Below are 57,671 nucleotides of genomic sequence, written 5' to 3' on the forward strand. Positions count from 1 at the left end.
CTTGACGGGTAGCAGTTCACCAGCCAGGGCAGGGCGAGATTTACTTTTTCAGGGGTCTCCTTTTCCGGTTTGGCAGCGGGAATGCGGTTGTAAGGGCAGGCATTTTGACAGGCATCACAGCCGACGATCCAAGACCCCATGGCTTTTTCAGGCAGCGCAGGCGGCAGTTGGCTTTTCCCGAAGGTATTCCAAAAAAAGACGCACTTCAAAGGATTCATGGTAAAGGGGGCTGAAAGAGCCCGAGTCGGGCAATGGTCCTGACAGAGGCGGCATTGAGGCGCGCAAGGCTTCAGGTCGTGATGTTGGTGGAGTTCACAGGGCGCATCGATGACGAAGCCTTCGAGCATGACGAAGGAGCCCTTCTCGGTATAGAGAAAGTTGTTTTTCCGGATTATGCCCAAGCCGGCCTTCATGGCGGCATGGCGAAGGCCGCCGATTTGAAGGTGGGAGCTTTTTTCGCCGCCTTCCCAGCGGATGCCTTCTGCCGTCAGCCAGTCGGTAAAAGCATCTTTCTTGCGGAGGCCTTCCTCATCGAGGGAGACTTGCGGGGCGAGAAAGAAGGCCCGGGCGTATTTTCCTTCGAGGGAAGGGGGAAGCTGGTAGCGGCCGAGCCACCAGGTGCAGATGATGACCGATTTGGCCCAAGGAAAGCGCTGTTTCGTTTTCATACCGGGTGCGATGCGTTCATAAAAGGGGTGGCTCGTCGGTTCCTTTTCCAGTCGCTCTTGGAAGCGTTCCAGGTATTCATCCATCTCGTCGATGGCGATGATGCCGCAGTCGTCGTAGCCGGAAAGCAAGGCCTGTTGATAGATTTTTTCAGCAAGCAGAGACGGGGAGGTAGTCATAGGAGACTCCTTTCTGATAAAAAAAATAAACCATTTGGTCTATTTATAGACCGATTAGTCTATTTTGTCAATACCTGTATTGCATTCCCGCTCTATTTTTTGTATAGTAGCGGAGGAGGGACGCGTTATGACTAAAGGTGAAGAAACGAAGGAAAAGATTATCTGCCGGGCTGCCGGCTTGTTTTGGGAAAAGGGCTATGTGGCAACGGGCGTCCAGGATATTTTGACGGCCGCCGGGGTGACCAAGGGCTCATTCTATTTTTATTTCAAGCGTAAAAAAGACATCGGTTTTGCAGCTGCGGAATTTTATGAAAAACGGGTCTTGGGGATGATGGAAGAAATCGCCGACCGGGAAGGGGCTTGGGAACCTTTTATACGAGGCGTCGCAGCGACTATGATACAGGAGGCCGAAGAAGGCCGGTTTTATGGGTGTCCCTTTTCGGTGCTGGGCATGGAAATCGCCTTCAGCGAACCGGATTTGGCAGCGGCTTTTTTACAAGGACTGGAAAAGATACGGGTCTTGTTTCAAACCGTCCTTCGTCAATCGGGGATGGCCGAAGGGGAGGCTGAAGGCGCCTCGCGGTTGCTGCTGACCTCTTACGAAGGATACCTCCTGCAGTACCGACTGAGCAAGGATATTCGCTGGCTGACATGGATGAGGGACGACTTGGCAATGGCAAAGAGCCGAGCCGGCCTGATGGAATCGGAGGAAGATTGAGGGTAAGTCTGTTTTCATCCGCTCGGGTCAGCTCGCTCCGACAGAAATTTTATTTCTGAAAATAAAAATCAAAAAGCGTTAGAAAAGCAACATACCTCCTGTACGTAATCTGGTAGGATAAGATCATCAAGCAAGAGCTTATGAACTATCTGAAAGATTGCGTCAGGAGGTATTCCTATGTATAACGAATGGAAAGATAAAAAAGAACAGTTTAAGGTCATCGATTTGCGTCAAGCGAAGGGCAACTTTTCCCAGGGCCTCTTCAAACAGGCCGACCAGGTTGAAGCCGGCAGCGGACTGCACCTCATCCAGAGTTTTGAACCGTACCCGCTCTATGAAGCCATGACCGACCGGGGCTTTGAATACCATGTCGAAGAAGTACAGCCTCATGAATACCACATCTGGTTCTACCGCCGTGAAGCCAAGGCGGCATCGGGGAAGAAGCCTTTCGGTCCGGCAGCCCTCTTGAATTTCCCCATCATCGATAAGAATTTGGGCCGCATTGCCGTCGAATTCTGGGACGAAACGTGGAACGACGAACGCCATTACCTGCCCTATGAAATGCGCCTCATGCTGTCCCTGGCCAATGCCGTCGGTGCCGGCCGCCATCGCCAGGCCGTGCGGGAACTGGTCAAGGCCTATATCCACGGCATCGACTCTCGGGCCTTGGATGACGTCTTCGAGCTCATTGCCTGGAACCAGGGCATCGGCTTCTTCAGCTCTGAAATCGGCCCGTCGCCCTTATTCGGAGCCTATAAATTAATCAAGCAGGAAGAAGAAAAGGGGACCGATCGGGAATCCATCAAGCACCTCTTGATGGAACAGTTCGGCGAAAAGAATCAGCAAGTCAAGGTCCTGTAAGAAGAGAAGGATTGCGCAGAAAGGTCTGGACAGCCTTAATGCAGCGATCCTTCTTTTTTGTTATAATTAAGGCGTAGTATTGTAGTATAGAAAAGGAAGTGTTACCATGCTCCATCGCGATGCATTGATCAATCGTTTTTTGAAATACGTCTCTTTTGATACCCAGTCGGACGAAGAAAATGACGCCGTCTGCCCGAGTACACCGGGTCAGCTCGTCTTTTCCAAAGCCTTAGCCGAAGAATTGAAAGGCCTCGGCCTTTCCGATGTTTCCATCGATGAACACGGCTACGTCATGGCTACCTTGCCCGCCAACGGCGTCGACGGTCCTGTCGTCGGCTTCATTTCTCACGTCGATACCAGTCCCGATGCCTCGGGGAAGGACATCAAAGTCGTCCGCAAAGATGATTACGACGGCAAGGATATCGTCTTGAATGAAGAAAAGAACATCGTCTTTTCGACGGAATCCTTCCCGGAAATCCTCAAATATAAGGGCCAGGACATCTTGTTCACCGACGGCACGACCCTCCTCGGTGCCGATGACAAGGCCGGCGTCACGGCCATCGTCAGTGCCGTCGAATATTTGATCCAACATCCGGACGTCAAGCACGGCAAGATTCGCATCGGCTTTACGCCGGACGAAGAAACGGGCCGCAGTGCCGCCTTGTTCGATGTCGAAAAATTCGCTGCCGACTTTGCCTACACCGTCGACGGCGGTGAATTGGGCGGCCTTGAATATGAAAACTTTAACGCTGCCAACTGGACTATTACCTTCCACGGCCGCAGCGTCCATACCGGCGATGCCAAGGGCAAGATGAAAAACGCCCTGACCATGGCCACTGAATGGCAGCAGCTCCTGCCGGCCGGGGAAAAGCCGGAATACACCGAAGGCCATGAAGGCTTCTTCCACGTCTATAAACTGAACGGCGACGTCGAAACGTGCACGATGCACATCCTCATCCGCGACCACGACCGGACGCGCTTTGAACAGCGCAAGGCCTTTTTGCGGCAGATGGCTGCTCTCTTTACCGATAAATACGGCCAAGGGACGGTGGACCTCGGAGAACGGGACGTCTACTATAACATGCTGGAAAAAATCGAAGACGGCCATATGGACGTCGTCGACCTGGCTAAGACGGCCATGGAAGCCGTTGGCGTCACGCCGGAAGTGGCTCCCATCCGCGGCGGTACCGACGGGGCTCAACTCTCCTTCCGCGGCCTGCCGTGCCCCAATCTCTTTACGGGCGGTGCCAACTTCCACGGTCGTTTCGAATACCTGCCCATTGAGTCTTTGGTCAAAGCCTGCGAAACGGTCGTTGAAATCGCCAAACGGGCTTATACGTTACAGAAATAGGAGGTACCATGAAAGAAATTACGAAAGATGTATTGCAAGGCTTTCATCAGGCCTATGCATCCGATAAAGAAGCTCAGGTCCTCCATTCGGCCCTGGCTAAGACCGATATGGCGGAACTTTCCTACGTTCCTGCAGCGGGGGCGAAATTAAAAGGCGCCTTTTCCGTCGAAGTCGTGACCCGAGGAATCACGGCCCAACAGAAATCGGGGCGCTGCTGGCTCTTTGCGGCCCTCAATATCCTCCGGGAAAAGGTGGCTGAAACCTGCCGTCTCGACAGCTTTGAACTGTCACAAAATTATTTGTCTTTTTATGACAAATTAGAAAAAGCCAACAACTTCTTGGAAATGGTCATTGAAAATGCCCATGAACCGATCAAGGGACAGGCTATGCAGTATGTCCTGCGCGGCATGACCGACGGCGGCTACTGGACGGAAGCCGTAGACCTCATCGAAAAATACGGCGTCGTTCCTAAACAGGTCCAGCCCGAATCGTACCAGTCGGATCATACCGATCGCTTCGTGGCCATGATGAACCGCCTCCTGCGAAAAGACGCCATGGAACTGCGGGAATTGGTCCTGGCCGGAAAAGATCCTTATGGACGTAAACAGGAAATGTTGGCTGAAATCTATAAGGCCGAATGCATCGCCTTCGGTCAGCCCGTCCGGACCTTTGACTTCGCCTATCGCGACAAGGACAAGGTCTATCACGAAGAACGAAATCTGACGCCTCAGGAATTTTATCAGAAGTACGTCGGCATCTCCCTCCGCGATTACGTGCCGGTCATCCACGAACCGACGCCGGATAAGCCCCTTCATCGCCTCATCCGCTTCCACGGCATTGAAAATATGGCCGGCTCCGATATGGAAGCCCTCCACCTGTCCCAAGAAGAGCTGGAAGATTTGTGCATCACACAGCTCAAAGCCGGCCAGGCCGTGTGGTTTGCCTGCGATGCCGGTGCCTTCGGCGCTCGAAAAGACGGCGTCTGGGATCCGGACAGCGTTCAGTATGAAGCCTTATTAGGCGGTTTTTCGACAGACATGCCTAAGGGGGAACGCCTGCAGTACGGCAGCAGTTCGGCGACGCACGCCATGCTGCTTACAGGCGTCCACTTCGATAGCGACGGTAAGGCCGACCGCTGGAAAATCGAAAATTCCTGGGGCAAAGACGTCGGCGATCAGGGGTATTTCGTCTGCTCGGCCAAGTATTTTAAAGAATACGTCTATGAAGCCGTCATCGACCGCCGCCACTTCAGCCCGGATCAGGCGGCCATGCTGGAAACGGAACCGGTCGTCATCAACGCCTGGGACGAAGATTGTTAGTCCGTACCGTTGGATAGTAAACATAGCCTTGCCAGTTCGACGGCCGGAGCATGTATGAGAGAGGACTGCCGCTCGAGCGGCAGTCCTCTTTGTTTAGTTCAATATTCCGTACGGAGATACTTTTTAAAAGGAGTGATTTCTATGGCTTTTTCAATCGTTCATGGCGATATCGTTACCATGGACACCGACGCTATCGTCAATGCGGCTAATTCTCAATTGCTGGCCGGAAGCGGCGTCTGCGGGGCTATTTTCCGCGCCGTCGGGACGCGGGCTGATGAACTTCAAAAAGAATGTCTGGCCAAGGCCCCTTGTCCGACAGGGCAGTCGGTCCTTACTGAGAGTTATGGCCTGAAGGCCCGATACATCATCCATACGGTCGGTCCCGTTTGGCAGGGAGGAGGGCAAGGCGAAAGGGAACTCTTGTACAGTTGTTATGAGACGGCTTTAGGCTTGGCCGCGGAAGCGAATTGTAAGTCCATCGCTTTTCCTCTTATTTCAGCAGGCATCTTCGGTTATCCCACGGAAGAAGCCTTAGACGTTGCCCGAAAGGCTGTACGTGACTTTTTAACCCACCGTGACATGGACGTTCGCCTCGTCCTGTATCCTTGAAAAAGTTCCAGGGACTCCTGGCCCCGAGGGCGATGGGAACCGGCTGCTCTTACGGGAAAATGCTGTTTTTGCCTTGTGCCTTTAGCTTCTTTGCTATAAAATGAAATTAAGCGTGAATCTATGATTATGGGAAGTGGAACCTGTTATGAATCGAACGATGATTGCCAATTTGATGAAGCCTTTGACCTTGGTACTGCTGGTCGGCATCTGTCTGGCCATTCATTGGCTTATGCCGTCTTTTTACAGCACCCTGTGGCAGCTGACGCTGCAGCATGATATTCCGGGACTGACCGATTATATCTCGTCCTTTGGCAGCGTAGCCGTCTTTATCATGATCCTGCTCATCGTCCTGACCAATATGACCGGTTTGCCGTCGGTCCAGTTCGTCACCGTCAACGGCATCCTCTTCGGCCTCGTTCCGGGGATTCTCATCTCTTGGGCCGGCCAGGTCATCGGCAACGTATTGGCTTTCATCATCATGCGCTACGTCTTTCGTCATAAGGCCCAGGCCTTGGTCGATAAGAGCCGCTGGTTGTCGCAGCTCAACGGAAAAATCGACTGTAAGCTGGTCTTCTTCTTTCGGGCCATTCCCTATTCTCCCAACTTTGTCGTCACGGCCTTTGCGGCCCTGAGCCGCATCGGTTTTGCCGAACACGGCGCGGCTACTATGGCCGGGAAAATCCTCGCCGTCTGTATGGAAGTCTGGCTGGGCTACGATCTCATTCATTTTAACCCCCACAGCCTGATAGCCGTCTGTCTGATGGTCTGTCTTTTGGCGGTCCTGCTCTTCGGCAGCCGCCGCTGGCTGAAGCATAAAAGTAGTTTAAAATAATATCACATATATGTAGGAGGTATTTCTTATGGGCTTAATTAAGGCAGCTATCGGCGCCGCAGGCGGTGTCTTGGGCGACCAGTGGAAAGAGTTCTTTTACTGTGACAGCCTGAACGAAACGATTTTGATGGCTAAGGGCCAAAAGCGAATCAGCCGGTTCGGCCGCAGCAGCAACACGTCAGGCGAAGACAACATCATTTCCAACGGCTCGCGCATTGCCGTCAACGACGGCCAGTGCATGATGATCGTCGAATCGGGAAAGGTCGTCGAAGTCTGTGCCGAATCGGGGGAATATACCTACGATACGTCGACAGAACCGTCTATCTTTTCCGGGGACTATGCCGGTGATTTAGGCGAAATGCTGCACCAGGTCCTGTCGCAGATGAAAGAGCGCTTTACCTTTGGCGGCGATGCCGGAAAGGACCAACGGGTCTACTATTTCAACTTAAAGGAAATTATCGGCAATAAGTACGGTACGCCCAGTGAAGTACCTTTTAAGACCTATGACGATACGACGGGCCTCGCGCTCCTCGTGCGCCTGCGCTGTTTTGGCGAGTACAGCTACCGCATGGTCAACCCCATCTTGTTCTATACGAATGTTGCCGGCAACGAAGCCGACTTTTACGATCGGAGCCGTCTCGACAGCCAGCTGAAGTCGGAACTGCTTACGGCACTCCAACCGGCCTTTGCCAAACTGTCGGCCCTGCGCATCGATTATTCCCAGCTGCCGGGCCATACGGAAGAACTGACGAAGGCCCTGAACGACGTATTATCGCCGAAGTGGCGCGATTTGCGGGGCATTGAAATCGTCTCCATGGGAATGAACAGTGTCAAGGCCAATGAAGAAGATGAAGAAAAGATCCAGAAGGCTCAAATGGGCATGACCATGGGCCGCCCCGATATCGGACTGGGGACCTTGGTCGACGCTACGGCGGACTCCATGCGGACGGCAGCCGGAAACGAAGGCGCCATGGGGGCTGCCATGGGCTATATGGGCATGAATATGGCCGGTCAGGCCGGTGCCGGTTTGGCTCAGGAATTGGCGGCCCGCCAACAGGCTCAAGCACCGGCAGCGACTCCGACATCGGAGACGGGCTGGACTTGCTCCTGCGGTCAGCAGGGCAATACGGGAAAATTCTGCATGAACTGCGGCAAAGCGAAACCGGAAGCGCCCGCTTCCTGGACCTGCCCGTCCTGCGGTCACAGCGGTAATACGGGAAAATTCTGCACCAACTGCGGCCAGCCGAAACCGGCAGCTTCGCCGGACTGGACCTGCCCGTCCTGCGGCCAACAAGGGAATACGGGGAAATTCTGCATGAACTGCGGTACGAAGAAACCTGAAGAATGAGGTGATTCCCATGGCCGATACGTCAGTCAGTTATAAATGCCCTCACTGCGGGGCGCCGATTCAATTTAAGCCAGAGGCCCAGACTGTCACCTGTGACTACTGCGGTACGAAATTCGATGTCGCCGTACTCGAAGGGCTGTACGCGAAAAAGGAACAATTGGCGGCTGAAGCCGATGCGGCCCGACAGGCTAAGTGGCAGACCGAAAAGGCCGGCAACGAATGGAGCGATGAGGAAGCGGCCCGGCTGAAAGGCTATACTTGCTCTTCTTGCGGGGCTGAAATCGTCTGCGATGACAATACGATGGCTACCGAGTGCTGCTACTGCGGCAATCCGACCCTCATTCCCAGCCGCTTTTCGGGGATGCTGCGGCCCGACTTCATCATTCCCTTTAAAAAGACGAAAGATGAAGCCGTGGCGGCCTTGAAACGATTCTATAAGGGCCATTGGCTCCTTCCTAAAGCCTTTACGGTGAACAACCGCATCGAAGACGTTCAGCCCATGTACGTCCCTTTTTGGCTGTTCAATGCCAAGGTTACGGCGTCGGCCTCCTTTCGGGCTGAAGACGATTCGTATCTCGAGACGGAACATGAACGCATCGTCGAAACCAGGGTCTATCAGTGCGACCGCACCGGTCAGCTGACTTTCAACCGGATTCCCGTCGACGGCAGTAAGAAAATCAATGACCTCTATATGGAGAGTATCGAGCCCTTTGACTACAGCGACATCGTGCCCTTTAACTCGGCTTACTTTGCCGGCTGCTTAGCCGATAAGTACGACGTCGATGCCGAAGCCGCCGTGCCTCGGGCCGATTCCCGCTTGGAGAAAAGCTCCTTTGACCTCCTCAGCAATACCGTTGTCAATCATCAGCGCCGCTCCTTCGAAGGGGGCTTCGTCCATAAGGATGAAGACTCGGTGGAATACGCCATGGCGCCGGTATGGATCTTGACGACGCGCTATCAGGACAAGCCCTATACCTTTATGATGAACGGCCAGACGGGCCGCTTTGTCGGTTCTCTGCCCTATGATAAGGTGAAATCCTATTGGGCCTTTCTGATCGCCATGCTGGTTACCCTGCCGGTGTTTTATCTGATTGTCCACGCCATCATGGGCGGTAAACCGTGGCCGATATAAGGGGGGAGTCTTGTGTTGAAAACTATCATGCGGACGGCCCTGTTGGTCTTATCCTTTTTGATCCTCATGGGGACGGTCCTGGCGGAGGGCGTTCCCAATGTCGTCGATCAGGCCGGCGTCCTTACGAAGTCGCAGCAAAGCCAACTGGAGAGGTCCTTAAAGAACGTCAACCTTACCTACGATGTGCGCCTGGCCGTCTATATCGTGTCGTCGACTCACGGCATGAAAATCGGTGACTATGCCGACCATGTCCTCGACGAGCAGTACGGCGACGGAAAAAACGGCAATATGGTCTTCGTAGTGGCCATGGACCAGCGCCAGTGGTATATCGTGACGGACCGGACCATGCGTGACAAGGTCAGCGACACGGACGGGCTGAAGCATATCGAGGATGCCGTATTGCCCCTCTTAAAGAAGGGCAATTACATGGAGGCCTTTGAGGAGTATGCCCATTCGTCGGGCCAACTCTTGGCCTATTATAACGATCAGGGCAAGGCCTATGATAAGGACGATGCCTATCAATGGCTGGATTTGGCGACGGCGGCTGTTTTGGCCGCGCTGGCTGCCATGATCTTCCGCAGCTACCTCATCATGCGGATGAGCAACGTCCGAAGGGCAACGGCTGCCGATACCTATTTTGATTCGCACAGCTTCCAGTTGTCTGAGCAGACCGATACCTTCTTATTCCTCACGGTACAGCGCATTCCCAAACCTCGCCGTCGTGATGACGATGACAGCGGGCCGGGAAGCTTTAACCTGGGAGGCGGCGGAGGCGGCCATGGCGGCCGCGGCGGCTCCTTTTAAAAAAACGAGGATATACGAAACGACCTGTTGATGAAAGAACGATGCTTTCGTCAACAGGTCGTTTTTTTTGATGGATTATTACGATTCCGGTCGGAAGAATTCGATGATCTTATGGATGGCCAGGGCCATATGATTGGGATTTTGGAAGGGGTGGTTGGCATCTTCGACGGGGTAGAATTCGATGACGTTATTTTCGGCAAATTGCCGGGATAAGGCGATGGGAATCATTTCATCCTTCGTCCCGTGGATGATGAGGATGTCGTCGGCGACGTCGAAGTATTCGTGGTCATTGACGTCAAAACTCTTTAAATCATCCATGAAGGTCTGGTCGATTTTCATTTTTCGTTCGAAGCCGACTTGGATTTCCTTACCCTTTTTGAGCTTGGCGAAGCCTTCTTCGGCGATGTGGTTGCTCATGCTGTCATACATGTTGACGCCGGGGCTGCGCAGGGCAATTTTTCGAAAAGGATTGCCGACTTCGAGGATGTAGCGCAGGGTGAGATAAGCGCCGAAGCTGGTGGAATAGTTGTACAGGAATTTCGCGCCCAACGTGTCTTTGGCGTAGTTTGTGACCAGGGTCAAATAGGTCATGCATTCGGGAACGGCCAGCTTTTTGCGGGCGTCTTCACCGTGGCAGGGCCAGTCAAAGGCGATGACGGCAAAATCTTTATACTTCGAGGTCAGCTGTTCGGCAAAGTGGGCCGTGCCGGCCGTGTCTTTACTGCTGCCGAAGCCGTGGGTGACGATGGCTACGTGGTCGAAGGTGCGTTCGTTTTTATGGCTGTCGTGAACGAAGAGCCGGCAGCGGACGCTGTAGCCCTCTTCGTTGATATCGAAATGTTTTTCCATGGGATTGCCTCTTTTATCTGGATTCGTCCATCGGACGTTCGCCTTTAGTATACCATAAAAAAAGACTGCCGCGTAAGGGCAGTCTGAAGGGGTATGAGTCTGTCAGGTCCGCAGGCCGTATTTGATGATCAGCCGGCTGATTTCTAAGAGGACGATCATGGGCATGGCTAAGAGGCACTGCGATAGAATATCCGTCGTCGGCGTGATGACGGCAGCGGCTACGAAGGATAAGAGAATGATGTATTTCCGCTTTTTCGCCAGCATGTCCGAGTTGATGATACCGAGTTTTGCCAAGACGATGAGCACCAAGGGCAGGTTGAAGATGAGGCCGAAGGGCAGGACCAGCATGAAGACAAAATTGAGGTAGCTTTCCATGGAGAGCAGGGGCTGGACGGCATCTGATGAAAAGTTGAGGAAAAACTGGAGGCCCCGGGGGAGGACGATGAACCACGAGAAGGCGATGCCCGACAGGAAGAGGCTCAAGGACGTCGGCACTAAAAAGAAGAGCAGGCGCTTTTCGTGGGTCGTAAAGGCCGGGACCAAAAAGGCCCAAAATTCGTAAAAAAGAACCGGCGCGGTGATGATGGCGCCGGCAGTTAACATGACTTTGAAATAGATGAAAAAGGCTTCGGCCGGTTTCATAAAATAGAGCTTTCCTGCCGGCGCTGACAGAAAGGCCATGATCTCATCGAGCCAAAAGTTGCTGAGAATCATGCCGACGGCCAACATGGCGATGGAAATGATGAGGCGGCGGCGCAGTTCCGACAGATGCCCCGTGAGGGGCATGACGGCTTCTTTACTTTCCATGATTTTCAGTCGACGCCGGCGATACGGCTTCGGAAACCGTTTCTTTGATGTCTTCTTTGGCGGCAGCCGGTTCGTGGACGGCTTCTTTGAATTCCTTCAGGCTCTTGCCGAGGGCATTGCCGATGCTGGGCAGTTTGCCCGGCCCGAAGATGACCAGACCGATGACTAAAATGAGGACTAATTCAGGAACACCTAAACCAAACATAAGAAAAACCTCCTTGCTTTTTTTTATCAGTATAGGTAAAAAATGTGGCCTTTGGGTAAAGAAAGAATCGCTTTTTTGTAAAATTATCCCTCACTATTTATTTTTTCTTTATCTTTTCTCAGCATATACATTTTTTATACAAAACGGACTTATACTGTCCTTAGTTTGTACTTTTAGGAGGGATTATACCATGGAACAACATAATTTTTCACGACGGACATTTTTGAAGATGGCTGCAGGTACGGCGATTGGTGCGGCCTTATTCTCCATGCCCGACCTTTCTGCAGCCAAAAGCACCGGATCGAGCCTTTCCCAACAGGAATTGACGCCCGTATCGTTTAGCCAGTTGCCGAAAGACGCCGAAGTCTGTGCCAAAGCATCGAAATTGGTTACCCGTAATTATTCTTACATATTGGAACAGGCTCGTCAACTGAAAGACGGCTGGCTGCGCGATACGGTAACGACCATGATCCAGCATCCGACGCCGATGTTCATGCAGCAATATACGTCGGCTTCGTCCATCAGCATGCTCTATTCGAAGCTGGCAGCAGCCGGCCTCATCGATACCGGAAAAATCGACGTCCAGCATCTGCTGCCGCCCTTCTCGGGTAAGGTACAGCCCTTCATGACGGCACCGGGCAGCGGCTACGGCAGCCACCATCCCTATCCGGGCGGCCTGTCCACCCACGTCAGTGCCAACGTCCATATTACGGAAAGCATCATCCGTACCTATGAAGAAGTGTTCTGCTACAGTGTGAAGTCTGACATTGCCTTAGCCGGTCAGCTCCTCCACGATATCATGAAACCCTTCGTATTCCAGTGGCAGGCCGACGGCTCGTCCTTAAAGGAATACACCATTGCCGGTCAAGGCGCTCATCACGTCCTGTCCATTGCCGAATCGATGTACCGCAGCCTGCCGGCGGAAGAAGTCGTCGCTCAGGCCTGTGCTCACGGCGCACCGAACGATGCCAAAGGGGAAGCCGACGTCGTATCGTGGATCAAAGCGGCGGCCCTCATCGCTCAGAAAGATCCCATTGCCTACGGCGCCCTCAATAAGATGGGCGACGGTCTTCCGGCACCGCATCGTCAGGAAGGCTATATCGTTCACCTCGGCGACCACGATTGGGTCCTCAGCTCCCCGTCTGCTCAGAAAACATCAGCCCTCTTAAAGAAAATCGCCGTTCAGCAATACGGCATGAGCGGCAGCGACAGCAACGGCGCAGCCTTCAATTACTTCAAGAATTATGCCGAAGCCCAGCTGTCCTGTATGTACCTCAACATGCTCCATTCCGAACCGAATGGGGAAGCACTCGTCGCCCAGGCGGTAGGCAATGTAATTCTGAAATAACAAGGGTCTTGTGATGCATACTTTATAATTGACAGCGCCAGCTTTAAACTTTAAAATAGACGGAGATAATGTCTACTCAGAAAGGAGTTATCCCGTTTATGTTCAAAAATGGAGCACAAGTTGGATTGCTATTATTCGGTATGTTCTTTGGCGCCGGGAACCTTATTTTCCCGCCGTCCTTAGGATTTCAGGCCGGCCAGGCTTTTACGCCGGCCATCCTCGGCTTCCTCTTATCTGGCATCGGCATGCCCGTCGTCGCCGTCATCATGGGGACCTTTAATCCCGGAGGCTTCCGAGCCGAAATGAATCGTAAGATTTCGCCCTTATTTTCCCTTATTATTTTAACGTTGATGTACTTGGCCATTGGACCTTTGATGGCCATTCCCAGAACGGCAGCGACGTCCTTTTCCATCGGCATCCTGCCCATTACCGGTGACGGCATGATACCCCTGGCCATCTTCACGGCCCTGTATTTTGCCTGCGGCTGGTGGTTGTCCATTACGCCGTCGAAACTCCTCGACCGCGTCGGTAAGGTATTGACGCCGATCTTCGTCGTCATGATCATTTTGATCATCATCGTCGGCATGATTGCCTATACGACGCCGTCGGAAGCGGTTCCCATGGGGAAATACGCGGCCTCGGCCTTTGGTACCGGCTTTATCGAAGGCTACAACACCGTCGATACCCTGGCTTCCTTTGCTTTCTGCATCATCGCCATCGGCGCCATGAAGCGGATTCATTTCACTTCGAAGAAGGAACACATGGCCAGTGTCTGGATGGCCGGCGCCGCCGTCGCTGTCCTCATGGGCTGCTTATACTTGGGACTGGCCCTCCTCGGCAATCATTTTCCCATTCCCCAGTCGGTCTATTCCGATCCCGGCGTCAACCTCGGCGCTTACGTCCTGTCCCAGACGTCGTTCCAGATTTTCGGCACCGTCGGCATGGCCTTTCTGGCCGTCATGGTCACCTTGACCTGCTTTACGACGACGGTTGGCCTCATCGCCGCCGTTTCGACCTTCTTTGCCGAAGAATTTACCGTCCTGTCCTATAAGCAGTACGTTACCCTCATCTGCGTCGTCAGCTTCCTGTTAGCTAACTTGGGACTGAACCAGATCATTCAGATTACCCTGCCATTGCTGTTATTCGTCTATCCCATTGCCATCGTCGTCGTCATGCTGACTATCCTCAACAAATTCGTCAACCTGTCGAAGCTGGGCATGCGCTGCACCGCAGCGGCGGCCGGCATGGTATCGGCCATCGACATCGCTTACCAGTTCTTCGGTGTCCAGGCAGCAGGGACGTTGATTCAAGGACTGCCCTTAGGCGACAGCGGCTTAGGCTGGCTGGTACCGGCGTTAGTGTGCATGATCCTGTCGTTGATCCTTCCCGGTAAGATTACAGGCGACAGCGCCTTAGCCAGTGAAGAGTAACCTAAATCCAAGCTTTCATAGAAAACCATGGCTTCCCACGAGGGATATCAGGCCTATGAGACGAAGTGTTCAAGCCCCTTGTCCATAGCGATTTACATCCATGGTGAAACTTGGGTTTTTACAACGTAATATAATCGAAGTCAGGAAAGGCTATAATTTATTGTTGCACCCGTCACGATGATTATAGTCTTTTTTGCTGTCCCGTCTGTGATTTCCTTTCCGCGATCCGAGCGAAATGAAAACGGCTGGAAATTGTGGATTAATCCCATTTTAAACGCCTTTCGGGTCATTGACAGGAGGGCCGCAGATAGGTAAAATGAAAGGAAAAATATAGGATATGAAAGGGGTTTTACTATGGACAGTACAATGAACAGTGCCATTATTGGCATTTTAATTCCTTTTGCCGGGACCTCCTTAGGGGCCGCCTGCGTCTATGCCATGAGGGGGGAATTGAACCACCAGGTTCAGCGTGGTTTGACGGGCTTTGCCTCAGGCGTCATGATTGCCGCCTCGATTTGGAGTCTCCTCATTCCGGCCATGGAAGAATCGGCCCATTTAGGCCGCTTTGGTTTCGTGCCGGCTGTGGTCGGCTTCTGGCTGGGTATCTTTCTGCTCTTGGCCTTGGACCGCCTCGTTCCTCATCTTCATATGTACAGTGAAGAGGCCGAAGGGCCGCACAGTCATTTGCAGCGGACGACGATGCTGGTCCTGGCCGTCACCCTGCACAACATCCCTGAAGGGATGGCCGTCGGCGTCGTCTATGCCGGGCTCCTCGCCGATCAGACCGGGATCAGTGCCGCCGGAGCCCTGGCCTTGTCCTTAGGGATTGCCCTTCAGAATATGCCGGAAGGGGCCATCATTTCCATGCCTTTGAAGTCGGCCGGAATGGGATCCCATAAGGCCTTTATCGGCGGTGTCCTTTCCGGTATCGTCGAACCGATCGGAGCTGTCATTACCATCGCCCTGACGGCTTTTATCCTGCCTGTCTTGCCGTATCTCCTCAGTTTGGCAGCCGGCGCTATGTGCTATGTCGTCGTCGAAGAATTGATTCCGGAAATGTCGGCCGGCGAGCACTCCGATATCGGCGTCTTGTCCTTTGCCCTGGGCTTTACGGTGATGATGGCCATGGACGTAGCCCTGTCCTGACCGGCCGTATCGGAAGAAGGTGAGGGGACATGAAGGTTCGCATTACCGATGAATTGGCTCAGCAAATCGTCGATTCGGCGAAGGCTGTCATCGGCTGGAATATCAATTTTATCGACCGTCATGGCCGCATCATGGCCAGTACCGATGAGAAACGGATCGGTACGTATCATAAAGTTGGGGCAGCGGCTGCTAGGCTGCGCCAGGTTCAAACCGTTCATGAGAACCGACCGGAAGACGGTGTCAGTAAAGGCGTCAACTACCCGATTATCATGGACCGGCAAGTCCTCGGCGTCATCGGTATTACGGGTGAACCGGAAGTCGTCAGCCAGTATGGTTTTTTGCTGACCAAGATCTGTGAAGTATTCCTCAAAGAATACGGTCTCAATGAAGAGGCCTTCAGTGAACAGGAGTACCGCAGCCGCCAGGTCATGGCCCTCATTTATCATGACCGGGATACGATGCAGCAGATGGCCGACGAACGCCCCGAATTGACAGAAAGTTTCTATGTGGCAGCCGTTTTTCGCTGGCAGGATGGAGCCGGCCGGGCCGATGATTTTCGCAAGGCCATGACGACGGCTTGCGGGGAACTCCGTATTTCGCTCTTTACCTATATCTATCCCGACAGCTTCGTGCTCATCATTCCCCGAGACATCTATCCCCGTTGGGATAAGCAGCTGACTCGCTGGAAGGGGCAGTTTTATCCGTCTGTCCGCGTCGGTATCGGGACCGAAGAGCCTTTTCACCGCGTCTACGAATCGTATCGCTTTGCCAAATTAGCCCTTCAGGCCGCGGCCGACCGAGAGGCCTTCAGCATCCATGCCGACGACATGAAACTGGCCTTCTTACTGCAGAGCCTGAGCGCGCCCCTTCGGCGCCGCTATCGGCAGGATGTCTGCCAGGGCCTTACGGACAGTGAAATTCATTTGCTGCAGGTCTATTACCGACAAAACCTTTCCATTCAGCAGACGGCAGACATCCTTTCTATCCATAAGAATACCCTTCAGTATCGGCTGAAAAAAATCGCCGAGACGACGGGCCTCGACCCGCGGTCTTTCGGCGATGCCGTCACCCTGTATATCGCAACGCTGCCATGGTTCTAAAACCGAAAAATGGCAGCGTTTCTTGGTATGGGTAACATAGAAATGAAAAAACTCCTCTGTTACACTAGAGGCACAATAAATATGTAGATAACTCATAGTGTATAAAGGAGTGGAAGATATGAAAGTTGTCATTGCTATCGATTCGTTAAAAAATAGTCTGACGTCCGTCGAAGCCGGGAGAGCCGTCGAAGCCGGCGTCCGCAAAGCCTATGGAAGCCAGCCCGTACAGATTGTCGTTAAACCCTTGGCCGACGGGGGAGAAGGAACCGTCGAAGCCCTGGTAGAGGGCATGAATGGAGAGCTTCGCAGCGCCGTCGTTCAGGGTCCTTTGGGAAACGATGTTTCTTGTTCTTACGGATATTTGCCCGATACGGGGACGGCGGTCATCGAAATGGCCGGTGCTGCCGGTCTCGGCCTAGTGCCGGAAGAGCTGCGCAATCCTCTCTATACGACGACCTACGGTGTCGGTCAGGTCATGGCCAAAGCCATGGAAGGAGGCATCCGCCACTTCATCATCGGCCTTGGTGGCAGTGCGACCAGTGACTGCGGCGTCGGCATGCTCCAGGCTTTAGGCTATGTCTTTCGTGATAAAGAAGGACAAATCGTCGGGACCGGCGGTCTTGCCGTAGGCGACATCGCCTCCGTCGACGATAGTCATGTTCTGCCGGCCTTAAAAGAATGTACCTTCGATGTCGCCTGTGACGTAACCAATCCTTTGTACGGTAAGTTGGGGGCGGCTGCCGTCTTCGGGCCTCAGAAAGGGGCCTCGCCGGACGACGTTAAAACCCTTGACGATGCCAGCCGTTCTTTTGCAGCCGTCACCAAGGCTTATTTGGGTCAAGACTACAGTCAGGCCTCCGGTGCCGGAGCGGCCGGCGGACTGGGCTTTGCCTTTTTGGCGTATCTGAAAGGCAGCCTTCGTTCAGGCATCCAAATCGTACTCGATTCCATTAAATTAGCCGATGTCGTCGCCGATGCCGATTATGTCATCACCGGCGAAGGCCGCCTCGATGCCCAGACGGCCATGGGCAAGGCCCCAATCGGTGTGGCCAAGCTTGCCAAACAGTACGGGGCTAAGGTCATCGCCCTGGCCGGCTGCACGACGGAAGATGCCGGCGAGTGTAACCGGCAGGGCATCGATGCCTTCTTTTCCATCGTCGACAAGGCCATGCCCTTGAAGGAAGCCATGGACCGCGATACAGCTATGGGAAACATGACCCGCACAGCTCAGCAGGTCTTTAACCTCATCCGTGCCGTAAGCTGACGTCTCATCGATATTTCATCGCTTCGGCCTTGGCCAGTTGGTCGCAGCGTTCATTTAAGGCGACACCGACGTGACCTTTGACCCAGTGGAAGGTGACTGTATGAGATCCGTAGAGCTTGTCCAGTTCCATCCATTGACCTTGGTTTAAGACGGGCTGACCGTCAGCCTTTTTCCAGCCGCGGCGCTTCCAATTGAACATCCACTTGGTGATGCCGTTTTTCAGGTACTGACTGTCCGTATAAAGGGCGACTTTCGTGCCTTCCGGCGCAAAGCGCAGGGCCATGATGGCCGCCTGGAGCTCCATGCGGTTATTCGTCGTCGACGGATGGCCGTCCGAGAGTTCGGTTACTTCGCCTGTGGCTACGTTGCGGGCGACAACGGCCCAGCCGCCGGGACCGTCGGGGTTGCGCAGGCAGGACCCGTCGGTGTAGATGACAAAATCCTGGTCCTCATCGGAAGGCAGGGATGCTGTCGTCGGTCTTAAGGTCGGATCCTTTGATTGCACCGGTTTTCGGACCGAGACCACGTCTTCACCGTTCAGCCATTTCCAGGCTTCGTCGGCGTCGGTAAAACTTTTATAGCGAGCCCCCGGGAAGGCATCGACTTGTTTTTTGCAGTCATCCCAGGACATGAATAATCCCGTCTTGCGGCCGTTGCGGACGGCATATACTTTCTTTTTCATGAGACACCTCCTTCATTCGTCGTCAATCACGGATTTGATTGTACCACAAAAAATAAAAAGAAAACAGGCGCAGTCAGTGACTTTAGCGCCTGTTTTCTATATAATGGAGGTATACAACTTATCGTTCCTCGTGTTGGGAGGGATTTTATGTGAAGATTCAGCAAGTTTATTCTGTGTATTTCAGCCCGACCGGCCATACGAAGGCCGTCGTCGACTGTCTGGCCGGCGAGATTGCCAAGGCTCTTCAGGTGCCCCTTGAGACGGTGTCTTTCGACCTTCCGGCTGAGCGCCAAGGAGAGTATCACTTTTCTGCACAGGATCTCGTCGTCGTCGGCGGGCCGACCTATGCCGGAAAGCTTCCCAATAAAATCATGCCGACGTACAGAGAAAAATTATTCGGAAAAGGAACGCCGGCTGTCGCCATGGTGACCTACGGCAACCGTTCCTTTGACAATTCTCTGGCCGAACTCTGTGCCATTCTGGAAGAAAACGATTTCAACCTCGTCGGTGCCGGTGCCTTTGTCGCCCAGCATGCCTTTTCTAAGATACTGGCCTCAGGCCGTCCCGATGAGGATGACCTGGCTGACGTCAGGAGCTTGGCCGGCCGCGTCATCGAAAGCCTTCAAGGGGAAGACTGTCCGACCAATTCCTTGGCCGTTGACGGCGATGCGAAAGCACCTTACTATATTCCCAAAGGGGAAGACGGGCAGCCGGCGAAATTCTTAAAGGCCGTCCCTAAGACGGATATGGAAAAATGCACGTCCTGCGGCCTCTGTGCCCGCCAGTGTCCCATGGGTTCCATCGATAAGGAACGGCCGGACCGGGTAACGGGCATCTGCATCAAGTGTCAGCGCTGCGTCCATACTTGTCCCTATGGGGCCAAGTATTTTGACGATCCGGCCTTCTTGTCTCATGTCCGCATGCTGGAACAGCATTATAAGGATCGGGCTTCTAATAAAATCTTTACCCGTTAAGCTCTTACGCTGCCGGTTTAGCGGCTTTCAAGCCCGACGGAAGCATGATCGTGCGGTCGAATTGGGGCAGCCACTGCTGATTCTTGTGGCTGTAGGTCCGAATCACGATTTTATCGGGATAGAGATAGAAAGAATTGGTCCAAATTTCGTCACCTTCCCAAGCCGGATTATAGACATCTAAAACCTGTGTGTCGGCATACTGGTTGATGGGATTATTGAAGCTCGGATCCGTCGGCGGCGTATGGGTGTGGCCCGAGGCCCAAACGAGGACCTGAGGATTCTTGACTAAGATGTCGTGGATGTCCTGTACCGGTGCCGTGAAGTTGCGGGCCTGGTTTTCACTGTTGTCCGGGAGAATCGTCCCATTCAGCGGCGTGTGGCAGAAAATCAGAGTCGGCTTATTCTTATTGGCCGAGAGTTCCGCTTTCAGCCAGGTTAGCTCTGCCTGTGACAGTTCAACTGCATAGGGTTTGCCGCTGGCATTGATATGGCCTTCGATTTCGTCAGGCGACAGGAAGAGAAGCAGGTAATTTCCCAGGTCCTTGGCATAATAGAGGGGGCCGTAACTTTCTTGGTAAAGGCCGATGTGGCTCATCCGTTCATAGGGATCGGCAGGCTGTAATTTTCCATCGACTTCCGGTACTTCACTGTAGACGACTTCATGGTTGCCAGCAACAAAGGCCTTGGGATGGGTTACCTTGTCGGTCAGTTCATGGGCCAGACGATGTTCTTCTTTACTGCCGGCCAACTGGGTCATATCGCCGGTGAAAACGCAGAGATCGACGTCTTTCCAAGAATTAATGTCCTGAACGGCTTTTTCTTTGTTGGCCATTTTTTGGGCTCGAAGGGCTTTGTTCTTCGTTTCCTTACTGCCGTAATGGACGTCACTGAGGACGACAATGCGCTGATAATCTTTGGTATCGGCGGCATGGATGGTGCCCATTCCGATGGGGCTGAGGCTGGCAGCCAGCACTAAAGCTGCTGTCATACGAACAATACTTTTTAGAAACATTTCTCATACACGCTCCTTATTGTGAAATTGTGAACCTCACTCATCATAGGAGCTTATTGTATAAATGAAGTAAGGATTAGTTGCGTAATCTGTAATATTTGCTTATCCTTTATTTAAATTTTTTATATATTTTATAAATCTAAGGAGGTTTTTTCTATGGATTTACAAGAAGCTCGCGAACTCGCTCGTAAGAAGATGAAGGGCTGTTTCGTCTGTCCCGAATGCGACGGCAAGGCCTGTAAGGGGATGATTCCCGGCTTTGGCGGCCTGCGGACGGCGAAAACCTTCCTGCGCAACGTAGAAGCCTTGGCCGAATATGGCCTGGTCATGCGCAGTATGGACAGTGAACTTGACCCCAATCCGGCCGTCACGATTTTCGGTAAAGAAATCAGTATGCCCGTCCTCGTTGCGCCGGTCGGCGGCGTCATCCTCAATTCCAAGGTCCCCGGCGATCCGGCTACGGTTGAAATGGATTATAACGAATCCGTTTCCAAAGGCGCCTTCGATGCCGGAATCCTGTGCTTTACCGGTGACGGCGGCATGGAATACATGTTTGAATCGGGTATTGTCGCCTCGAAAAAGCGGGAAGAAACGGTCATTCCGACGATTAAACCGCGCAGTAACGACCAGATCATTGAAAAGATTAAAGTAGCGGAACAGGCTCATGCTTTTGCCGTTGCCAGCGATATCGACGCCTCGACGCTGATCAATATGCATATCTTTGGCCAGCCCGTCGGCCCCAAGAGTGCCAGTGACATTGCCGAACTGGTCAAATCGACGTCCCTGCCCTTTATCGTAAAAGGCATCATGTCTCCGGAAGAAGCCGTTGCCTGTGCCGATGCCGGTGCCAAAGGCATCGTCGTCAGCAACCACGGCGGCCGCATCCTCGACGGTATGGTCGGTACGGCTGACGTCCTGCCGGAAATCGCCAAGGCCGTAAAAGGCCGCCTTACGATCTTCGTCGACGGCGGTGTCCGCCATGGGGAAGATGTCCTCAAGATGTTGGCCCTCGGTGCCGATGCCGTCCTCGTCGGCCGTCCTGTCGCCATTGCCGCTATCGGCGGCCAGGCTGAAGCCGTCAAGCTCTACTTAGATGCTTTGAAACGGGAAATCATGGATGCCATGATGATTACCGGCGTTCATGATTTGTCCAACGTATCGCCGGATATCTTAAGACGGTTATAAGCTCCTTTAAAACGTGAATAATTGACAGCCCGCCGGCCTGCCCGTATAATAGGTCTATTGGATTGTACTTGATAGGAGGAATTTCATGCGTAGTATTTCCTATTTTTGGCACTTGTCGCGACTTATATACGGACCTCGGAATTTTCAAGAGAACAAGCGGGCTGTCGTTTTTTTTGCAAGGGCGGTCTCTAATCGGGGCTTGTTCGAAGAATTGTACGATTTCTTTGACCATTATGAGCCCATGCAGGGCTTTTTTGAGCAGCATGACCCGGACTTCCAGGAAGTCATGACCCGCGTCTTCTTGTTCAAAAATTCGACCATGCGCCAACGCCTCGACGCCTTAAAGCATCATTTCACGATTTTGCGGACCTTCTTTTCCGATGATGTCATCCGCGAAATCTATTGGGGCAAAGGCTATACGCTCTGGACGTCTGACGACCCGTCCATGCCCCTTGAAGTGCGGCTCATCTTTGATACGGGCCAGCGAAAAGAAGGGTTCTTGTCGCTCTACCTCTATCATGAAGGCCAGATGATCTACCATTTTAACTTCCGCTTCGATTACAACGGAGACGGTACGCCGTCCATGTATATCGGTACCATCCAGGGCTCGAAGCACGGGTTGGAAACGACCAAGATCCTGACCAAGAAGCTCTTTGGCTACCGGCCTAAGAATTTCATCCTCTATTTGATGCGCATCTTCGTCCAGACCCTGGGCATCCGCGATATGTACGTCATCACTGACGACGGCTTCTATACCAACAGCCACATGCTGCGCGGCAATCGCTCCAAGAAGACCAATTTCAATGATTTTTGGATTGGCGAAGGGGCCGTGCCCGATAAAAGCGAATCGTGGTATTTCCGCCTTCCCATTGAGGAAAAGCGCCGTAAGTACGACGAAATCAAGTCGCAGAAGCGCAACCTCTTCCGCAAGCGCTATCTCCTCATGGATGAGATCGTTCCGCCTTATATCGAAGCCATTCGCAAGCTCTTCCGCGACGGTTTTGATCCGGCTCCGTCGGCTATCGATGAAGCGTCTATCGTCGATAAGCCCGCCGATTACGATCCTATCGAGGCGCCGAAGGGGTGACTGACCATCTTTAATCAGTAGCCGCCATCCCTTTTAAAACGGCACAAAGCATCTTTTGGCTTCTATCCCATAAGGGGTAACGGCCGTCTGAGAGGGCCTATTCAAAAATGCATCCTTTTTCCAGGACGCAGAGATCTTCTGCCAGTTCCCGCGTATTGATACGTTCCGGGAGCTGGCTTTTTTTTCGGGCCTCTTCCAAGGCTTCATAGACTTTGGCCAGGATGGGAAGGCGCGTCTTGTTACTGACGTCGTCCGATTCCGGCGGCTGCAGAGGCAAAAAGCGCTCCTACGGGTCAAAATCCGGAGAAGCGCTTTATCAGGTGAGTCTGTGGAGTTGTTTGTGGCAGTGTCTTACGAAGGACGGCCCTTTTGGGCGGTGCCCATGACGACGAGGCGGCCGCCTTGGGCTTCGTAGAGGCGGTGAGAAATGGACAGGACGGTCCGGTTTTGGGAGGCCGCCTTAAGGGCTGTCAGTACCTGTTGTTCCGTTAAGGCGTCGAGATTGGCCGTGATTTCATCGAGTAAGAGGACTTGCGGATTCATGACGACGGCTCGGGCAATGGACAGGAGCTGGAGTTGGCCGCGGGAGAAATATTCCTGTCGGAAGGGCGTGTGAAGTCCCTCGGGGAGGGAAGTGCAGAGATCCCATAGGCCGACGAGTCGCAGAGCCTTTTCGACGGCTTCTTCCGAGACGCGAGGGTCTTTGAGGGTTACTTGGTCTTCGATGGTACCGGCGACGTCGTGGAACTGCTGTTCGACGTAGCCGAAGACTTGGCGTCGAATGGACGGAGCCAGGCGAGAAGGCTCGCAGCCGAAGACGCGGATTGAGCCTTCTTGGGGCGCGTACAGGCCGAGGATGAGTTTGAACAGGGTACTCTTACCGGAACCGGTGCGGCCCGTAATGGTGACCGTTTCCCCTTTCTTGACGGCCAGGGACAGGTGGCGGAAGACATTTTCACGGCCGTAGCTAAAGGCAACGTCGTCGATAACCAGCGGCGGGGCAGTAAAATTCAAATCGGCTGTGGATCCTTGTTCTTCTACGGGATGGGCGAAAAATTCTTTCAGGCGGCTGATGCCGGCCATAGCCGACTGAATATTCTGGATCTCCATGCCGATGCTTTCAATCGGCGAGAAGATGAGGCGGACATAGGCGATGAGGGCGACGACGGTACCGACGGTCATGCCGAAGAGGTCCTGCAGGAAGGAGCTGCTGACCGAGAGGGCCATCATGATGCAGATGATGAGCGTCGACAGGGTAATGACGATGGGCGAGTAGATGGCGTCGCAGAAATTACTGCGCTCCATAGCGGAAAAACTGGCCTTGATCGTCTGTCCGTACCGGCGCCGCAGGTGGCGCTCCTGCTGGCAGGTGTGGATGGTGCGGATGTTGTGGACTGTTTCCGGGATGAGTTCGTTCGTCCGGCCGATGGCGATGCGGTTGTCCCGCTGGGCTTTCAGCATGCGCTGTTGGAAGTAGCGGGTCAGGAGAAACAAGAGGGGCAGGGCGATGCACAATAAGATTCCCAGGCCGGGACTGAGGTGGAAGACGACGACGAGGATGCTGAAGAGGCTCAGGACGTCGGCAATCATGCTGACGACGCCGGAGTCAAAGAGGTCTTCCAAGGTATCGACGTCGTTGACGAAGAGGGACGTGACGGCTCCCGATTCATGGCTGACGAAATAAGGAGCCGGCAGGAGGCTGAGCCTTTGGCACATGGCCGTGCGCAGGCTGTGGGTAATCTTTTGGCCGAAGATGGTAATCAACGTTTCTTTCAGGGCGTCGACGAGGCCGCTGCCGGCGTTTACGGCAAAATAGACGACGCCTGCCGTCAGTAAGGGCAGGGCTGTAAAATGGCCGCCGGCCAGGCTGTCGACGATGTACTGCAAAATGAGGGGCGGAGCGACGTTGACGCCGATAGAAGCGGCGATGGAAAGGCACAGGCCGATGATGAGCCGGACATTGGACCTTACGGTTTGCCAAAATATCTTAGTCATGGCGGTCACCTCGCTGGGCTTGCTGCATCCGGTAGAGCCTCCGATAATCGTCATGAGTTTCATACAGGCTTTGGTGGTCTGCCGTCACGGCCGTACCGTCAGAGTTGAGCCAAATGACCTGGTCGAGCTCAGAAAAGAGGGACAGGCGGTGAGAAATGAGGAGGATGATACAGTCCCGGTAGGATTGTCGCAGGTGCTCGAAGATTTTTCGTTCCGTCGCCATGTCGACGGCGGCAAAAGGATCGTCGAAAATCATGAGCGGCCGGCGATGGAAAAGGGTTCGGGCCAGGGCGATACGGGCCTGTTGACCGCCGGAGAGGCGCTGACCTCCTTCGCCGATCGGTGTCTGAATCCCTAAAGGGAAGGTCTTACAGTCTTCATCCATACAGACTTCGGCAATGACTTTGGTGACGTCGCCGGGAAGGCCGAAGCGAATGTTTTCTTCGAGGCTCGCCGAAAACAATTCACTGTCGTGGCCGCAGTAGCCGACGATGCCTTCTGCACCGGTCTGGCCATTTCCTAAGGGACGGTTACCGAAGAAAATCTCCCCGCCGTGGGGCTTTTCACCGAGGAAGGTAAGGCCCAGTGTCGATTTGCCGCAGGCTACGGGGCCGGTGATGCCGATGATGTCACCGGGGGTCGCCGAAAAGGACAGGCCGTGATAGATGGGTTTATCACCGGGGTTATAGGCAAATGACAGGTCGGAGACCGTCAGCGATGCCGGCGGATAGGTCGGTACCGGTTCCGGCAGAGGATGGGAGGCCCGCAGCCGGGGCTGGATGCGATTCCACGACACCTGGGCCTTCTGGACGGCATTGAACAGGCGGGCTGCATGGGAGGTCTTGATGGACATCTTGACGAAACAGGAGAGGTACGTCGAAAAGGCAGCGATGTCCCACACTTGCCAACCCTCTCCGAGGACGTTGCGGCCGCCGAGCCAGACGACGAGGATCGTGCCGGTCATGGCGATGATTTTATAGATAGGCTGCATCGTGTTTTCCCAGAGATTAGCTAGGATCATCTTCTGTTCATAGTCTTTCAGGTAACGTTCGTACTGGGCATTTTGCACGTCTTCTTCGCCGTAGACGCGGTAGGTCAGGGCATTGCTGATGCGGTCCAGGGTGATGCCCGACAAGGCGCCGCTGCTTTCTTTGCTGCGGGCCGCCGTTTCCGCAACCAGGCGCCGCAGGCGATTGGCCAGAAAATAGGCCAGGGGAGGGAAGAATAGGACGCAGAGGGTCAGTTTCCAGTCGTACACCAAGAGCATGATCAGGTAGGTCACCATGACGACGCCCGTGTCGAAGATTTCCGTCGTGAATTTACGCATCCCTTCGACACAGGTGTCGATGTCGGAAATGATCTTGGTCATCAAGGTTCCCGTGTGTTCACCCTCCATGGCCGCTGTCGGCGTCTGTACCAGCTGCTGATAGAGGAGGTCCTTCATGGTCAGACTGACGTTGTTGGCAAATTTTCGGACGTACAGCCGCTTTACGTAACGCAGACTCTGGACGGCAATGATGACCAGGGCGTACATCAGGCAGAGGGAGTACATATCGGATACCTCTTTGGTGCCGCCGAACATGTCGTAGAGGGACTGGGCCAACTGGCCGTCAAACCAAGGGCCGGCGATCATGCCGACGTTGTAGCATAGTCCGCTGACGGTGATGACAAGGAGTAATTTCTTTTCTTTTAAAAAGTAGTAATAAACGGAACCGGGTCCCCGCTGTTTCAATGGTAACACCTCGTTTCTGTAATCCATTTATCATACACCATATCGGAGGGGTTGACGAGGGAAAAGACCGTTATTTTTCGTAATTTGAGAACTCTTTACATTCTTACCTCTTGCGTAAAGTCAAAAAGACGAATATAATATACCTATACGAAAGTCAAAAAGAAAAATTAAACCCGTCGATTTTTTTTAAGAGGTGATTTACGATGAGTGTATTAGCGGATAAAATCGAACAGTTTATCTTACATAAATTATTAGAAGAGAATAATTCAGATATCGTATTGCGCCGCAATGAATTGGCTGACGAGCTGCAGTGTGCACCGTCGCAGATCAGCTACGTGCTGAGTACGCGGTTTTCTAACGACCGAGGCTATCTGGTCGAATCGCGGCGCGGGTCCGGCGGATTCGTCCGCATCATCAAACTGACGCCCAAGAAGGAGGACCGCACGCCGGTATTGCTTCACGAACGCCTGCCGGCCGTCAGTATTTCCATGGAAGACCTCGATGCCTTGCTGTATGAACTGCTTAAAAGGCGCAGCCTCACCAACAACGAGGCGGTCATCCTCCATTTAACCTTTGAATCACTCTATCGCCGTATCGATGATGAGGCTTCACGCTTACTCGTCATCAGCGATATTTTGAAAAACCTGAACCTTCATTGAAGATAGAAAGGACGTGAGGGCCATGCTCTGTGATGCCTGTAAAAAACGCGAGGCTGTTGTCCATATCGTCAAAATTGAAGACGGGCAGCGCACGGACGTTCACCTGTGTGCTACCTGTGCCAAGAGACAGTCTAACTTTTCGAATATGCGAGATGTCAATATTATCGATAATGATTTTTTCCGCAAGATGGCTTATCCCGATTATCAGGGAGATAGCGGCGATGAACCGCGCTGTGCCAGCTGCGGCATGACCTACGGGGAGTTTAACCATGTGGGAAAATTCGGCTGCCCCGATTGTTATGAAGCTTTTAAGGAAGAAATTCCGCCTCTCCTGCGGCGCATTCACGGCCACAGCAAGCACGTCGGCAAGGTGCCGAATCGCGGGACCGGCGTCTTTCGGACGGCAACGCAGGTCAAGCGCCTGCGCCAGCACCTGCAAAAGCTCGTGCAGGAAGAGCGCTACGAAGAAGCGGCCAAAGTCCGCGACGAAATCCGGGCGCTCCAACGCCAGCTTCCGGCTGATGGAAAAGGGGAATAAGCCGTGGTACGCGATATGCTCATGGCGCCGCTCTGTCCTTGGCAGGACGGGACCGGTGAATTCCGGGACATCGTCCTCGACAGTCGGGTCCGCTTGAATCGAAATTTAAAGAAATATGTATTTCCCGATAAAGCCTCGGATACAGAACTGTCGGCCGTCCTCGACGAAGCCAAAGGACAGCTCGGTACACTGAACACCCTCGGACAGGGCCATTACCGCTTCATTTCTTTTGAAGACTTGTCGCCTCTCGAACGGGAGGTACTGGCCGTCAAGCATCTGTCGTCGGCCGGCCATATTGAACGGCCGAACCATCGGGGGATTCTCCTCCGCGACGACGGTGCCGTGTCGATCATGGTCAATGAAGACGACCATTTCTGTATCCAAGTTGCCGCCCCGGGCTTTGACCTGCGGCGCGTTTGGGATCAGGCCGCCCAGATCGACGATGCCTTGGAAAGCCACTTGGATTTTGCTTTCCGTGATGATTTCGGCTACCTTACGGCAAGTCCCTCCCTGACCGGTACGGGCCTGACCGTCGGCGTGACCCTCCACGTCCCGGCCTTAGTCCTTATGAAGCGCTTTAACCGCATCGTCCAAGGGACAACGAAATTTGGATTTACCTTCTCCGGTATCTACGGGGAACGGAACGACTCCATCGGCAATATTTTCCAGATCACCAACCAGATTACCTTGGGGGTGACTGAAGCCGATACGATGGAACAACTGCGAAAAATCGTGACCCAGATCGTGCAGGAAGAACAGAACTGCCGCACCTTGGTTTGGGACCACAATAAGAATAACTTGAAAGATAAATGGCTGCGCACCTGGGGCACCCTCAGTCAGGCCTGGCTCCTCGATGACCGGGAAACGCTGAACTTTGCCAGCGACCTTCGCTTCGGCATCGACATGGGGGTCATCCCCGTACAGCCTCTGGCTTATGAAGCCATTATGGCCGCTTCGGATCCTGCTTGGCTCCAACTTCAGGCAGGCTCGGAATTAAGCGGCGAAGACTTAGAGCACCAACGTGCCAAAAGGGTGCAGCAAGTGCTCCGTGAGTACAGAAGGAAGTGATTTCCCATGGCGAACAACAGATTTACCAACGATGCCAAAGCCGTGCTTCAGTTTGCACAGGATACGGCACAGAAATTTCATCATGACTACGTCGGAACAGAGCATATCCTGCTCGGTCTCGTTTTAAATAAAGACGGCATTGCCGGACTGATCCTCTCTCAGCTGGGCCTGACGTCAGAGAATGTTACCCGTGCCATTGAACAGCAGGTCGGTTGGGGCACCGATACGACGGGAAAACTGCGCCTGACGCCGCGCACTAAACGGGTCATGGAAATGGCCGTCCGTGAAGCCAATCGATTGGAACAGAACTACGTCGGAACCGAACACCTCTTGTTCGGTATCCTGGCCGAAGGAACGGGCATGGCCGTCCAGATCCTCGAAAATATGGACATCGACCCGGATCTCGTGTCCCAGCGCCTGAGCGAGCTCATGAATGACGGCGAGGCAGCCGGCAGTGAGCCCGCCGGAGATAAAAAGGGCAGCGACTTGTCCCAGTTCGGCCGCGACCTCAATGAATGGGCCAAAAAGGATAAGGTCGATCCGGTCATCGGCCGAGAACAAGAAATCAGCCGCGTCATTCAGATTTTAAGCCGCCGGACGAAGAACAATCCGGTCCTCATCGGCGCTCCCGGCGTCGGTAAGACGGCCATTGCCGAAGGGCTGGCACAGCGTATCATTACCGGCAACGTCCCGGACAGCCTGCAAAATAAGCGCGTCTTTTCCCTGGACCTCGCCAGCATCGTCGCCGGTACCAAGTACCGCGGTGAATTCGAAGAACGGATCAAACGCATCTTGGATACCATTTCCCGCGACGATACGATCATCCTCTTCATCGATGAAATCCATCAGCTCATCGGCGCCGGTGCCGTAGAAGGCGCTATGGATGCCGCCAATATCCTGAAACCGGCCCTGGCTCGCGGCGATTTGCAGTGCATCGGAGCGACGACGGCTGACGAATATAAGAAGCACTTTGAAAAAGATGCCGCCTTGGCTCGGCGTTTCCAGCCCGTCCAGGTTGGGGAACCGAATGAAGACGACGCCGTATCCATCCTCTTCGGCCTGCGCGATCGATACGAAGCCTTCCACAAGGCTCGTATCACCGATGAAGCCGTACGGGCTGCCGTCAAATTGTCGGCCCGCTATATTTCCGACCGCTACCTGCCCGATAAGGCTATCGACGTCATGGACGAAGCGACGGCACGGGTCCGCATGAAAGTCTATGCGCCGTCTCATGAACTGCAGGTCTTGGAACAGAAGCTGGCCGATATCAAGAAGGAAAAAGAAGCCGCCCTCGATGGGGAAGACTTTGAAAAATGCGCCGCCCTGCGCGATGCCGGCAAAAAAATCGCTTCGGAAATTTCGGCCCTGCAGAAGGAAAAGAAGCAGCATGACGATGAAAAACTCGTCGTGACCGAAAACGACATTGCCGACGTCGTTTCCATGTGGACCGGCGTTCCCGTCCAGCAGATTACGGAAACGGAATCGCAGCGCCTGCTCCACTTGGAAGAAGAGCTGCATAAGCGGGTCATCAGTCAGGACGACGCCGTTACGGCCGTAGCGAAAGCCGTTCGCCGTGCCCGGGCCGGACTGAAAGATGCCAACCGTCCTATCGGTTCCTTCCTGTTCCTCGGCCCGTCCGGTGTCGGCAAGACGGAATTGGCCCGTACCTTAGCGGCCCAACTCTTCGATAGCCCCGACAACATGATCCGCATCGACATGAGCGAATTCATGGAAAAATACAGCGTCTCCCGCTTGGTCGGCGCCCCTCCGGGCTACGTCGGCTATGAAGAAGGGGGCGAACTGACCGATGCCGTCCGGGAAAAACCGTACAGTGTCATCCTCTTCGACGAAGTTGAAAAGGCCAGCAGCGACTTCTTCAACCTCTTGCTGCAGGTCCTCGACGAAGGCCGGCTGACCGATTCGAAAGGTCGGACCGTCGACTTCCGCAATACGGTCATCATCATGACCAGTAACCTCGGGGCCTCCCATCTCCGTCCGTCCGGTCCGGTCATGGGCTTTGCTACCGGCGGTGACGGTGACGGCAGTGAAGAAAAGGCTTTCAACGAAGCGCGAAAGGCAATTCTTGAGGACGTGAAACGCTTCTTCCGGCCTGAATTCTTGAACCGTATCGATGAAATGATCGTCTTCAAGCCCTTGGCTCAGTCCGATCTTCGTCAGATCGTCGATATCATGCTCAAAGAGCTGACGACGCGTCTTGGCGAAAAGGGTGTGGGCCTGAACTGGACGACGGCTGCCGATGACGTCCTCGTCCAGGATGGAACCGACTTTGCCTACGGCGCCCGTCCGCTAAAGAGAGCTATCCAGAAACTGGTCGAAGACCCGATTTCGGAAATGCTCTTAAGCGGCGATGTCAAAGACGGTAATACGATTCACGTCGATAGTTTAGATAAGAAGAAGCTCGTCTTTACGACAGATTGATGAAAGGGCTTCGCATGAAGGCAGTGCTTGTCATGCGAAGCCTTTTTTTTATAAACTGTGCTAAAACACAGTGCAAAGGAGAAAGTATGGCAAAAGCAAAAGTTCGTTACGTTTGTACCAGCTGCGGCAGCGTTTCCAGCCGCTGGCTCGGCCGCTGTCCTCAGTGCGGCGAGTGGAATACGATGGAAGAAGAAAAGGTGGTCCCTGAGGCACCGAAGGCAGCCCAAAGCATGGCCCGCAGCGGACCGGCGTCGCGGGCGACGTCCTTGTCGGACATCGCCTTAGAAGACATGACTCGCGTCGAAACGGGCATCGGAGAACTCGACCGCGTCCTCGGCGGCGGCATCGTGCCCGGGGCCCTCATCCTCTTGAGCGGCGATCCGGGCATCGGCAAATCGACACTGGTCCTCCAACTGGCGGCGGCCGTCTGTGCCAAAAGCGGCGTCGTCCTCTACGGCTCGGGCGAAGAGTCGGCCGGTCAAATAAAATTACGGGCTCAGCGCTTAGGCATTGCAGCGCCGAACCTCGTCATTCAGGCCGATACGTCCTTGGACAATATCTTAAGTGAAGCCCATAAACGGCGGCCAGCCCTGGTCATCGTCGACTCGATTCAGACCATGTACAGCCAGTCCGTCGAAGGGACGCCGGGCAGTCTGTCCCAGATCCGCGAAGGGACGAGCCGCCTCATGACCTTTGCCAAAAGTGAAGCCATTCCGGTCATCGTCATCGGCCACGTCACCAAAGATGGGGCCATTGCCGGGCCGCGGATGATGGAGCACATGGTCGACGTCGTCCTCTATTTTGAAGGGGAACGCAACTACCAGTTCCGCATCCTTCGGGGCATTAAGAACCGTTTTGGTTCGACCAACGAGTCGGGCCTGTTCACCATGACCGGCGGCGGCCTGTCGGAACTGGAAAATCCGTCCCAGCTTCTCCTGGCGGAACGGGCGGCCGACCAAGCCGGCTCTGCCGTTGCCGCCGTCCTCGACGGCATGCGCCCTATGCTGGGGGAAATCCAGGCCCTGACGGCCCACTCGGTCTTTGCCGTTCCCCGGAGGACGGCGTCGGGCATGGATTATAACCGCCTCATCATCCTCCTGGCCGTCCTAGAAAAGCGCCTCGGTGCTGCCCTTGGCAGTCAGGACGTCTATATCAACGTCGTCGGTGGCCTGCGCCTGACGGAAACGGCAGCCGATCTGCCGGTCCTCCTGGCCGTCTATTCCAGCCTGCGCGACATCTCCATGGACAGCCGGACCGTCGTCATGGGAGAAGTCGGCCTGACCGGCGATGTTCGCCGCGTGCCCCAGGCCCTGCGCCGCGTCAAGGAAGCGGCAAAAATGGGCTTTCGCACCTTTATTATGCCTAAGGGGAACCTCGAAGACGTCGATCCCGGTGCCTTTCCGGCGGACTGCCGATTTATCGGCGTGGCGACCCTTCGGGAGGCCATTGAAAAAGCCTTTTCCTGATGGAGAAGGGTGGACACGGATTCTGGCGGGAAAAGGCGCCTTTTAGTAGGCAAAAAGCCTTTACCATGGTAAAATAGGGAAAAACGAGGAAAGAAGGACGCGTGATGAAGCATTTGGAAGTGGTGGCAGCGATTTTAGAATACGACGGAAAGATCCTCTGTATGGAACGGGGACAGGGGAAGTTCGACTACGTCAGCTTTAAGTATGAATTCCCGGGCGGGAAAATCGAGCCCGGTGAGGCGAAGCACGAAGCGATTGAACGGGAACTGCGGGAAGAAATGGACGTCCATGTATCGGTCAAGGAAGACGACCTTTATATGACCGTCCATCACGACTATCCCGATTTTTCCATCAGTCTCCATGCCTTTTACTGCCGGCTGGATAATCCTGATTTCATCCGAAAAGAACACGTCGCCGCCAAGTGGTTGGCGCCAAAAGATTTGCCGACCTTGGACTGGGCTCCGGCCGACGTGCCGATCATGCTTAAATTAGCCGGAAAGTAGGCATAGTCATGGCGGAATACGGAGCCCTTGAACAGTGCCTGCGCGAAGGTTTTATCGACTATACCATCGAAGCCGACCAGCGCTATGTGCCGAAAATCCTGACAAATAATAAAGAAAAGAAACGAAAGGTCCTCGACACCATCTTGTCGCAGCTCTACGTCTGCGACCAGTTTCTGTTTTCTGTCGCCTTTCTGACGAAAAGCGGCATTGCCTGCCTGAAGGATGCCCTCATCGAAAATCACAGGGCCGTAGGGAAGATACTGGCCTCGCAGTACCTGAATTTTACCGAGCCCGATGCCTTACGGGAGCTCCTGAAGTTTCCTAACGTCGAACTGCGGATGGTGACCGAAGAACGGGCCTTCCATGCCAAAGGCTACCTCTTTCACCGCGCTCAGGCCGGGCCCGAAAACTATACCATGGTCATCGGCAGCAGCAATATGACGGCCAATGCCTTGACGCACAATCAGGAATGGAACGTCTTTTTTACGTCGGCTGAAAACGGGGCCCTCATCCGTCAGACACAAGAGGAATTCCAAGCCTTGTGGGATACGGCGGAAGTCGTCGATGAAGATTGGATCCAGGCCTATCAAAGCATTTATAAACGCCAGAATCCGAGAAAAAGGGGCTTGTATTTGCCGTTTCATAAGATTCAGCCCAATGCTATGCAAAAGGCGGCCCTCGCGGGCATTCAGAAGCTTCGTGACCAGGGGGAAGACCGGGGGCTGTTGATTTCGGCGACGGGGACCGGCAAGACCTATCTGTCGGCCTTCGATGTCATGAAACTGAGGCCGCGGCGGTTCCTCTTCGTCGTCCATCGCGAGCTCATCGTCAAAAGCGCCCGCGCCAGCTACGTCAAAGTCGGCGTCGATCCGGCCGACACGGGTCTATTGACAGGGCACGACAAAGACGTCGACAAGCCTTATCTCTTTGCGACGATACAGACCTTATCCCGCGATGACATCCTTTATTCCTTTGCTCCCGATGCCTTTGACTACATCGTCATGGATGAAGTCCATCATGGGGGAGCGGCGACGTATCAGAAGGTACTGGACTACTTTAAGCCGAAGTTCCTCTTGGGCATGACGGCGACGCCGGAACGGTCCGATGATTTCGATATTTACGCCTTGTTTCACCACCAGATTGCCTATGAGATCCGCCTTCACGACGCCTTATCCGAAAATATGCTGGTGCCCTTCCATTATCATGGTGTCAGCGAAATCACGGTCAATGGCGAGGTCCTCGATGACAACAGTGATTTTACGGCCCTGACCTGTGAAGAACGGGTGCGGCACATTCTCCATTATGCCGACCTCTACGGCAGTGATACGGACCGCGTCAAAGGCCTTGTCTTTTGCCGCAGCGTCGAAGAAGCGCGAACCCTGGCGGCTGCTTTTGTCAAACACGGCCGACGGGCCGTGGCCTTGACCGGCGCCTCGACAGAGCGTGAACGGCAGGACGCCATCGGTCATTTAGAAGCCAAGGCCGAAGAAGACGGTGACTATTTGGATTATATCTTTACCTGCGATATCCTTAATGAAGGCGTCGATATTCCTCAGGTCAATCAAGTCATCATGCTGCGTCCGACGGCATCGGCCATCGTCTTCGTCCAGCAGCTGGGGCGCGGCCTTCGAAAGTATCCCTATAAGCGCTATTTGGAAGTCCTCGACTTCATCGGCAACTATGAAAATAACTTTCTCCTGCCCATTGCCCTCTTTGGCGACCGGACGTACGATAAGGATTTTGTCCGCAGTCTGATGCAGACCAATTTCCTGCCCGGACCGACGTCGGTCCACTTCGACGACATTGCCAAGGAGCGAATCTATGCGGCCATCGACAAAAAGAAGGCTTTAGCCGATTTAGACGACTTGAAAAACGCCTATCGCGACATGAAATGCCGTTTGGGCAGGCAGCCCATGATGATGGATTTCGTCCGTTTTGGCGATAAGGATCCGATGCTGTTCATTGCCAAAAAAGAGTCCTTCTATGAATTTTCCCAGTATATGGAGCCGCAGCCGTCGACGCTGAATGACGCCCATCGGGCCGTGCTGAAGCTGATGAGCCTAGAACTTTCAAATGGGAAGCGCATCGAAGAAATCTTGATCCTTCGTCATGTCCTGGCCGAACCGTCGTGGTCGACGGCGGACCTTGCGGCAGAGATGGAGCGATTGTACGGATTCCTGCCTTCGACGGAAACGATGGACCATGCTGCCCGGGTATTAAGTCTGCAATTTTTTGGCAAAAAGGCGCAGCAGAAATACGGAGGTTTGTCCCTCCTTTCTTTTGAAAACCATGTCTATCAGTCGACGCCGTATTTTGAATCCTTGAAACAGAACGCCGAATTTAAGGCCTATGTCCAGGATGTCCTCGATTACGGGACGTATCGCTTTGAATCCCTGTATATTCAAGACGATCCCGATATCGTCAGCGGTTTTGTACGCTATGGACGCTATTCCCGAAAAGACGTATCGCGCATTCTCAATTACGATACGAACCGCGAAGGGACGCTGAACGGCTATCAAATCGTCGGACACACGTGTCCCATCTTCGTTACTTATGAAAAGTGTGACGATATTTCAGCCAATACGAAGTATGAAGACCGATTCATATCCCCCCAGGAGTTCAGTTGGATGACCCGGGCCCGCGTTCGCCTGACCTCTTCCCAGATTCCGGCCATTCAGGACAGCCGTACGCGGAAGCTGCTGTTCGTGAAAAAGAGCGATGCCGAAGGGTCAAACTTCTACTATATCGGCGATTTAAGGGTTCTCGGCGATCCCATAGAGACGACCATTGCCAACGATGCCGGCGTGCAGCTGCCCATCGTCAATTTTCGATTTGTCATCGATAAGCCTGTCGAAGAGAAACTCTACGCCTATCTTTGTGAATAATTGTCTGTTGCTGAAATGTCATGAACGGGTCGTCATGGCATTTTTGGCGTTACCTTTTAACCTTTGAAGGCAGCGGAACGGTCGAGCCAGGTGCCGCCTGCCTTCAGAACCAAAAACTTTACGGGGCAATTGTGGTACATTGTCCGGAAATGTGGTAAACTAGTGTAGTTACAGTTGAGATGTGGAGAGAGAGGTGTCTTTTTACGTATGGAAGATAAAACGGGTTCAGACTATAAAGAACGAAAACCGAAGAAGTTTAATGCCCGCATTGTAGCTGATAATATCATGAAAGGCGTCATCATCCTGATCATGGTCGTCATTTTTGTCATGATTGCCGACCAGCTTATCGGGACGCCGTTTATCAGTGCGGAAATCGAAGGCGAATTTTTCCACGGCAGTATTTTTGGGACGACCATCATGGCCGTCATGACTTATATTGTCGGTATCATTCTCGGGGCCCTCGTGGGCTACGGCATTTCGCCTTTTGCGCTGCGCCTCATTTGGGCAGCCATTCATCGTATCGAATTGGGTCTTAATGATTTTGAAAGCCAGGATATCATCGTCGGGACGTTAGGTTTGCTTTTTGGACTTATCATTGCAAATTTAATTGGATTGGCCTTCGCTCGACTGCCGATTATTGGCGCTTACGGACCGATTGTATTCAATATCGTCTTTGGGTACGCCGGCATGAGCATTGCCGTCCGCAAGAAGAGTGAAATCATTGCCCTCGTCGGCAACCTGCGTCTGGGTCGTCCGAACAAGGAGCACAAGCGCAGGGAACTGGAATTTTCCGGGAAGCTCCTCGATACGAGTGCCATCATCGACGGCCGCATCGCCGAAATCTGCAGTACCGGTTTTCTTGAAGGACCGCTCTTGGTGCCGGTCTTCGTTTTGGAAGAGCTCCAGCTTATTGCCGATTCGTCGGACTTATTGAAGCGCAATAAGGGACGCCGCGGCCTCGATATCTTAAAGCAGATGCAGGAAGACAACTACGTCGAAGTACGCATCATCAATGACGATTTTGACGATGTTCAGGGTGTCGACTCCAAACTCGTCCGCCTGGGCCGAAAAATCAATGCCAAGGTCGTCACCAACGACTATAACTTGAATAAGGTCGCCGGCCTTCAAGGCGTCGCTGTCCTCAACATCAACGATTTAGCCAACGCGTTGAAACCGGCCCGCGTTCCCGGTGAGCAGATGAATGTCCTCATCGTCAAGGCTGGCAAGGAAGAAAACCAAGGTGTTGCTTACCTCGACGACGGTACGATGATCGTCGTCGAAGACGGTCAGAAATATATCGGCTCGAATATGCCGGTTACGGTTACGTCTGTCCTGCAGACGTCTGCCGGTCGCATGATATTCGTAAAAATCGCAAATGAGTAGGTGAAATGTGTGAAAGTATCTGTCATCGTGGTAGCGGCCGGTACAGGGAGCCGCTTCGGTTACGAGCGGAATAAGCTCTTTTATCCGCTGTGCGGCGAGCCTGTCCTGACCCATACCCTGCGGAACATCTTTGCAGCCCGCTCGGTCCATGAAGTGGTCATCGTCCATTCCCGCATCGATACCAAGGAGATTCGCCGTATCGTCGATGATCTCCATCCCATTCAGCCTGTGCGCTATACTTTAGGCGGGGCGGAACGAGAGGATTCGGTGTATAACGGGCTCTTGGCCGTCGGCTCCGATATGGACGTCGTCATGGTCCACGACGGAGCCCGTCCCTTTGCGCCGCCTGATTGGTATGATCAGGGAGCGGTCATGATGGAAACGGCTCGGGCCGCCATCTACGGGATTCCCTTAAAGGATACCATTAAAGTCCGCGGTGACGACGGCCGGCTCCATACGCTGAACCGCAGCCGCTTAGTGGCGGCTCAGACGCCGCAGATCTTCCATCGGGACTTATTGATGGAAGCCCATAAACAGGCGCGGCTGAAAGGACTCAAGGCGACGGACGACTCGTCCCTCGTCGAGGCCATGGGCGTACCCGTCGTCATCCTTGAAGGCAGCGATAAGAACCGTAAGGTGACGACCCGCGACGACATTCCCATCCTGTCCCTGTATTTGAAAGGGAGGGAGGTCCAGCGCATCGGCACCGGTTACGATGTCCACCGCCTGATCGAAGGGCGGCCGCTCATTCTCGGCGGCGTCGAGATTCCCTTTGATCGGGGCCTTGAAGGCCACTCCGATGCCGACGTCCTTATTCACGCCGTCATGGATGCCTTATTAGGCGCGGCAGGGCTTCGTGATATCGGGACCTATTTTCCCGATACGGATGAGACCTTTAAAGACATTTCCAGCCTGGTGCTGCTCTCTAAGGTCCGCCATCTCTTGCAGGAAAAGTGCTGCCGCATCGTCAATCTTGACGTAACGCTGTTGGCACAGCAGCCTAAAATCAAACCCTTTGTGCCGCAGATGATTGAAAATATTGCCGAGGCCCTGCGGATTTCTAAGTCGGCCGTTTCCGTCAAAGCGACGACGACCGAAAAATTAGGATTCGTCGGCCGGGAAGAAGGCATGGCAGCTCAAGCGGCGGCCATGATCCTAAGCTATCAATCGTACCTATAAGTATGTATTTAGGAGGAATTTTTTATGTCACAGGAAGTACGCGTTCGTTTTGCTCCGAGCCCGACGGGACCGTTCCATATCGGCGGCGCCCGTTCGGCACTGTTCAACTACCTTGTCGCTAAACACACGAACGGCAAGTTCGTCGTCCGCATCGAAGATACGGACCGCAAACGTTCGACGTCCGAATCGGAAGAAAATATTAAAGAAGCTTTGAAATGGCTGGGCATTACCTGGGATGAAGGTATCGATGTCGGCGGTGCCGACGGCCCGTATCGCCAGACCGAACGCCTGGACATTTATCAGAAATATACGGATAAGCTCTTGGCTGAAGGTAAAGCCTATTACTGTTTCTGCACGCCGGAAGAATTGGAAGCCGAAAAGAACGCCCAGCTGGCTAAGGGCGAAACGCCGGTATACTCGGGAAAATGCGCCGATCTTCCGAAAGAAACGGTCGAACAGTATTTAAAAGAAGGCCGTCCTCATGTCATTCGCATCAAGACGCCGAAAAATGAAACCATTGAACTCGACGACCTGGTCCGAGGCCACGTATCCTTCGACTCCAACAACGTCGGCGACTTCGTCATCGTCAAATCCGACGGCATTCCGGTCTACAACTACTGTGTCGTCCTCGACGATGCCCTGATGCACATTACCCATGTCATCCGTGCTGAAGAACACTTGTCGAATACGCCGCGTCAGCTGGTCATCTATAAAGCGCTTGGCTTTGAAGCCCCGCAGTTTGCCCACGTATCGCTGATCCTCGGCGCCGACAAGAAGAAGATGAGTAAGCGCCACGGTGCAACGTCGGTACAGCAGTACCGCGATATGGGCTATCTGCCTGACGCCCTGGTAAACTTCCTGGCTCTCCTCGGTTGGACGCCGGACAGCGACCAGGAAATCTTCAGCCGCGACGAATTGAACGAACAGTTCTCCCTGAGCCGCGTCGCTAAAAATCCGGCTGTCTTCGATATTGAAAAATTGAACTGGATCAACTTCCATTACATGAAAGAACTCGATGAAGATCAGCTCTATACCTTGTGCCTGCCGCACCTCCAAAAGGCCGGTTATGCCAGTGAAAATCCGGATCAGGCCGAAGCCGATTGGCTGAAAGCTGTCTGCGCCGCCATGCGCGAACACGTCCAGTACGGCGCTCAGATCGTCGATGCCGCCAAGGTTTTCTTCACCGAAGACTATGCCCCGGAAAATGAAGAAACGGCAGCCGTCCTCGCCGAAGAAACGGCCCCGGCCGTCCTGTCCATGTTCCGCGATGAACTGACGGCCCTTGATGAAGTCACGGCCGATACGGTACAGCCCTTGTTCAAAAAGATTCAAAAGGGCCTCAAGGTGAAGGGCAAATTCGTCTACATGCCGATCCGCGTGGCCATTACGGGCGTCATGCACGGTCCCGATTTGAACGTCATCGTCGCCCTCATGGGCCGCGAAAAAGTTTTGAATCGCCTGAGTGCCGTCCTTGATAAATAATAATGATTATATCTTGACAGATAAGTGATTATTGGGTACTATATACGTACATATTAATTAATAACATGTATCAAATAGTATGTTTGAATACGCATCTGCGATGAGCAAAATGAGTTGCAGTGGCATCCGCCAGAGAGAAAAAGCCGTGGCTGAGAGCTTTTTCAGGTCATAAGACTGCAACGCTGCCTTTGTGAGCAGGCCGGGTGAATGGAGTAATCCGGTCCGGGTGCGCCCATTACTGCGCAGTAAAGATTACGGTTGTGCCGTAAAAACAGAGTGGAACCGCGGGCCACCGTCTCTGTCATAAGGGATGGTGGCTTTTTTGGTTTAATTTTCAGGGGGGTAACAGTATGAGAGAACTGAAAGTATACAATACGCTGACTCGTAAAAAGGAGACCTTCGTTCCCGTCACGCCGGGCCAGGTCAAAATGTATGTCTGTGGCATTACGCCGTATAACCATTCCCACATGGGGAATGCCCGTCCCTTCGTAACCTGGGACGTCATCCAGCGCTACTTGGAACACCTCGGCTACGAAGTTACGCATATCCAGAATTTCACCGACGTCGACGACAAGATCATCAACGCCGCCAATGGCGAAGGCGTCAGCTGGGATACGATTTCCAACCGCTACATTGCGGCCTACTTCGATGTTATGGATAAGCTCCATATCCGTCGGGCTGACCGGTATCCCCGCGTTTCGGAACATATGGATGACATCATTGAAATGGTAAAGGGCCTGGTCGATAAGGGCGATGCCTACGTCATCGATAATGACGTCTATTACAGCGTCGAAAAATTTGACGACTACGGTGAATTGAGCGGCCGCAGCCTCGACGACATGGAAGCCGGCGCCCGCATCGAAGTCGACGACCGCAAACATAATCCCATGGACTTTGCCCTCTGGAAGGGTGCTAAACCGGGCGAACCGGCATGGGACAGCCCTTGGGGCAAAGGCCGTCCGGGCTGGCACATCGAATGCTCGGCCATGAGCCATAAGTACCTCGGCGATACCTTTGACTTCCACGGCGGCGGCAGCGACCTCATTTTCCCGCATCATGAAAATGAAATTGCCCAGTCTGAAGCCTACACAGGCAAGAAACCGATGGTTAAATACTGGCTGCACAACGGGTTCATTACGATCAACTCGGAAAAGATGAGTAAGTCCTTGAATAACTTCTTCCTGGTAAAAGACGTCCTGGCTCATTACAGCCCCGATGCCCTGCGCTTCTTCCTCATTTCCAACCACTATCGCAGCCCCTTGGACTTCAGCGATGAACGCCTGGACGAAATGACGCGCAGCCTGGAACGCTTGGGCACGGCCATCGACAACGTCTTGGAACTCATGGAAATGCCGGCCGGCAGCAAATCGACCGAAGCCGAACAGCTCTTGGCGGCAGCTAAGAAGGACGAAGACGACTTTGAAACGGCCATGTGCGACGATTTCAATACGGCACTTGCCAGTGCTGCCATGTTCGACTTGGCGAAGAACGTCAATATCTATAAAAATGCCGTCGTCACCAACAACGTTCCCGTCGATTCGGCGATCATGTCGGAAGTAAAACGAATCTTCAAGACCTTTACGGATATCCTTGGCATCCTGGAAGAACGCTGGGAAGGCCAGAAAGCCAATGCCAGCAGCAAGGACTACGACGATTTGATGCAGGTCATCCTCGACATCCGTCAGGAATGCCGCGTTCAGAAACAGTTTGCCCTGGCCGACGCCATCCGCAATAAACTGGCAGCTCTGGGCATCACCATCGAAGATTCTCCCCAGGGAGCACGCTGGAAAAAGTGAAATTCAAACAACTCCAAGCCTTAAAAAAACGGGCCTACGAGGCCTTTGCCGAAGGTAAGCGCCTCGATGTCCCTGAAAGCGATGCCGCCCGTCTCGATTCCATCAACCTGGCCTTTGTCGGCGACGCTTATTATGCCCTGACCCTTCGCAAGCGCCTGGTGGAAACGGGGATTCCCCAGGTACAGGTCCTCCACGGCCTGGCCGCGGAATTCGTGTCGGCTAAGGCCCAGGCCTGGGTCTACCGCCGCCTTCGCGATACCCTTACGGAAGAAGAAAAAAGCGTCTGTCAACGGGCGCGGAACGCCCATACTATGGCGCCTAAAAGTGCGACCGTTGCCGAATACCACGACAGTACGGCCCTGGAAGCATTAGTCGGCTTTTTAGTCATGGCCGGACAGGAACAACGGCTGGCTGAGATTATGGAACAGATTTATGAAGAAACAAAGGCTTACTGCAGCCAAACCAGAGGAGGTAAGGAATGAGCTCGGATACACTGATCATCGGCCGCAACAGCGTCACCGAAGCCTTGAAGGCCGGCCGGTCCATTACCAAGATATACGTCGCCTCGGGCAATGAAACGAAGCCCTTGCAGCGCATTCGCGATTTGGCAGCCGAGGCGGATATCCTCGTCGAAGAGACGCCGTTAAAGGTCCTCCATCGCCTGGCGCCGGATAACCGTCACCAAGGCGTCGTGGCCTTTGCCAAAGCCGTTGAATATGCCGACCTCACGGATGTTCTCATCGCCGCCGATGAAAAGGGCAAGGTTCCCTTTTTGGTTCTCCTCGACGGCTTGGAAGACGTCCACAACGTAGGGGCCATCATCCGGACCGCCGAATGTGCCGGTGCCGATGCCGTCCTCTTGCCGAAACGCCGGTCCGCACCGATCAATGAAACGGTGGGCAAGACGTCGGCCGGGGCCATCGAATACCTGCCGCTGGTGCAGATAGGGAACATTTCCCAGACGCTGAAACAACTCAAAAAACGGGGGTTTTGGGTTATCGGCGCCGATATGGAGGGGGAAACCGATTACTTCCACAGTTCTTTGACCGATCCCGTCGTCCTGGTCATCGGAAGTGAAGGACGGGGGATTTCCCATTTGGTCAAGGAGACCTGTGACGTCCTGGTCCAAATTCCCATGTTTGGCCACGTCAATTCTTTAAACGCCTCCGTAGCAGCGGCACTGCTCATGTATGAAGTCGTGCGCCAGCGTCAGGCGAATACCATCAAATAAGTGAGGTGACGATAATGCAGGCAGCGTCTCATGCAACTGAAAAAAATGACCGCTTTGCAGGCATGAGTGATGAAGAAATCGTCAGGATTGCCCAGTCCGAAAAGGACGGGCAGGCTACCGATTATATCGTCCACAAGTACCGTAACTTTGTAAAATCGAAGGCTCGCGCCTATTTTCTCGTCGGTGCCGACCGGGATGACATCATCCAGGAAGGAATGATCGGCCTTTATAAGGCGACGCGGGATTTTCGCGGTGATAAATTGTCGTCTTTCCGGGCCTTTGCCGAACTGTGCATTACCCGGCAGATCATTACGGCCATTAAGACGGCGACACGGCAGAAACACATACCTCTCAATTCTTACGTATCCCTCAATAAACCGATTTATGACGAAGATTCCGACCGGACCCTTCAGGATATCTTGTCGGGCATCCGCGTCAGCGACCCGGAAGAGCTCATCATCGGACGGGAAGAATTCAACGACATTGAGATGAAGATGAACGAAATCCTCAGTGATCTGGAATGGAACGTCTTGACGGCCTATTTAGACGGGAAATCGTATAATGAAATGTCACGGGAACTCCATCGCCACGTAAAATCCATCGATAATGCCCTCCAACGGGTCAAACGCAAGTTGGAACACTATCTGGAAACACGCAATGAAGAAGAAACAGAAAAGATTGAGAAAGAGCCGAAATCAACTATTGATAGAAAGGCTAAATAAGTGTACAATAATACTGTTAGCGTCATTGTGTGAGGAGGATTAACGTGATCACTGCATTAGAAATCATCGTTGTCATTTTGGCACTGCTCATCATCGGTGTTGTCGTAGCGCAGAAGAGCAAGACCCAGGGGATGGGTGCAGGCTTTGGCGGCGGTGCCGACGACCTGTTTGGCAGTCGTGCCCGCGGCATGGATGCCTTGCTTTCCAAAATGACTATCATCTTATCGGTATTGTTTGCCGTCTGTACCTTCGTGTTGGGCAGATTGATGCATACCTTTTAATGAAACTAATGAGGGCTGTCGCATATGCGGCGGCTCTTTTTTATAAGCGGACATGTCGGGAGGAGCACTATGGATTTAAAGCTGGCTCATGATATAATAAATATATGCAGTGCCATGGCCCCCGAAGGGGCGACCGTCGAAGACTGTGCCGAACAGCTCGGCATTGCCGGTGCCAGACTGGCTGACGTATTTGAAACATTTGATGAATTGGTGAGGAGTGAGAAGCTCATGAGAATTACAGGCGATCGATATATTGCTGCCAAAACGCCGCAGGAAATTACCGGTATCTATAAGGGATATACGCCGACCTTTGGTTTTGTCATCAGCGAAGATCTGACGGAGGACGTCTATATTTCCGAGCAGAACCGCAACACGGCCATGAACAACGATAAGGTCACGGTCCGCATCATCCATGCCGGGAACGGCCGCCATAAACAGGAAGGGGAAATCATTTCCATCGTCGAACGAGCCAACCAGACCTTAGTCGGCACCTTCCAGCTTGAAAAACACAGCGCTTTTGTAAAGCCTGATGATGAACGGATTCGTGAAGATATCTACATTCCTCTCGATAAAACGGGCAATGCCCGCAGTAGTGCCCGCGTCTTGGTGACGATTACCAAATGGCCGACACGGAATCGCAAGGCCGAAGGGGAAGTGACGGAAGTTCTCGGCTATAACGGCGACCGCGACCTCGACATCAAGGTTATCATGGCCAGCCACGGCCTGCCTTTTGCCTTTCCGGAAGAGGTAACGGCCGAAGCCGATGCCATCGACCAGACCGTCGTCCTCGAAGACGGCCGCCGCGACTACCGCGACCGCCAGCTCATTACGATTGACAGTGAAGATGCCAAAGACCTTGATGATGCCATCGACGTCGTAAAACTGCCCAACGGCCATTTCCGCCTGGGCGTCTACATTGCCGACGTCAGCTACTACGTCCGGCCTCACTCGGCCATCGATGAAGAAGCCTATAACCGGGGCACCAGCGTCTACCTCGTCGACCGGGTCATCCCTATGCTGCCGGAAGTCCTGTCCAACGGTATTTGCAGCCTCAACGCCGGGGAAGACCGCTATTCTATGACTTGTGTCATGGAAATCGATGATAAGGGCAAGGTCGTCAAATCCGATATCGGACCGGCTGTCATCCGCGTCAAGCGCCGCTGTAACTACGTCGAAGTCCGAAAAGCCCTGGTCGACGGCATCATCCCTGAGGATTTGCAGCCCTTCATGCCCATGCTCCGGGATTTGCAGGAACTGTCGGCAATCTTAAAGAATATGCGCCTTCGCCGCGGGGCCATCGACTTTGATTTCCCGGAATACAAGGTCATCCTCGACCCGGAAGGCGTGCCCCTTCGCTTAGAAAAACGGGAACGGACCCTGGCCGAACAGATCGTCGAAGAAAGCATGCTCATTGCCAACGAAACCGTCTCTTGCTATCTCCGCGACAGCGATAACCCGTCGGTGTACCGAATCCATGAAATTCCCGAACCGGAACGGCTGGATATGATGCGCACTGTCCTGTCGAGCTTCAACCTGCCCGTACCCGATTCGGAACACGTCAAACCGGCTGATTTCCAAAAACTCTTGGAAAGTACCAAGGGTACCGATGAAGCCGCCGTCGTTCAGACCATCGCCCTGCGCTCTATGCAGCAGGCTCGGTACGCTACGGCCAACGCCGGCCATTTCGGCCTGGCCTCGGACTGCTATACCCACTTTACGTCGCCGATCCGCCGCTATCCGGACCTCATGGTCCACCGCCTCATTCGCCAGTATCAGCGCCGCGGCAAACTGCGGGAAGAAGAAGCCCAGCAGTCCTTGTCCTTCCACACCATGGCCGCCAACCAGGCCAGCTCGCGGGAACGCATTGCCGTCGAAGCCGAACGGGAAACGGACGACCTCAAGAAATGCCAGTACATGCTGCCCTTCATCGGCCAGCCCTTCGAAGCCCATGTCACAGGAATCACGTCCTTTGGTCTCTTTGTGGGCCTCGAAAACGGTATCGAAGGTTTGATCCACATTTCCCTGTTGACCGATGATGCCTACGAATTCGACGAAACGTCTTATACGCTTCGCGGTCAGTTCGGCGGCAAGATTTATCGTCTCGGCGACGCCATGGAAGTTACCTTGGCTCAGGTCAACGTCGAAAAAGGAGAAATCGACTTCGTTCCCGGCCGTTATGAATCACTGGAAGACGTCCAAAAGTTGATGGCCGCCAGCAGTGAACGGCGCCATAAACGAAAGAGCAGCGACAACAAGGAAGGTAAGACCAAGCGCAATTGGTTCGCCGGTGCCGGCGGCTCGAAGAAAGATAAAAAGAAAGATAAGAAAATCCGCAAGGATAAGAAGAACAGCCGCAAAAACGACCGCAAAGGCAAGAATACCAAAGTGCGCCGCAATAAAAAGAGTAAGAAGTAGGAGGAATCACTAGTGTCAACATCACCGACTAAAGGTGTGAAATATATTTCAGATAACCGCAAGGCCCGTCACGATTATTTTATTCATGAAACGTATGAAGCCGGCATCGCCCTGACCGGTACAGAAGTCAAATCCCTGCGCCAGGGCAAGGTCAATTTGAAAGACAGCTTCTGCCGCATTGAAAACGGCGAAGTACTGCTCTTAGGGATGCATATCAGCCCGTACGAACAGGGAAATCGCTTTAACCATGACCCGCTGCGGACGCGCAAGCTCTTGTTCCACAAGTATGAAATCATCAAATTGTTGGGCAAGATTCAGGAAAAAGGCTATACCCTCATTCCCCTCAACCTCTATTTTAAGAAGGGGAAGGTCAAGGTAACCGTGGCCTTAGCGACAGGGAAGAAACTGTACGATAAACGCCAGGCCTTGGCTGAAAAAGAAGCCAAACGCGATATTGAACGCCGTATGAAAAACAGAAATTACTAAAGATAGGAGTATTACGTTATGAATTCAGAAGATCCCAAAATTCTCTCGAATCACGAACGAGATAACTTCAGCGGACCGACCATTGATGAAGACGGCACGGTCCACGACCAGCAGTCCCTCTATGAAGAACGGATGCGGGAACAGCAGGACGCGCAGCAGCAGCGAATCCATATCGTGACCAGCGGTCTGTCGTGGCGCGTAAAATTAGCTATCGGCGTCATCGTCTTCTGCGTCGTCGCCGTCATCATCGGGGCCTTGGGACTCATCGTCATGGCCATGCCTTATTTGCTGGGCATCTTCGTCATCTACTGCCTGTACAGCATCCTGAGCTCCATCCTGCACCGCTAGACTATATATTAAAGAAAGGGCCAATTAGAGTATGAAAGAGAATATCGTCATTATCGACGGCAGCAGCCTGCTCTATCGGGCTTTTTTTGCCATTCCCCATCTGAGTGATCCTCAGGGACGGCCGACCAATGCCGTCTATGGTTTTTTGAATATGTTATTGAAGCTTTACAGCGAACTCGATCCGCAGTACGTCGCCGTCGCCTTCGACAAGGGAAAGTACACCTTCCGCAACGACTTGTATGACGGCTATAAGGCGACCCGTAAGGAAGCGCCCGACGACCTGCGCCCTCAGTTCGCCTTGATCCGCGAAGTCCTCGACTGCCTGGGTATCTCCGTCCTCGAACAGGAAGGCTATGAAGGGGATGACATCATCGGTACCCTTGCGAAAAACATGGCCGCTGAAGGCTATGCCGTCGACGTCGTTACCGGTGACCGCGATGCCCTCCAGTTAGTCACTGACGACGTTACAGTCTACCTGACCAAGAAGGGCATTACCCAGATGCTGGCCGTCACGCCGGCCGTTATGGAAGCGGAATACGGCTATACGCCGGCTCAGGTCATCGAAATGAAGGCCCTCATGGGCGATACGGCCGACAACATCCCCGGCGTCCCCGGCGTCGGAGAAAAGACGGCCTTGAAGCTCATTTCCCAATTCAGCAGCGTCGCCGGCGTCTATGAACACCTCGACGAGGTAAAGGGGAAGAAGCTTCAGGAAAAATTGGCCGACAATAAGGATAAGGCCCTCTTGTCCAAAGATTTGGCGACCATTCGCTGCGACCTCGACCTGACTTATACCATCGACCAGTTCCAGCCCCAGCCTCGTCAGGCTGACGTAGCTGAACTCTTTAAAAGCCTGGGCTTCCGCAATCTCTTGGAACGTTTTGCCGCCTTTGACCGCTTTTCTCACCTCAGCACAGGAACGGAGTCCGAAGAAGCTGCAGTCACGGCCGTCGATGCGCCGCCGACGGAAAGCTTGAAGGGGAACATCGTTGCCGTTGCCGCCGAATTTGACGATCATCAGCCCGTTCCGGGGATTACGGGCCTTTCCATGGCGACGGAAGAGGGGGCTTTTACCGTACCTCAAGGGGACTATGCAGCCTACCTCACCGTGTTGCCGGAAGCTAAAGCCGTCATTACGGCTGATGGAAAAAATCTCATCAAGGCCGTTTCCGCCGTGACTTCGGGTCGACTGCCTTTAAAGGACATCATCCTGGCAGCCTACCTTTTGGATCCGACGCGGACGTCTTACGGCCTGACCTATATTTCAGAAACCTTCGACGTCAGCCTTCAGGAACCGGCCGATGACGACGTGCAGCGGCTGATCAGCGATGCCGCCTTTGCCCTTGCTGTTTGGCCGAAAGTTGAAGCACAACTGAAAGAAGGGGACTTGACCGACCTCTACGATTCCATCGAAGAACCTCTGGTCCGTACCCTGGCGGTCATGGAAATGAACGGCTTTACTGTCGATACGGAACGGCTCATGGCGATGAAGAGCGAGTTATCGACCCAGGCCGATGCCTTGGAAGAAGCTATTTACGACGACGCCGGCGAAACGTTTAACATCAGTTCACCGAAACAGCTCGGCGTCATCCTCTTTGAAAAATTGAAGCTGCCGGTCATTAAAAAGACCAAGACCGGTTATTCTACGGACAGCTCGGTCCTCGATGCCCTGATGGATCAGCACCCGATGATCGATAAGATCCTCCGCTTCCGGGCTTTGAAGAAGCTCATCTCGACCTATCTCGACGGGTTGGAACCGCTCATTTCTCCGGAAACGGGGCGCATCCACACCCATTTTAACCAAATGGTGACGTCGACGGGCCGCCTTAGCAGCTCCGATCCCAACTTGCAGAATATCCCCATCCGGACGGAACAGGGCCGCAAGATACGGTCCATCTTCATCCCCGGAAAGGGCTATGACTATATCGTATCGGGCGACTACTCGCAGATTGAGCTGCGCCTCTTAGCTCATCTCTCTCAGGACCCGACCATGATCGACGGCTTCCAGAAAGGGCAGGATATCCACCGCCGGACGGCGTCGGAAGTCTTCGGCATTCCCTGGGATGAAGTTACGCCGGAAGAACGGTCTCACGCCAAGGCCGTCAACTTCGGCATCATTTACGGCATCAGTGACTTCGGCCTGGCCCGTAACATTTCTATTTCCCGTCAGAAAGCTAAGGATTATATCGATTCCTACTTTGCCCGCTACAGTACGATTCACGATTATATGAACGGCCTCATCGAATCGGCGAAACAGAGCGGCATGGCCGTCACCATGTTCGGACGCCGCCGGGCCCTGCCGGACATCAACAGCAAGAATTTCACGCGCCGTTCCTTTGCCGAACGGACGGCCATGAACACGCCCATCCAAGGCAGTGCCGCCGACATCATCAAGTTGGCTATGAACGCCGTTCAAGATGAGCTGGAAAAGCGGAAGTTGAAAAGTAAGCTCTTGGTCCAAGTCCATGACGAACTGGTCTTAGAAGTGCCGGCTGGCGAAAAAGAGGAAATTGAAAAACTCTTAAAAGATACGATGGAACACATCGTCGACCTTTCCGTTCCCCTCGTCGTAGACATTCACAGCGGCGCCAACTGGGAAGAAGCGAAGTAGGTGAGTTTATGCCGGAATTGCCGGAAGTAGAAACGATACGCTCCTTCATCGAAAAGAAGGTACAGCACAAGGTCATCACCGCCGTCGACGTATCCCTGCCGCGGCTTATCCGCAATACGACGGCAGAAAATTTCGTTTCGGCCCTGACCGGAACGGAAATCGAAGGCGTCAGCCGCCGTGGAAAATACCTTTTCCTCCGCTGCAGCGGCCCGTGGTCGGTCTTGGTGCACCTTCGGATGACGGGCAGCCTCCTCTATGAAGCTATGCCGGGAGAGTATGCCGGACGGGCCGTTCACGTCGTCTTTTCCCTGACCGAAGGACGGCTCCTGTACCGCGATATCCGTACCCTGGGTTGCTTATGGCTCGTACCGACAGAAGGACCGACGGGCATCAAGGGCTATGATAACCTCGGCCCCGATGCCATCAGTCCGGCTTTTACAGCAGAGGGCTTGTATCGTTTCTTAAAGGAAACGCGCCGGCCGGTAAAGACGGTCCTCCTCGACCAGACTAAGGTGGCCGGCATCGGCAATATTTACGTCGACGAAGCCCTGTTCCGCGCCGGAATCCGTCCCTTGCGCCGAGGTTGTAAGGTTACGAAAAAAGAAGCGGTGAAACTCCATGAGGCTATCACGGCTGTTCTCCAAGAAGGCCTCGCACACGGCGGTACGACGATACGGAATTTCATCAGCGGCAACGGTAAAGAAGGCCAAAACCAGGAAAACCTCCGCGTCTACGGCCGCGAAGGGACGCCGTGTACGGTCTGTGGTACGACCATTGAATACGTGAAACTGAACGGCCGCGGCACCCATTACTGCCCGACATGCCAAAAGTGAGGAGCCACCTTCACGCTGGGCGTCATTCACATACAAAAGAGAGTTGTCTTTTTAGACGACTCTCTTTTTTCATGCCGGGATCTGTTTCTTGAGCGTATTCTGTTATCGATTCTCCAATTCGCTTTGTTGGCTGCGGTATGGGGGCGGGTTCCATCGGCAGACGGCATTGAGGGTGTGTGGTGCGTACTTTGTGGGAAGAACGTTTTTTTGCATTGAAATTTCAATATCCTTAACATGTAATTATTGATATGATTACAGTGGGGCGGTACAATGATAATACAACATCAGATGGTAGTGTTACATCGTTAGGAGGTTTTGTTATGCGTCATTTTAAACGACTGTTGGGCCTTTCTTTGCTGACCTTGGGCCTCTTCACCATGGGGACCGGTGTCGGTGCCGCTCAGTCCCAAGATGTCACCATTGACGGCGATCATGGAAAACTGTCGGCTGTCCTTCAGCGGCCTGACGGAAAGAGCGAATATCCTTTAGTCATCATCATGCACGGCTTCATGGGGAATAAGGAGCGGCCCCTTCTGACGAAGCTCGCCGATGACTTAGAAAAAGACGGCATTGCGTCCATCCGCTTCGATTTTAACGGTCATGGGAAGAGCGAAGGGCGATTCCAAGATATGACCGTCCTCAACGAAATTGAAGACGCCAAAGCCGTCTATGACTATGCCGGTAAGCTTCCCGGCGTGACGGGAATCGCCCTGGCCGGTCACTCTCAAGGCGGCGTTGTTGCCAGTATGACTGCCGGTGAATTGGGGACACAGAAGGTCAAGGCTCTGGCCCTCATGGCGCCGGCCGCCGTCCTTCGGGAAGATGCCATTCGCGGCCAGCTTTTCGGCGTTCACTATGATCCTATCAACCCGCCGGAAACCATCAAGGTGCGGGATTATCAGGTCGGAGCCAACTATGTCAAAACGGCTCAGACCCTTCCTATTTATGAAACGGCGTCCCAGTATCAGGGTCCGGCCTACATGATCCACGGTACGGGTGATGTCATTGCCCCCTATACGTACAGCCAGCGTTATCAGCGCATCTACTTTAATGGCCAACTCCATCTCATCGACGGCGAAGATCATGTCTTCAGTCACGATACAGACGGAGCAGCCCGGGCGGTTGCCGATTTTTTCAAAGAACAACTGACATAGAATCCTTGCCTCGGGATTTTCACCGATAAGAAAACCAGCACCATAGCGATGGTTGTCGTCATGGTGCTGGTTTTTTGTCTATCTTGTTTTTTAGCGAATCATTTCAAGTATCGATGCTGCGATGCCGCTCTTTATCGAGCCGCGTCTTGAGCGGCAGGGCCGTTTAAAAGAACCGTGTAGTCTTCGTCGGTAATGCGTCGCGCCGGAGGTGTGCCGACGACGCGCAGGGCTTCTTCTAAATATTTCTTTTCGACGACGATGACGGCCGGCTTATCGCTGTTCCAGAGGGCGTATAATTCGTTGCTGCCATAGTACATGCCTGTCCGGTCGGTGTGATGGATGCCGAAATTCAATTCACCCATGAAATTGCCCGTGGCAATGGGGCGGTCTAAATAATAGACCAAGCCCGGGATGAAGTAGCCGTACATGATGATGGGCGTACTGTCCGGCACGTTCATCTGTTTAATGTCCTGACTGACGTTGTAAGCCGTCTGATGGTCGTGAATCTGGCCTTGAATCTGATGGGCACCGAGGCCGAAGCCATAGGCCATGACGGTGAGGATGATGAACACCGAAAGGAAGCTGCGCCGCTTATGCCACGACCAGGCTGCGGCTGCCGTCCCGATGAGGAGGGAGGCGATGAGCAGGCCGCCGTGACTGAAGAAGTCGGCAATGGTCAGAAAATCGGTGTGCATGAGGTAGACGACGCCGGCTGCCGTAAAGAGGAGGCAGAGCAGAGAATTGATGAGGAAACTGTGACCGAGCCAGGATTTTTCGCGGCGGCACCGTTCTAAAGAGGCTGCAATCAAGACCGATAAGGGCAGCCAGCAGGGCAGGATATACGTCGGCAGTTTCGAATCGGAAATGCTGTAAAAGACGTAAATCAGGCCGGCCCATAAAGAAAGGAGGATGAGATCCTGCTTGTGGCGCAGCGTGCCCGGCGCGCGGAAGATGCCTTTTTTACTGAAAAAGGTTGCCAGAAAGCCCGTCCAGGGCATGAGACCGGCAATGAGGACCGGGACGAAGTAGTACCAAGGATGGAAGCGTTCGTGCATCTTGGTGGCAAAACGCAGGAAGTGCTCGCGGATGAAGAAGAAATAAAAGAAATCCGGATTGGCTTGGGACACGAGGTAGTACCAAGGGACGGAAATCGCCAGGAAGAGCAGGATTCCGGGCACGTAGAACAGTTTCAAGAAGAGTCGCGGCCGCCGCGTGCAAAGGGCATACCAAAAGAGGATGCCTACGGGAAAGGCGATGGCAATGAGCCCCTTGGTCAGCATGCCAAGACCCATGAAAGCATAGAAGAGAAGGAGATACTTCTTCTTTTCCGTCCTTTCAAAGAGATAAAAGGTGACCAGGCAGGCGTCGACGAAAAAGGTCAGGGCCATGTCGAGGACGCCGATAGAGGCGACGATGAGCTGCAGGGCCGACGTAGCCAATATGATGGCGCCCATGAGGCCCGTTCGTCCGTTGTACATGGTTCGGCCCAGGACGTAGGCTAAGATGACGTTTCCAAAACCGGTCAAGGCCGGCAGGACGCGGCCTGTAAATTCCTTAAAGCCAAAGAGCTTCATAGCCAGGGCCGTTACCCAATACTGGAAGATCGGTTTTTCAAAGTAAGGCATGTAATCGAAATGGGGTGTCAGGTAGTCGCCGGACAGGACCATTTCCATGGGAATACGATGGTAGCGGCCCTCGTCGAGTTCGATGAGGTGGTACGAGCCGATGTGGGCGAAGTAGAGAAAGGCGGCGGCCAGCAGGAAAAAAACGAATACCAGGCGCCGGTGGTGCCGTAAGGCAGAAAGCATAAGATCCCTCCTAATGGTAATGATACTTTATGGTACACGGACAGCCTAAACAAATGTTAAATGGAATGATAACTTTACGTATATCTTGGTGATTTACCGGTTTTTATATTTGTCGATCCGGTTGTGGAGCAGGCGGGAAAATTCTTCGACGTAGTACGTGCTGTTGTCTTTGAGCCAGAAGAGGCAGTAATGGCGCATCATGGGCTTATTGCCTTGATAGATGGGCAGACAACGCGAAGCCGTACCTGACGGCGGTGTCGGCGAAAAACTTTCCAGGGGCAGATAGCCGCGGTTGCTGGCGACGAGAAGTCTTGCTTCTTCCATCGTCCGGGCAAAGATGAAGTTGTCGGCAAAGCCGAGGGTATCGGTGTAATAGGCGGCTTCCGACTGTTCGTGATCTTCTGCCGTGACCAAGATGCAGGGAAAGCGTTTCAAGTCTTCCAAGGCGAGAAATTCCTCCTGACTTCGAGGATTCTGACGCGATATCTCGGCATAGACCGTGCCCGTCGTGAGGATGTCGTTTTCGTATAAATCGGAAAAGGCCCGGCGCTGGTCGTTGAGAACCAAATCGGCCCTGCGCGTACGCAGTTCCTGATACAGGGATTCGTGGGTCCCGTTGAAGATATGGATCGTCACTTCCGGGTAATAAGAGGAAAAAGCGGCAATCGTTTCATAGAGTTCGCTGCCGACGTAGTTGTTCAGATAACCGATGGAAAGCTGCAGTTCTTTATCTTCGCCCTGTCTGCGGGTTTCCGCCTTGAACGCTTCGATTTCCTGAAGCAATTCTTTTCCGTGACGGTAGAAATACTCGCCGGCCGGTGTCAGGGCAAATCTCCGATTGTGACGTATCAACAAGGGCACGCCAAGGTCTTCTTCGAGGGCCTTGATCTGCTGGGATACGGCAGACTGTGAAATTTCCAAGGCATACGAGGCTTCGGTGAAGCTCTTGGCGTCGACGACGGCGATAAAGTATTTCATTTGGCGAAACAGCATAAATTTATCACTCCCTTCCGAATCGATACTGTTATTATACCGTGAGATTTGCCATAAGTAAAACTAATGAGAAGCCTTTGAAATTCGAATTGTTATAAATAGATGATTTCGGTAGAATATGGTTGTCAACAGGGACAAGAGCCCTGACAGAATCCATTGCTTATTATGCGTACGTTTTATATATAGGAGGTAATTCTCATGAATGCAAATGAAAAAGAAGTCGTCGTCTTAGTCGGTTCCGGCCAGATCGGCCAGGCCATTGCCCGCCGCGTCGGAAGCGGCCGCCACCTCGTCTTGGCCGATGTGAATCAGGGACATGCTGACCGGGCGGCTGCGGTTTTAGAAAATACAGGCTTTAAAACGAGCACTCTGGCCGTTGACATTTCGTCGCGATCGTCCATTTTGGCCCTCATCGATCATGCCAAGCAGTTCGGCGCTATTAAGTTTCTCATCAATGCCGCCGGCGTATCGCCGTCTCAGGCATCAATCGAAACAATCTTAAACGTAGACCTCTACGGCACGGCGGTCCTGCTGGAAGAATTCGGCAAGGTCATCGAAGCCGGCGGTTCGGGTATCATCATTTCGTCCCAGTCCGGCCATCGATTGGGCGCCTTGTCTCAGGAAGAAACGGATCAACTGGCTATGACGCCGACGGAAGAATTGTTGGGCCTGCCCTTTCTCAAATCCATCAAAGACACCTTGAAGGCCTATCAGTATTCGAAGCGCTGCAACGTCCTGCGGGTCATGGCCGAAGCCACGAACTGGGGGAAACGAGGCGCGACGGTCAATTCTATCAGTCCGGGCATCGTCATGACGCCCCTGGCTAAGGACGAACTGAACGGTCCGCGCAAAGACGGCTACCGCAAGATGCTGTCCCTCAGCCCGACCGGCCGCGCCGGTACGCCCGATGAAATCGGTGACTTGGCGGAATTTCTCATGAGCCACAAAGGCCGTTTCATCTCCGGCAGCGACATCCTCATCGACGGCGGTACGACGGCTTCGTACTGGTTCGGTGATTTGCAGTATTTGAAAGAGACACACTGATATTTTTTCAGTAAAGCCTGATATCAAAGCACGGCTGCTTGGCAGACGGTCGTGCTTTTTTGCGGCCTGTTTTGCATTGCCGTATAGGAAAGGGATGTATTAAGATTTCGAAAAAGGGATTCTGCTGAAGACGGCGAAATACATACATTATAGAATCATTCTTTAAGAAGGGAGTTTTATGATGAACGATTTCGTATTTCAAAATAAAACAAAAATTTACTTTGGAAAAGATCAATTAACCCACCTCGGTGAAGAAGCGGCGGCTTTTGGCAAAAAAGTCCTTCTCGTCTATGGCGGCGGATCCATTAAACGCATCGGCCTTTACGACAAGGTCCTCGATGTTTTGACCAAAGCCGGCATGACCATTTCCGAACTGGGCGGTGTCGAACCGAATCCGCGCCATACGACGGTCAATAAAGGCGTCAAGATTTGCCGGGAAGAAGGCATTGACGTCATCCTGGCCGTTGGCGGCGGTTCGACCATCGACGCTTCGAAAGTCATGGCCGCCACGGTGGCCGCTGCGACGGACGACTGCTGGGATTTGGTCATGAAGAAGGTCGTAAGCCCGAAGGCACTGCCCCTCATGACGGTCCTGACCATCGCGGCTACGGGGTCGGAAATGAATGCCGGCGCCGTCATCAGCAACGTCGACACCAAGGATAAGCTGCCGTACTTTTCGCCGGCTGTCCAGCCTGCTGTATCCTTCCTCGACCCGACCAACACCTTCAGCGTGCCGGCGTACCAGACGGCGTCGGGCAGTGTCGACATTATGGCCCATATCTTTGATATGGTGTATTTTTCGCGGCAGCCTCGCATGGACATGATCTACCGCGTCCAGGACGAAGTCTTGAAGACGGTCGTCAACTTTGCCCCCGTTGCCCTCAAGGAACCGGATAACTACGAAGCCCGGGCTAACCTCATGTGGGCCTCGACGTGGGCCCTCAACGGTTTTTTGGCCGGCGGCGTTTCTCAGATGACGTCGTGTCACCGCATGGAACACGAACTCTCCGCCGTCTATGACATTACCCATGGTCACGGCCTGGCCATCCTCATCCCGCGTTGGCTCAAATACGTCATGAACGATGACAATGCTTGGCAGATCAAGCGCTTAGGGACCAACGTCTTCGGCCTCGACGACAGCCTGTCCGATCGAGAAGGGGCTGAAAAGGCTATCGAAGCCTTGTCGGACTTCTTCTTTAAGACCTTAGGTCTCGACAGCCGCCTGTCTGACCTCGGCATCGACGACAAACACTTCCGTGATATGGCCGAAAACGCCTGCAAACAACTTGGTGGAACCCTCCACGGCTTCATTGACCTCACGCCGGATGATATCGTAAAGATTTACGAAATGTGCCTCTAAGATTCATTTATAAGGTCAAAAACATCATATCCGACGTTTGATAAAGCACAGTTCTTTCGGGAGCTGTGCTTTTTTTGGATAGAAACAAAAGGACGTTGGACAGGAAATCATTCTGCCAGTATAATAGAGGTATATTGCACGGAGAGGGAGAGATTTTTATGCTTCATATCGGATTGACCGGCGGCATTGCGTCGGGGAAGAGTACCGTTGTGACCATGCTCAGAGAGTATGGTGCCGGCATCGTCGATTGCGACGTCATCGCCCACGACGTTGTCCTGCCGGGGACGAAGGGCCTTGCCGCCGTTGCCGCTGCTTTTGGGCCTAAGGCTCTTTGTGAAGACGGTTCTATGGA

At 53.5% G+C, this 57,671-nt stretch carries 52 protein-coding genes (1 of these 52 running past the window's edge); 41 read left to right on the plus strand and 11 right to left on the minus strand.

Annotation, left to right across the window (positions count from 1 at the left end):
- Positions 1–845 (minus strand): epoxyqueuosine reductase (locus tag A0U42_RS04150; RefSeq protein ID WP_065359986.1); only part of this gene is annotated, 845 nt, incomplete at its 3' end.
- 127 nt (positions 846–972) lie between these two features.
- Between A0U42_RS04150 and A0U42_RS04155 the strand changes: the two genes are divergently transcribed.
- The 9 genes from A0U42_RS04155 (at position 973) to A0U42_RS04195 (ending at position 9,819) form a co-directional block, all read left to right on the plus strand.
- Positions 973–1,563, plus strand: coding sequence for a TetR/AcrR family transcriptional regulator (locus A0U42_RS04155; protein WP_065359987.1), 591 nt, complete (start codon positions 973–975; stop codon positions 1,561–1,563).
- Positions 1,564–1,740: 177 nt separating this feature from the next.
- Positions 1,741–2,424, plus strand: coding sequence for a DUF2249 domain-containing protein (locus A0U42_RS04160; protein WP_065359988.1), 684 nt, complete (start codon positions 1,741–1,743; stop codon positions 2,422–2,424).
- Positions 2,425–2,530: 106 nt separating this feature from the next.
- Positions 2,531–3,775 (plus strand): peptidase T, encoded by a 1,245-nt coding sequence (gene pepT, locus A0U42_RS04165; RefSeq protein WP_065359989.1) that lies wholly within the window; start codon positions 2,531–2,533, stop codon positions 3,773–3,775.
- Positions 3,776–3,783: 8 nt separating this feature from the next.
- On the plus strand, positions 3,784–5,094 hold the full coding sequence (locus A0U42_RS04170) for an aminopeptidase C (protein WP_065359990.1): 1,311 nt from the start codon (positions 3,784–3,786) through the stop codon (positions 5,092–5,094).
- Between the two features lie 141 nt (positions 5,095–5,235).
- Positions 5,236–5,703 (plus strand): macro domain-containing protein, encoded by a 468-nt coding sequence (locus A0U42_RS04175; RefSeq protein ID WP_065359991.1) that lies wholly within the window; start codon positions 5,236–5,238, stop codon positions 5,701–5,703.
- Between the two features lie 145 nt (positions 5,704–5,848).
- On the plus strand, positions 5,849–6,535 hold the full coding sequence (locus tag A0U42_RS04180) for a TVP38/TMEM64 family protein (protein WP_225069186.1): 687 nt from the start codon (positions 5,849–5,851) through the stop codon (positions 6,533–6,535).
- Positions 6,536–6,563: 28 nt separating this feature from the next.
- A complete protein-coding gene (locus A0U42_RS04185) occupies positions 6,564–7,883 on the plus strand; it encodes an SPFH domain-containing protein (RefSeq protein WP_065359992.1) in 1,320 nt (439 codons plus the stop codon).
- 10 nt (positions 7,884–7,893) lie between these two features.
- Positions 7,894–9,015, plus strand: a complete 1,122-nt coding sequence (locus A0U42_RS04190) for a zinc ribbon domain-containing protein (RefSeq protein ID WP_065359993.1) — start codon at positions 7,894–7,896, stop codon at positions 9,013–9,015.
- A 12-nt stretch (positions 9,016–9,027) separates the two neighbouring features.
- Positions 9,028–9,819, plus strand: a complete 792-nt coding sequence (locus tag A0U42_RS04195; RefSeq protein ID WP_065359994.1) for a YgcG family protein — start codon at positions 9,028–9,030, stop codon at positions 9,817–9,819.
- Between the two features lie 78 nt (positions 9,820–9,897).
- Here A0U42_RS04195 and A0U42_RS04200 read toward each other — a convergent pair whose 3' ends face one another.
- The 3 genes from A0U42_RS04200 to tatA form a co-directional block, all read right to left on the minus strand.
- A complete protein-coding gene (locus A0U42_RS04200; RefSeq protein WP_065359995.1) occupies positions 9,898–10,668 on the minus strand; it encodes an alpha/beta hydrolase in 771 nt (256 codons plus the stop codon).
- Positions 10,669–10,770: 102 nt separating this feature from the next.
- Complete coding sequence (gene tatC, locus A0U42_RS04205; protein ID WP_065359996.1) at positions 10,771–11,475, minus strand: twin-arginine translocase subunit TatC; 705 nt, start codon at positions 11,473–11,475, stop codon at positions 10,771–10,773.
- A complete protein-coding gene (gene tatA / locus A0U42_RS04210) occupies positions 11,465–11,680 on the minus strand; it encodes a twin-arginine translocase TatA/TatE family subunit (protein ID WP_044503511.1) in 216 nt (71 codons plus the stop codon). The genes tatC and tatA overlap by 11 nt, the downstream gene beginning before the upstream one ends.
- Before the next feature lie 190 nt (positions 11,681–11,870).
- On the opposite strand from tatA, the gene A0U42_RS04215 reads away from it, so the two are divergent.
- The 5 genes from A0U42_RS04215 to A0U42_RS04240 all read left to right on the plus strand — a co-directional run bounded on the left by A0U42_RS04215 (position 11,871) and on the right by A0U42_RS04240 (position 17,968).
- Positions 11,871–13,028 (plus strand): twin-arginine translocation signal domain-containing protein, encoded by a 1,158-nt coding sequence (locus A0U42_RS04215; protein ID WP_065359997.1) that lies wholly within the window; start codon positions 11,871–11,873, stop codon positions 13,026–13,028.
- Positions 13,029–13,126: 98 nt separating this feature from the next.
- On the plus strand, positions 13,127–14,458 hold the full coding sequence (gene brnQ / locus A0U42_RS04220; protein ID WP_065359998.1) for a branched-chain amino acid transport system II carrier protein: 1,332 nt from the start codon (positions 13,127–13,129) through the stop codon (positions 14,456–14,458).
- A 354-nt stretch (positions 14,459–14,812) separates the two neighbouring features.
- Positions 14,813–15,604 (plus strand): ZIP family metal transporter, encoded by a 792-nt coding sequence (locus tag A0U42_RS04230; RefSeq protein ID WP_230198025.1) that lies wholly within the window; start codon positions 14,813–14,815, stop codon positions 15,602–15,604.
- A gap of 29 nt (positions 15,605–15,633) precedes the next feature.
- Positions 15,634–16,704, plus strand: a complete 1,071-nt coding sequence (locus A0U42_RS04235; protein WP_065360000.1) for a sugar diacid recognition domain-containing protein — start codon at positions 15,634–15,636, stop codon at positions 16,702–16,704.
- Positions 16,705–16,822: 118 nt separating this feature from the next.
- Positions 16,823–17,968 (plus strand): glycerate kinase, encoded by a 1,146-nt coding sequence (locus A0U42_RS04240; protein ID WP_065360001.1) that lies wholly within the window; start codon positions 16,823–16,825, stop codon positions 17,966–17,968.
- A gap of 4 nt (positions 17,969–17,972) precedes the next feature.
- Here the strand turns inward: A0U42_RS04240 and rnhA are convergent, their stop codons facing one another.
- Positions 17,973–18,650 (minus strand): ribonuclease HI, encoded by a 678-nt coding sequence (gene rnhA, locus A0U42_RS04245; RefSeq protein ID WP_065360002.1) that lies wholly within the window; start codon positions 18,648–18,650, stop codon positions 17,973–17,975.
- A 149-nt stretch (positions 18,651–18,799) separates the two neighbouring features.
- Here rnhA and A0U42_RS04250 point away from each other — a divergent pair, with 149 nt between their 5' ends.
- Positions 18,800–19,624 carry a 4Fe-4S binding protein gene (locus A0U42_RS04250; RefSeq protein WP_065360003.1) on the plus strand — a complete coding sequence of 275 codons (825 nt, stop codon included), beginning with the start codon at positions 18,800–18,802 and terminating at the stop codon, positions 19,622–19,624.
- A gap of 4 nt (positions 19,625–19,628) precedes the next feature.
- On the opposite strand, the gene A0U42_RS04255 is transcribed toward A0U42_RS04250, so the two are convergent.
- On the minus strand, positions 19,629–20,636 hold the full coding sequence (locus A0U42_RS04255) for a metallophosphoesterase (protein WP_065360004.1): 1,008 nt from the start codon (positions 20,634–20,636) through the stop codon (positions 19,629–19,631).
- A 156-nt stretch (positions 20,637–20,792) separates the two neighbouring features.
- On the opposite strand from A0U42_RS04255, the gene A0U42_RS04260 reads away from it, so the two are divergent.
- Together A0U42_RS04260 and A0U42_RS04265 are read left to right on the plus strand one after the other, a co-directional pair.
- Positions 20,793–21,821: an alpha-hydroxy-acid oxidizing protein gene (locus A0U42_RS04260; protein WP_065360005.1), complete on the plus strand. Its 1,029-nt coding sequence runs from the start codon at positions 20,793–20,795 to the stop codon at positions 21,819–21,821.
- A gap of 85 nt (positions 21,822–21,906) precedes the next feature.
- Positions 21,907–22,908 carry a VirK/YbjX family protein gene (locus tag A0U42_RS04265; protein ID WP_065360006.1) on the plus strand — a complete coding sequence of 334 codons (1,002 nt, stop codon included), beginning with the start codon at positions 21,907–21,909 and terminating at the stop codon, positions 22,906–22,908.
- Between the two features lie 97 nt (positions 22,909–23,005).
- On the opposite strand, the gene A0U42_RS04270 is transcribed toward A0U42_RS04265, so the two are convergent.
- The 3 genes from A0U42_RS04270 to A0U42_RS04280 all read right to left on the minus strand — a co-directional run bounded on the left by A0U42_RS04270 (position 23,006) and on the right by A0U42_RS04280 (position 26,635).
- A complete protein-coding gene (locus A0U42_RS04270) occupies positions 23,006–23,185 on the minus strand; it encodes a hypothetical protein (protein WP_065360007.1) in 180 nt (59 codons plus the stop codon).
- 74 nt (positions 23,186–23,259) lie between these two features.
- Positions 23,260–24,903 (minus strand): ABC transporter ATP-binding protein, encoded by a 1,644-nt coding sequence (locus A0U42_RS04275; RefSeq protein WP_065360008.1) that lies wholly within the window; start codon positions 24,901–24,903, stop codon positions 23,260–23,262.
- A complete protein-coding gene (locus tag A0U42_RS04280) occupies positions 24,896–26,635 on the minus strand; it encodes an ABC transporter ATP-binding protein (RefSeq protein WP_065360009.1) in 1,740 nt (579 codons plus the stop codon). The genes A0U42_RS04275 and A0U42_RS04280 overlap by 8 nt, the downstream gene beginning before the upstream one ends.
- Positions 26,636–26,838: 203 nt before the next feature.
- On the opposite strand from A0U42_RS04280, the gene A0U42_RS04285 reads away from it, so the two are divergent.
- The 21 genes from A0U42_RS04285 (at position 26,839) to A0U42_RS04385 (ending at position 52,114) form a co-directional block, all read left to right on the plus strand.
- On the plus strand, positions 26,839–27,294 hold the full coding sequence (locus A0U42_RS04285) for a CtsR family transcriptional regulator (protein ID WP_044503520.1): 456 nt from the start codon (positions 26,839–26,841) through the stop codon (positions 27,292–27,294).
- Positions 27,295–27,316: 22 nt separating this feature from the next.
- Positions 27,317–27,832 (plus strand): UvrB/UvrC motif-containing protein, encoded by a 516-nt coding sequence (locus tag A0U42_RS04290; protein WP_065360010.1) that lies wholly within the window; start codon positions 27,317–27,319, stop codon positions 27,830–27,832.
- A 3-nt stretch (positions 27,833–27,835) separates the two neighbouring features.
- The gene (locus A0U42_RS04295; protein WP_065360011.1) at positions 27,836–28,900 is read left to right on the plus strand and encodes an ATP--guanido phosphotransferase; all 1,065 of its coding nucleotides are present in this window, start codon (positions 27,836–27,838) and stop codon (positions 28,898–28,900) included.
- 6 nt (positions 28,901–28,906) lie between these two features.
- On the plus strand, positions 28,907–31,339 hold the full coding sequence (locus tag A0U42_RS04300; RefSeq protein ID WP_065360012.1) for an ATP-dependent Clp protease ATP-binding subunit: 2,433 nt from the start codon (positions 28,907–28,909) through the stop codon (positions 31,337–31,339).
- A gap of 86 nt (positions 31,340–31,425) precedes the next feature.
- Positions 31,426–32,805 carry a DNA repair protein RadA gene (gene radA, locus A0U42_RS04305; protein WP_065360013.1) on the plus strand — a complete coding sequence of 460 codons (1,380 nt, stop codon included), beginning with the start codon at positions 31,426–31,428 and terminating at the stop codon, positions 32,803–32,805.
- A 104-nt stretch (positions 32,806–32,909) separates the two neighbouring features.
- Complete coding sequence (locus A0U42_RS04310; RefSeq protein WP_083122274.1) at positions 32,910–33,308, plus strand: (deoxy)nucleoside triphosphate pyrophosphohydrolase; 399 nt, start codon at positions 32,910–32,912, stop codon at positions 33,306–33,308.
- Between the two features lie 8 nt (positions 33,309–33,316).
- On the plus strand, positions 33,317–36,193 hold the full coding sequence (locus A0U42_RS04315) for a DUF3427 domain-containing protein (protein ID WP_065360014.1): 2,877 nt from the start codon (positions 33,317–33,319) through the stop codon (positions 36,191–36,193).
- A gap of 207 nt (positions 36,194–36,400) precedes the next feature.
- Positions 36,401–37,576 carry a PIN/TRAM domain-containing protein gene (locus A0U42_RS04320; protein ID WP_065360015.1) on the plus strand — a complete coding sequence of 392 codons (1,176 nt, stop codon included), beginning with the start codon at positions 36,401–36,403 and terminating at the stop codon, positions 37,574–37,576.
- A gap of 9 nt (positions 37,577–37,585) precedes the next feature.
- A complete protein-coding gene (gene ispD / locus A0U42_RS04325) occupies positions 37,586–38,755 on the plus strand; it encodes a 2-C-methyl-D-erythritol 4-phosphate cytidylyltransferase (RefSeq protein WP_044503526.1) in 1,170 nt (389 codons plus the stop codon).
- 24 nt (positions 38,756–38,779) lie between these two features.
- Complete coding sequence (gltX, locus tag A0U42_RS04330; RefSeq protein ID WP_065360016.1) at positions 38,780–40,237, plus strand: glutamate--tRNA ligase; 1,458 nt, start codon at positions 38,780–38,782, stop codon at positions 40,235–40,237.
- Between the two features lie 350 nt (positions 40,238–40,587).
- The gene (cysS, locus tag A0U42_RS04335; protein WP_044503528.1) at positions 40,588–42,033 is read left to right on the plus strand and encodes a cysteine--tRNA ligase; all 1,446 of its coding nucleotides are present in this window, start codon (positions 40,588–40,590) and stop codon (positions 42,031–42,033) included.
- A complete protein-coding gene (locus tag A0U42_RS04340; protein ID WP_065360017.1) occupies positions 42,030–42,515 on the plus strand; it encodes a Mini-ribonuclease 3 in 486 nt (161 codons plus the stop codon). The genes cysS and A0U42_RS04340 overlap by 4 nt, the downstream gene beginning before the upstream one ends.
- Entirely contained in the window at positions 42,512–43,264 is a 753-nt protein-coding gene (gene rlmB, locus A0U42_RS04345; RefSeq protein ID WP_065360018.1) for a 23S rRNA (guanosine(2251)-2'-O)-methyltransferase RlmB, read from the plus strand. Before A0U42_RS04340 ends, rlmB begins: the two co-directional genes overlap by 4 nt.
- A gap of 14 nt (positions 43,265–43,278) precedes the next feature.
- Complete coding sequence (gene sigH, locus A0U42_RS04350; RefSeq protein ID WP_065360019.1) at positions 43,279–43,986, plus strand: RNA polymerase sporulation sigma factor SigH; 708 nt, start codon at positions 43,279–43,281, stop codon at positions 43,984–43,986.
- A 44-nt stretch (positions 43,987–44,030) separates the two neighbouring features.
- Positions 44,031–44,267 carry a preprotein translocase subunit SecG gene (gene secG / locus A0U42_RS04355; protein WP_044503532.1) on the plus strand — a complete coding sequence of 79 codons (237 nt, stop codon included), beginning with the start codon at positions 44,031–44,033 and terminating at the stop codon, positions 44,265–44,267.
- Positions 44,268–44,336: 69 nt separating this feature from the next.
- Positions 44,337–46,682, plus strand: coding sequence for a ribonuclease R (gene rnr / locus A0U42_RS04360; RefSeq protein WP_065360020.1), 2,346 nt, complete (start codon positions 44,337–44,339; stop codon positions 46,680–46,682).
- A 12-nt stretch (positions 46,683–46,694) separates the two neighbouring features.
- Positions 46,695–47,168, plus strand: coding sequence for an SsrA-binding protein SmpB (gene smpB, locus A0U42_RS04365; RefSeq protein WP_065360021.1), 474 nt, complete (start codon positions 46,695–46,697; stop codon positions 47,166–47,168).
- A gap of 18 nt (positions 47,169–47,186) precedes the next feature.
- The gene (locus tag A0U42_RS04370) at positions 47,187–47,516 is read left to right on the plus strand and encodes a hypothetical protein (protein WP_065360022.1); all 330 of its coding nucleotides are present in this window, start codon (positions 47,187–47,189) and stop codon (positions 47,514–47,516) included.
- 31 nt (positions 47,517–47,547) lie between these two features.
- A complete protein-coding gene (gene polA / locus A0U42_RS04375; RefSeq protein ID WP_065360023.1) occupies positions 47,548–50,127 on the plus strand; it encodes a DNA polymerase I in 2,580 nt (859 codons plus the stop codon).
- Positions 50,128–50,135: 8 nt separating this feature from the next.
- A complete protein-coding gene (gene mutM, locus A0U42_RS04380; protein WP_065360024.1) occupies positions 50,136–50,960 on the plus strand; it encodes a bifunctional DNA-formamidopyrimidine glycosylase/DNA-(apurinic or apyrimidinic site) lyase in 825 nt (274 codons plus the stop codon).
- Between the two features lie 320 nt (positions 50,961–51,280).
- Positions 51,281–52,114: an alpha/beta hydrolase gene (locus A0U42_RS04385; protein WP_083122278.1), complete on the plus strand. Its 834-nt coding sequence runs from the start codon at positions 51,281–51,283 to the stop codon at positions 52,112–52,114.
- A 131-nt stretch (positions 52,115–52,245) separates the two neighbouring features.
- Here A0U42_RS04385 and A0U42_RS04390 read toward each other — a convergent pair whose 3' ends face one another.
- Both A0U42_RS04390 and A0U42_RS04395 read right to left on the minus strand, forming a co-directional pair.
- Complete coding sequence (locus A0U42_RS04390; protein ID WP_065360025.1) at positions 52,246–53,922, minus strand: glycosyltransferase family 39 protein; 1,677 nt, start codon at positions 53,920–53,922, stop codon at positions 52,246–52,248.
- A 93-nt stretch (positions 53,923–54,015) separates the two neighbouring features.
- A complete protein-coding gene (locus A0U42_RS04395; RefSeq protein WP_065360026.1) occupies positions 54,016–54,915 on the minus strand; it encodes a LysR family transcriptional regulator in 900 nt (299 codons plus the stop codon).
- 198 nt (positions 54,916–55,113) lie between these two features.
- On the opposite strand from A0U42_RS04395, the gene A0U42_RS04400 reads away from it, so the two are divergent.
- From A0U42_RS04400 to coaE, 3 genes are all read left to right on the plus strand, one after another.
- Positions 55,114–55,959 (plus strand): SDR family oxidoreductase, encoded by an 846-nt coding sequence (locus A0U42_RS04400; protein ID WP_065360027.1) that lies wholly within the window; start codon positions 55,114–55,116, stop codon positions 55,957–55,959.
- 178 nt (positions 55,960–56,137) lie between these two features.
- Positions 56,138–57,319 carry an iron-containing alcohol dehydrogenase gene (locus A0U42_RS04405; protein ID WP_218055520.1) on the plus strand — a complete coding sequence of 394 codons (1,182 nt, stop codon included), beginning with the start codon at positions 56,138–56,140 and terminating at the stop codon, positions 57,317–57,319.
- Between the two features lie 158 nt (positions 57,320–57,477).
- Positions 57,478–57,671, plus strand: the 5' end (the start) of a protein-coding gene (coaE, locus tag A0U42_RS04410; protein ID WP_065360028.1) for a dephospho-CoA kinase. It continues 415 nt past the right edge of the window; 194 of the gene's 609 nt are visible here — the first part of the coding sequence; it begins with the start codon at positions 57,478–57,480; the stop codon falls past the right edge of the window.

This window comes from Megasphaera sp. DISK 18 (genome assembly GCF_001682955.1).
In the GTDB taxonomy this organism is placed as follows: domain Bacteria; phylum Bacillota; class Negativicutes; order Veillonellales; family Megasphaeraceae; genus Megasphaera; species Megasphaera massiliensis.

What these genes read in the sequence shown, in the direction of transcription:
- tatC (WP_065359996.1), bottom strand. Translation starts at nt 11,475, where the DNA reads ATGGAAAGTAAAGAAGCCGTCATGCCCCTCACGGGGCATCTGTCGGAA.
- A0U42_RS04275 (WP_065360008.1), bottom strand. Translation starts at nt 24,903, where the DNA reads ATGACTAAGATATTTTGGCAAACCGTAAGGTCCAATGTCCGGCTCATC.
- brnQ (WP_065359998.1), top strand. Translation starts at nt 13,127, where the DNA reads ATGTTCAAAAATGGAGCACAAGTTGGATTGCTATTATTCGGTATGTTC.
- A0U42_RS04175 (WP_065359991.1), top strand. Translation starts at nt 5,236, where the DNA reads ATGGCTTTTTCAATCGTTCATGGCGATATCGTTACCATGGACACCGAC.
- rnr (WP_065360020.1), top strand. Translation starts at nt 44,337, where the DNA reads ATGGATTTAAAGCTGGCTCATGATATAATAAATATATGCAGTGCCATG.
- rnhA (WP_065360002.1), bottom strand. Translation starts at nt 18,650, where the DNA reads ATGAAAAAGAAAGTATATGCCGTCCGCAACGGCCGCAAGACGGGATTA.
- A0U42_RS04370 (WP_065360022.1), top strand. Translation starts at nt 47,187, where the DNA reads ATGAATTCAGAAGATCCCAAAATTCTCTCGAATCACGAACGAGATAAC.
- A0U42_RS04385 (WP_083122278.1), top strand. Translation starts at nt 51,281, where the DNA reads ATGCGTCATTTTAAACGACTGTTGGGCCTTTCTTTGCTGACCTTGGGC.
- A0U42_RS04300 (WP_065360012.1), top strand. Translation starts at nt 28,907, where the DNA reads ATGGCGAACAACAGATTTACCAACGATGCCAAAGCCGTGCTTCAGTTT.
- A0U42_RS04395 (WP_065360026.1), bottom strand. Translation starts at nt 54,915, where the DNA reads ATGCTGTTTCGCCAAATGAAATACTTTATCGCCGTCGTCGACGCCAAG.
- A0U42_RS04320 (WP_065360015.1), top strand. Translation starts at nt 36,401, where the DNA reads ATGGAAGATAAAACGGGTTCAGACTATAAAGAACGAAAACCGAAGAAG.
- A0U42_RS04265 (WP_065360006.1), top strand. Translation starts at nt 21,907, where the DNA reads ATGCGTAGTATTTCCTATTTTTGGCACTTGTCGCGACTTATATACGGA.
- pepT (WP_065359989.1), top strand. Translation starts at nt 2,531, where the DNA reads ATGCTCCATCGCGATGCATTGATCAATCGTTTTTTGAAATACGTCTCT.
- A0U42_RS04230 (WP_230198025.1), top strand. Translation starts at nt 14,813, where the DNA reads ATGGACAGTACAATGAACAGTGCCATTATTGGCATTTTAATTCCTTTT.
- A0U42_RS04180 (WP_225069186.1), top strand. Translation starts at nt 5,849, where the DNA reads ATGAATCGAACGATGATTGCCAATTTGATGAAGCCTTTGACCTTGGTA.
- A0U42_RS04285 (WP_044503520.1), top strand. Translation starts at nt 26,839, where the DNA reads ATGAGTGTATTAGCGGATAAAATCGAACAGTTTATCTTACATAAATTA.
- A0U42_RS04310 (WP_083122274.1), top strand. Translation starts at nt 32,910, where the DNA reads ATGAAGCATTTGGAAGTGGTGGCAGCGATTTTAGAATACGACGGAAAG.
- A0U42_RS04315 (WP_065360014.1), top strand. Translation starts at nt 33,317, where the DNA reads ATGGCGGAATACGGAGCCCTTGAACAGTGCCTGCGCGAAGGTTTTATC.
- sigH (WP_065360019.1), top strand. Translation starts at nt 43,279, where the DNA reads ATGCAGGCAGCGTCTCATGCAACTGAAAAAAATGACCGCTTTGCAGGC.
- tatA (WP_044503511.1), bottom strand. Translation starts at nt 11,680, where the DNA reads ATGTTTGGTTTAGGTGTTCCTGAATTAGTCCTCATTTTAGTCATCGGT.
- A0U42_RS04240 (WP_065360001.1), top strand. Translation starts at nt 16,823, where the DNA reads ATGAAAGTTGTCATTGCTATCGATTCGTTAAAAAATAGTCTGACGTCC.
- gltX (WP_065360016.1), top strand. Translation starts at nt 38,780, where the DNA reads ATGTCACAGGAAGTACGCGTTCGTTTTGCTCCGAGCCCGACGGGACCG.
- polA (WP_065360023.1), top strand. Translation starts at nt 47,548, where the DNA reads ATGAAAGAGAATATCGTCATTATCGACGGCAGCAGCCTGCTCTATCGG.
- A0U42_RS04255 (WP_065360004.1), bottom strand. Translation starts at nt 20,636, where the DNA reads ATGTTTCTAAAAAGTATTGTTCGTATGACAGCAGCTTTAGTGCTGGCT.
- A0U42_RS04215 (WP_065359997.1), top strand. Translation starts at nt 11,871, where the DNA reads ATGGAACAACATAATTTTTCACGACGGACATTTTTGAAGATGGCTGCA.
- mutM (WP_065360024.1), top strand. Translation starts at nt 50,136, where the DNA reads ATGCCGGAATTGCCGGAAGTAGAAACGATACGCTCCTTCATCGAAAAG.
- cysS (WP_044503528.1), top strand. Translation starts at nt 40,588, where the DNA reads ATGAGAGAACTGAAAGTATACAATACGCTGACTCGTAAAAAGGAGACC.
- A0U42_RS04170 (WP_065359990.1), top strand. Translation starts at nt 3,784, where the DNA reads ATGAAAGAAATTACGAAAGATGTATTGCAAGGCTTTCATCAGGCCTAT.
- A0U42_RS04190 (WP_065359993.1), top strand. Translation starts at nt 7,894, where the DNA reads ATGGCCGATACGTCAGTCAGTTATAAATGCCCTCACTGCGGGGCGCCG.
- A0U42_RS04160 (WP_065359988.1), top strand. Translation starts at nt 1,741, where the DNA reads ATGTATAACGAATGGAAAGATAAAAAAGAACAGTTTAAGGTCATCGAT.
- A0U42_RS04400 (WP_065360027.1), top strand. Translation starts at nt 55,114, where the DNA reads ATGAATGCAAATGAAAAAGAAGTCGTCGTCTTAGTCGGTTCCGGCCAG.
- A0U42_RS04155 (WP_065359987.1), top strand. Translation starts at nt 973, where the DNA reads ATGACTAAAGGTGAAGAAACGAAGGAAAAGATTATCTGCCGGGCTGCC.
- A0U42_RS04390 (WP_065360025.1), bottom strand. Translation starts at nt 53,922, where the DNA reads ATGCTTTCTGCCTTACGGCACCACCGGCGCCTGGTATTCGTTTTTTTC.
- A0U42_RS04235 (WP_065360000.1), top strand. Translation starts at nt 15,634, where the DNA reads ATGAAGGTTCGCATTACCGATGAATTGGCTCAGCAAATCGTCGATTCG.
- A0U42_RS04260 (WP_065360005.1), top strand. Translation starts at nt 20,793, where the DNA reads ATGGATTTACAAGAAGCTCGCGAACTCGCTCGTAAGAAGATGAAGGGC.
- A0U42_RS04290 (WP_065360010.1), top strand. Translation starts at nt 27,317, where the DNA reads ATGCTCTGTGATGCCTGTAAAAAACGCGAGGCTGTTGTCCATATCGTC.
- A0U42_RS04185 (WP_065359992.1), top strand. Translation starts at nt 6,564, where the DNA reads ATGGGCTTAATTAAGGCAGCTATCGGCGCCGCAGGCGGTGTCTTGGGC.
- rlmB (WP_065360018.1), top strand. Translation starts at nt 42,512, where the DNA reads ATGAGCTCGGATACACTGATCATCGGCCGCAACAGCGTCACCGAAGCC.
- A0U42_RS04200 (WP_065359995.1), bottom strand. Translation starts at nt 10,668, where the DNA reads ATGGAAAAACATTTCGATATCAACGAAGAGGGCTACAGCGTCCGCTGC.
- radA (WP_065360013.1), top strand. Translation starts at nt 31,426, where the DNA reads ATGGCAAAAGCAAAAGTTCGTTACGTTTGTACCAGCTGCGGCAGCGTT.
- A0U42_RS04405 (WP_218055520.1), top strand. Translation starts at nt 56,138, where the DNA reads ATGATGAACGATTTCGTATTTCAAAATAAAACAAAAATTTACTTTGGA.